The following is a 55,691-nucleotide window of genomic DNA, read 5'->3' as shown; positions in this document are numbered from 1 at the left end:
TTCACGGAGTGCGGATTGCTCAATCCACGCCCGCTCGAGCGATAATGGCCAGCTCTCACCGACGACTTTTGCGTACGGGAGTGCTTGTTTTAGAATCAATCGATGTTCACCTTCTCGAATTCGGAAGACGAGGTTAAGATTCCCATCGCCAATCTCTTCTGCTTCGACGGCTCCGTCGCCGATCAGTCCTAATGAGCGGACCCGTTCAATCGCGTCCTGTTCTGTGAATGCTTTGTATGTCATCTCAGTTTCCCCCTAATGTAATACACGAAAAAGCGCCTCTTTTCGTCATCGAAAAGAGGCGCAGGAAAGTCACTGCGTCCTCTTATCTCTCAGACGAAACGTCTGTTGGATGTAGCACCGTGCCTAGTGGTCGGTTGCTGCGGCGTCATCGGGCCAATTCCCTCTGCCAACTCGCGATAAGAGTCGTATGTAGTTGTCGTGTGTGATATTGATTTGAATCTTACGCAATCGACTTCCTCGCTGTCAAATCGAAATCAAGCAGAAATCGATATCGTTTTCATGCCATATATAGAAAGAGTATTTTCAAAAAAATAAATTTTCTAAAAATAATTTGACAAGTGACGATTCTCATGTAAAAATTGCAATTAGATTTCACAATTTCATCCAATTCTTATCAAGAGCAGACGGAGGGACAAGCCCTACGATGTCGCAGCAACCGACCTTTTGGCACGGTGCTAATTCTTGCAGCTACTAAGCTGACAGATAAGAGTCCACGTTCGAATTATTCATGGTCTCTTGTCACTGACGAGAGACCATTTTTTTGTTGAAGGAGGAAAGACATGGCTTATATCACTGCTACTTATCAATTGACTGCCCGTGATCGACTCGAGCAACGCGCTGAACAACTCGCGCTTGGTCTGACAGTCGGTTCTTGGACGGAACTGAATCATCTCGAACAACAACAACTCGCCTCGTTCAAAGGGGAAGTCGTACATACCGAAGAGCGCGATGGCAAAGGATATATCACGATTCGTTATCCGGAACATAACGTGTCGCGCGACTTTTCTGCGATTCTGACGACCGTCTTCGGGAAACTCTCACTCGACGGTGAAATCAAACTAACGGAATTGCTATTACCCGATACATTTACGTCGGACTTTCCAGGTGCGAAATTCGGGATCGAAGGGGTCCGCTCCTTGATCGGTGTCGAAGATCGCCCATTATTAATGAGCATCTTCAAAGGAGTCATCGGACGGGATTTATCGTTCCTTCGTGATCAACTCGAAGGACAACTCGCTGGTGGGATTGACCTCGTCAAAGACGATGAGATCCTATACGACAATCCGTTGACACCGACGATTGACCGGGCACGAATCGGACGTGAGGTCATCGATGCTCACTTCCACCGGACCGGTAAACGTGCGTTATATGCGATCACACTCAGTGGTCCCGTCTTTACGCTCAAGGATCAAGCCAAGCGATTGATTGATGCTGGAGCGACCGCATTCTTGCTGAATACCTTCACATACGGACTCGACGTCTTACGCGAACTGGCGAGTGATCCGGAAATCAACGTTCCGATCTTCAATCATCCAGCATATAGCGGTGCGTTGATCGCTAGCCCGAATCACGGAGTCGCAGCTCCTGTCTTACTCGGCACATTACCGCGTGCTGCTGGAGCAGACTTGACGCTATTCCCGTCTCCTTACGGCAATGTCGCTTTGCCAAAGGATGTCGCTCGTGGCATCGCGGTCGAAGCGACCCGTCTCGGTCAGACGAAATCGATCTTCCCGGTTCCTTCAGCTGGTATTCATCCTGGACTCGTCGCTCAACTCGTACGGGACTTCGGTATCGATTCCGTCATCAACGCCGGCGGCGGCGTACATGGTCATCCGCAAGGTGCTGCGGCTGGTGTCATTGCTTTCCGTCAGGCACTCGATGCGGCACTCGCAAATGAATCCCTATCGGCGGCAGCATCGCGTCATGAAGAATTACGGATCGCCCTCGACGCTTGGGGGATCAAGTCATGACCGTACGGATTCTTTGTGACTTCGACGGTACGGTGACGACGCAGGATAACATCATCGCACTCATGCAGGCATTTGCGCCAGCGAGTGACTTCGAACCGTTGAAACGCGGCGTACTCGACCGGACGCTATCGATTCAGAGTGGCGTCGGGCAAATGTTCGCACTTCTGTCATCTGATGGGAAAACGTCTTATCTTGACTTTTTATTGGAGCGCGCCGTTATTCGCGACGGATTTTCGGAGTTACTTCAGTACAGTCGTCGTCAAGGAATCGATTTTTCGATCGTCAGCGGTGGAATGGACTTTTTCGTCGAACCAATCTTAGCGCCATTCCTTGAACAAGAACAGATTTACTGTAACGTCGCCGATTTCAGTGGTCCATTCGTCCATATCGATTGGCCAAACGCCTGCGATGCCCATTGCACGAACGGGTGCGGCTGTTGTAAAACATCCGTTGCCCGGACATTGCGTAAAGACGGTGACATCATCATCGTCATCGGCGACTCGGTGACGGACTTCGAACTCGCGAAACAAGCAGATCGTGTCTATGCCCGTGATTATCTGATCACGTTGTGTGAAGAAAACGATATCGCCTATACACCGTTTGAGACGTTCCACGATATCGTTCATGATTTAACACGAACGGAGGTGACAACATGACATTCATGCGACGGTATGAAGAGCTACGCGCCATCAAACAAGAGCTTGCGGCGCGCGATTGGTTCCCTGGTACGAGTGGCAATCTCGCCATTCGGACGTCCGGTGTTCCGGTTGAATTCCTTGTGACGGCAAGCGGAAAAGATAAACGGCAGACGACTCCTGACGACTTCGTTCATGTCGATGCGACCGGTCAATTAATCGGTGAGCAATCCGGGCGTCCTTCCGCTGAGACATTGCTCCATGTCGAGGTGTTCAATCGAACGGACGCTGGTTGTTCCCTGCATGTCCATACGATTGCGAACAATGTGATTTCGGAACTCTATGGCGATCAAGGCAGTATCACCTTTTCCGGACAGGAAATCATCAAGGCACTCGGTAAGTGGGAAGAAGATGCAACGGTCACGGTGCCGATCATTCCAAATCATGCGGACATCCCGACACTTGCCGCTGCTTTTGCACCGCATGTCACAGCAGACAGTGGTGCCGTCCTGATCCGCAATCACGGGATCACAGTCTGGGCACCGACCGCCTTTGAAGCAAAGAAACACCTCGAAGCCTTCGAGTTTTTATTCAATTACACGTTGACGTTGCAATCATGCCGTCAATCCATTCATTAAAAGGAGGAATTATCTCATGGCAACAGTCTTATTCCAAGAAACAAACACACGGTATACGGATCAAACGGAAGTCGCTGACTTCCTTGCGTCACGCGGCGTTCTTTACGAACAGTGGGACGTTTCGAAACTTCCAGCGCCTCTCGTTGAGAACTTCACACTGACGGATGCAGACAAACAAACGATTCTCGATACGTTCGCTCCCGAAATCAAAGACGTATCAGAACGTCGTGGGTATCAGACAGCTGATATCATCTCACTTTCGGATACGACACCGAACCTTGATGAGTTGCTCGTCAACTTCCAGAAAGAACATCATCACACGGATGATGAAGTTCGTTTCATCGTCAGCGGTCATGGCGTCTTCGCGATCAAAGACGAAGAAGTCGGCTACTATAACATCGAACTCAATCCTGGTGATTTAATCTCCGTTCCTGTTAACACACGCCACTACTTTACGCTTCAAGACGATCGTAAAGTCGTCGCTGTTCGGATCTTCGTCACGACAGACGGCTGGGTTCCGATTTACGAGAATGAGACGTCAACGGTCTCTTAAGATCGATAAAAGCGCTGTTTTCCTTCATATGAAGGGAATCAGTGCTTTTCTTATCGCACAAACATATCACTACATTGATACGTAACCGATATAATGAAGGAAAAGCGATGAGGAAGTGAGCGTCATGCATATTCGTCCCGTAACGGAACACGACTTACCAGCGATTCTTGCCATCTATAACGAAGGCATTGAAGATCGGATCGCAACGCTTGAAACCGACCAAAAGGACTTATCCTTCATGACCCAATGGTATGCGGAACGCACCGATCGATATGCCGGATATGTCGCTGAAGATGACACAGGTGTCCTCGGCTTCATTTCCCTCGATCCGTATAATCCGCGTCCTGTCTACGCATCCGTCGGTGAGATTTCGGTTTATATCACCCGGACTCATCGTGGACAAGGGATTGGCACACGTTTGCTTGAAACGGCTGAGCAACACGCCCGTGATCATCAGATGCATAAACTCATTCTCTTCACCTTCCCATTCAATAAAATCGGACAAAAACTCTATATCCGCTCCGGGTTCCGGATCGTCGGAACGTTTAAGGAGCAAGGACAGTTGAACGGTGAATATGTCGACGTCATGGCGATGGAGAAACGCTTGCGATAGGATTCATTGAATGCCAGACGGGGAATAGTTAATCCGAGTCATTGAGAGAGGATGAACCTAATGGATATTCAACAAATTCGTAATGCGACACTCGTTGTCACGTATGCCAATCAAGTCTTATTGATTGATCCGTTCCTCGGCGAAAAAGGCAGCTTGCCTCCCTTCGGTCAAACACCAAATGCCGTCGCTAATCCACTCGTCGACTTACCGGTCGATGTCAACACACTGCTCGATCCTGACGCTGTCTTCGTCACGCATCTGCATGCCGATCATTTCGATGATGCTGCAAAACAACTTCTACCCAAGCATTTGCCACTCTATGCGCAGCAAGAAGAAGACGCGCAGCACATTCGAGAAGCCGGCTTCACGAACGTTTCTTCCTTCGATTCCGGTGTAACGATCGGTGATATCCAGGTCCATCGAACAGGTGGACAGCATGGTGTCGGTGAAATCGGCGAACGGATGGGACGTGTGTCTGGGCTCGTCCTCACCCATCCGGACGAACCAACACTTTATATCGCCGGTGATACGATCTGGTGCGACGAGGTCGCGCATGCAATCGAACAACATACACCCGATATCATCGTCGTCAACAGTGGCGCCGCCCAGTTCTTGACCGGAGAGCCGATCACGATGTCACAGCGTGATCTCCTTGCCGTACACGAAGCGGCGGCGGAAGCGACGATCATCGTCTCGCACCTCGAGTCCGTCAACCACTGTCTCTTGCGACGTGATATGATTGCTGACTTTTTAGCCGCCTTCCACCTTTCTGCCCATTTCCTGATTCCAGAGGATGGCGAAACGATGTCATTTTAAGAACAGTAACCTTCACTAAAAAAAAGTCCTGCTTTTCGAGTAAAAATCGAAAGCAGGACTTCTTTTTGTTATGGAATGACAAGACCTAACAAGCGAGCAAAGGCGACTGCTTGCTCTTCCGTAATGACAGCACCCGGTAAAAATCGCGGATCAATCGTAATACCAGAGAGTTCCGTCTGCCGGAGATCGAGACCTTTTAACGGTGTTTCAATCCACTGGCTATCGGTAAGCCGGACCGCTTCGAGTTTCCACTGGGTCGGTTTCACTTCGAAGAACTGCGCTTCTTTCATCGTCGTTTCGCTCCAGTGTTGGTGACGGACCGTACTGCGAATGAACTGTGCGTAATCCGCAAGTCCTTCCTGAATCGTCAAATGGTCCAGCGTACAATCTTCGAACTGAACACCCGTCATCCGGCATCCGACGAAGGATACACGGTGAAAACGAGTTTCTTGGAAGTGACATCCCGTTAAGTCACACTGCTCAAAATGGATATCTTCGAACGAGCCACGGTCAAAGGTGAGATTCGCGAACGAGACATTTTGAAAACACACTTGATAGGCATCGATACGTTCTGTCAGTTCACTCGGCATCGACTCTTTCTCATAACGCGCTCCTTTCAGATACGGGTCATCGATTTCGACTTGATCGAAGGTCTCTAGCTGAAGCGTTTTCGGTAATTCTGGTAAACGGATATTGGTCTCTTTCAATGAAGGTTCCCCCTTTTTTCTCACCCTTAGTGTATCAAACTTCTTTTATATGAGGGAAAATCGTTCGAATTCCCCTTTTTCCAACAGTTTTTATTTTGAGACACTTTGAGACCATGCTATAGTCAAGGAAACCAAAATAAGAACATACGTTCTTTTATGTAAAGGAGTGATTCAGATGTTTCCTTCCGTCGTTTTACCACAAGATAAACGTATTTTTTGCGTCGACAGTGTGTCCTTCTACGCCAGCTGTGAATGCCAGTATCGCAATCTCCCTCCCTTGACGACACGCCTTGCGGTCGTCTCCGATTTAAAACGAAGCGGGTCCGTCATTCTCGCTGCCACCCCTGCCTTAAAAGCACTAGGAATCAAGACAGCCGGTCGATTATATGAAATCGAGCAATTGCCATACGCTGTTCGTCGTACGATTCAACTTGTCGAACCACGTATGCTCGCTTATATGAAGACGTCAATCCGTGTCCTGGATGTCCTGCACCAATTCGCCCCACCTGAAGCCATTCGCGTCTATTCGATTGACGAAAGCTTCATTGATATGACCGGAACCGATCGCCTATTTGGTTCCGACCTGCAAGCTGCCTTCAAAATTAAAGAAGCAATCCTGAAACAGACCGGCATCCACGTCCGCATCGGGATTGGTCCAAATAACGTCATCGCGAAACTGACCCTTGATTTAATCGGGAAAAAAGAAGGCATCGCGCGATGTGGATATGCTGATGTCGCACGACGTCTTCATGATTTTCCGATTCGGAAGATGTGGGGGGTCGGACACCGCATGGAACAACATCTGCAGATGATGGGGATTGAAACAATCGGTGATCTTGCCATGCGCCCCGTCGAAGAGTTACACGAACGCTTCGGTGTCATCGGTGCCGAACTGTGGCATCACGCTTGGGGTCTTGACGCGTCGCCGACACTCCTTGCCCCTCGCCATTTGTTCGAGAAAGCCCCTCAACGGACGATCGGACACGGTGTGACCTTAATGCAGGACTATTATCAGTTCGAACGCATCCGGAATGTGCTCAATGAACTGGTACAGGATGTTGCCGCACGTTGTCGCTTTTCGAATCAAGTCGGCTGGACCGTTCACATCGGTGTCCGTTATTCTCGAAACGTCGTCCGAAGTGGTTTCTCCCGTCAAGTACGGTTGCCTTATCCGACATCCGATGAACGCATCATTTTGCGTCACGTCTTACAATTATTCGAACCGAATTGGCTCGACGGAGAACCTGTTCGTTTTTTATCCGTTGCAGTGGGGCATTTGACTGCCGATCAAGGCACCTTACAGTTGTCTTTGTTCGAGGATAATGCGCGGCTCTGGAAACGGCGACGGTTATTAAAAGCAATGGATGTCGTCAACCTTCGCTACGGAAAAGGAACGATTCGCCTCGCTGTCTCGTTTCTTGATACGAGTGTCGCCAAACGTCGCCTTCGTTTTGTCGGCGGTCATCCGGGAGGTGATCGTCATGACAGCGTATCGTGATCGGGGAAATTTAAAATGGATTCCTTTTCTCATGCCAGAACATTTGCAATTGCTGCGGGAATACTATGTCCAGATGCATCAGCTCGACTTGCCTGAAATTGATGAACAGCTACAAGAATCATGGCACTTTCTGCTCCAAGAAGCTTTAATAGAAGGAAACGAACTTGAAATCACGTATTATAAGGAAAGTAGCTACGTGACGGTCGTCGGTTTCGTCGAACGACTAGCACCCGAACGTTCCGTTCTCTTTCTGCGCGGACGTGAAGTCATTGAAATTCCCTTCACACGAATCGTCCGGATCGAAAACGGGTAAGCTCTCATACAGATGGATGCTTTAAATCGTGCCCGGAAAGAAGGAATAGTCATGTTGGATTGGTTTACTTCCCTCCCCGTCGTCGTGCAAGCATTGCTTGCCGGAATGATGACGTGGGGGTTAACCGCACTTGGTGCGGCACTCGTCTTCGTCTTTACGACGATTGAAAAACGCGTCATGAACATGATGCTCGGTTTTGCTGCCGGCGTCATGATTGCCGCGTCGTTTTGGTCGTTGCTTGCTCCTGCGATCGAGTTCACGGAGCAGGATGGAGGAATCGCCTGGATTCCTGCTGCCATCGGTTTTCTCGCTGGTGGATTTTTCGTCCGTCTCCTCGACTTCGTTACGCCGCATTTGCACTTATCCGCACCACTCGAGACAGCGGAAGGTCCTTCGACAGGACTCAAGAAAACGACGTTGCTGTTTCTTGCGATCACGTTGCACAACATTCCTGAAGGTCTTGCGATTGGTGTCGCTTTCGGTGCCGCCGCCTTGAACATGGACGGGGCGACCGTCGCCGGTGCCTTGACCCTCGCACTCGGTATTGGCATTCAGAACATGCCGGAGGGAGCTGCCCTATCGATCCCATTACGCGGTGAAGGGATGTCGCGCCGGCGCGCCTTTCATTACGGTCAATTGTCAGCGATCGTCGAACCGATTGCCGCGATGGTTGGAGCGGCTGCCGTCTTCTTCGTTCAACCGCTTCTACCGTATGCGTTATCGTTCGCCGCTGGTGCGATGATTTTCGTCGTCGTCGAAGAATTGATTCCGGAATCACAAGCAGAGAACGGATCCGATTTAGCAACACTTGGTCTGATGGTCGGTTTTACTGTCATGATGATTCTTGACGTCGCTTTAGGATGAGCTTGTTGCAAAACGAGTAGTGGACGATACCGTCTCCTGCTCGTTTTTCTTTTTGTAGATCCAGGCATATTCCAGTGAAACCAATCGATTTGAAGTTTTTCTGACCTTGTGTCCTAACAGAAAGATTTCCTTTTCTTTCATACTGTTTTAGTATGAATGGAAATGATCGAATTTCCTGATCTATCCGATGAAATCTAAATCCATGTATTATCTTATCCAAACGAATTTAAATCGTACAACGCATCTTACACATCCAATCGTCTCTCAGACCTGCGCCCGATATTCCAATTAGTTCTATCTCACAAGAATAAAACATGATATGTTTTTACATAGCACATCATATAGAAGGAGATTACCATGACAATCATTGAACTTTTAAAAGCGCTCTTGCTCGGTTTCGTCGAAGGGATGACGGAATTTGCACCAGTCTCTTCCACAGGTCATATGATCATCGTTGATGACATGTGGTTACAAACAACGGAATTTCTCGGTAAATATTCCGCAAACACCTTTAAGATCGTCATCCAGCTCGGATCGATTCTTGCGGTCATTGTCGTCTTTTGGAAACGCCTCTTTAGCCTGATCGGTTTATATAAAATCGAAGGAGAACACGACGCATCAGGGACACACAAGTTAAAGCTACGTCACGTCTTGATCGGTCTTCTACCAGCTGCGGTTCTCGGGTTGTTATTCGAAGACTTCATCGATGAGAACCTCTTCTCGATTGAAACGGTCATCATCGGTCTTGCTGTCGGTGCCCTCTTAATGATCGCAGCCGATAAACTCGGACCAAAGGAACCGAAAACAACATCGCTTGATCAGATTACATATCGCCAAGCAGCACTCGTCGGTCTGTTCCAATGTATTTCCCTTTGGCCTGGCTTCTCCCGCTCCGGTTCAACGATTTCCGGAGGGGTCTTCCTCGGGATGAATCACCGGACGGCAGCTGACTTTACATTCATCATGGCTGTACCGATCATGTTCGGTGCTAGTTTCCTCTCGCTCGTTAAGAACTGGGATAATATTAATCCAGGCGACTTCGGTTTCTATGCCGTCGGTTTCGTTGCGTCGTTCGTGTTTGCCCTCTTATCGATTCGCTTCTTCCTGAAGCTGATCAACAAGATCAAACTCGTTCCGTTCGCGATCTATCGTCTCGTCTTGGCAGCTGTCTTAGCTGTCATCGTCTACATGTAAGTCCTAACCGTTAGCTATTTTAGCTGACGGTTTTTTATTTTTTTTGAAACTAATTCACTCGTTTAAGGGTATATAGGGATGAGACATACTTAAAGGAGTGAATGCCATATGGCACGCAGAAGTCGGAGTCGATCAAAACTCCCATTAATCATCGGAGTCGTTATTGTTGCCGTGATTGCCTTTTTAGCAATCGGACAATACAATAGCCTCGTCAATGTAGAAGAAGATGTATCGAATAAATGGTCGCAAGTCGACAACCAGATCAAGCGTCGTGCGGATTTGATTCCGAACCTCGTTGAAACTGTCAAAGGTGTCGCGGGTCAAGAAGAAAAAGTCTACGGTAAAGTCGCAGAAGCCCAAGCTGGTCTTGCGCGTGCTGCGTCAACCGAGCAACGGATCGAAGCCGACCAACAAGTCACGTCTTCGCTTCGCGGATTGATTGCCTTGCAGACGACTTATCCAGAACTAAAATCAAGCGAACGGTTCCAATCCTTGATGGACACGCTGGAAGGAACAGAAAATCGTCTTGGGATCGCTCGCAAGGATTACAATGATGCTGTAACCCTCTACAACAAAAAACGTCGGAGCTTCCCAACGGCACTCTACGCATCCGCCTTCGGATTCGAGAAAAAACCATATTACGAGATTTCAGACAGTGACCGAGAAAATCCGACTGTCGACTTTAACAGTGATTCGAAATGATTCGGCGGTGGACGCGACTTCTATTGAGCGCGTTCCTCGTCTTCTTCCTCTTCGTTCCGACAGCTAGTGCCGTTTCAGAACGAACGGGAGCAGCGTTCTTCATTCAGGATGATGCTCAGCTGCTCACCCCTTCGGAAGAAGCCGAACTCGCGCAACTCGGTCAGGAACTCGAGCAATATACGACGGCACAAGTCGTCCTCAAGACGGTTCCCGATTTAAAGGGACAGGATTTAAGCTCTTACGCCAATGAAACGTTCCGGCGCCAAGGCATCGGTCAAGAAGGAAAAGACAATGGTGTTCTTGTCGTCGTCGCTCCGAACGAAAAGGATCGCCAATTCCGGATCGAGGTCGGTTATAAACTCGAAGGGATTTTGACAGACATCACAGCCGGACGTATTCTCGATCAGTATGCTGTTCCTTACAAGGAAAACAGTGAGTATGGAAAAGCAGCATCCGAAACATATAAAGCGGTCGTCAGTGTCATTTCAAAGGACCAGTCGCTTGAGTCACAGGATCCTCCGAAAACACAAAATGACGACGGACTTCCACTTTGGACGAAGATTCTGATCGGTGCTGGATTACTGATCTTATTGTTCCTCGATATGAAGTTCACCGGTGGTATGTTCTTCTTTGCGATTTTGAACATCTTCTCCGCGATCATGCGTGGTGGCGGTGGAAATGGTGGCAGTCGCGGTGGCGGCGGAAGTTCCGGCGGTGGTGGTGCCGAACGGTAGAAAAGGAGTCGTTTTTTCATGAGGATCATCTTAGGGTATTACCTCCTCCTGACACTCATCGGATTTGTCTCGATGTGGCAGGATAAACGTCGGGCGCGGCAACATGCTTACCGGACACCCGAAGCGACACTATTGACGATTGTTTTCCTCGGTGGTGCGCTCGGTTCTTGGATTGGTATGTACACAGTTCGGCACAAGACACGGAAAGCGAAGTTCCAATGGCTCGTTCCAATAGCCGCTATCTTGCATCTCGCTTTCTGGTTTGTTTACACTTCACAATAAAAGAATGTAACCGATAGAGAAGAGAACGTACGGAAATGTGTCCGTCGTCCCTTCTCTTTTTTGTATGAGGTCAATGATTATGAAGAACAGGTTTAATTTCTTTTTCTCTTAGGGTAAAGAATTTAACCAATTTAATAAATACATCTTTTTTCGATGTATTGAGAGGTGGACATCCCTTTATGTGGCATCCTTGCGCCGAATGTACGGCATCAATCCGTTTTGTTGAAGCGGGAGCACTCCATATTCAATCACCAACGCCAGAAATCTATTCCTATCAATCGTTCGAACAGCTCGAACAGTTATTGACATCACTCTTACGTGTAGCGGATTATCCGGTCTCGTGTCGCGCCACACAATCACGTTACGTGACAGCACCCATCCTAGCTTCAGAACTTCTAGAACAACTGAAGCATCGGTCAGCGATCGATTTCATCCAGCATGGGGTCATGACGAGCCATCTACAACCGATTTATGATATCCAGCGCAACGTGCTCGTCGCGAACGAAGCGCTATTACGCGCAGCAGATGACAATACCCCGATCTCACCTGGTGTCCTGTTTTCGACAGCCTCGAAGATGGGACTTCATTCCCGTCTTGATCAACGAGCGCGTGAAGAAGCTATCCGTGCGACACATCATATCGGCGGCACAACAAAAACGTTCATCAACTTCCTTCCTTCGACGATCTATAATCCGGAGTATTGTCTGCGCCATACGTTTGAGATCGTTGAGCGTTATCAAGTCGATCCAAGTCGACTCGTCTTCGAAGTCGTCGAAACGGAAAAAATTGAAGACGTCAATCATTTGAAACACGTCTTCGAACAGTATAAAAAGCAAGGCATTCAAGTGGCACTGGACGATGTCGGCGCTGGTTTCTCGACACTCGATATGTTGTCCTTGCTTCAACCGGATTATATTAAAATCGATCGTTCCTTCATCGATCACTGCGATACGAACTCAGAAAACGAAGCCTTTTTACGAAAAGCCCGTCATCTGACACGAGAAATGGGGATTCAAATCTTAGCGGAAGGCATCGAACGGCAAGAAGAACTCGATCTTTGCCGCGAACTCGGCTTTGATCTTGGTCAAGGATACTTACTCGGTCGCCCTGCTCCTTATGCTCGCTTTGCAAAAGCACAATAAAATACGCACATGGACCGTCTGATGATTCGGTCCATGTGCGTATTTTTATGTTAAGTCGTCGAAACAGAAACTGTCTCGTTACGTGTGATAGCATCCACTAGTTGTTCTGCTGACACGATCGGACGCAACAGACGGCATAGTTCCTCTTGCGCTGTCCGTAAAGCAAGTGTTTCGACGACATCGAGCGATAATTCGAAATCTGCGAGTGCCGTCGGCTGCTCTTGTGCAAGAAGATAGTCACGCAACTCTACATAATCATCATCATGTCCGAGTAGCTTTTCCTGAACAAGTAGTCCGTAACCGACCTTACTCCCATGTAAAAACGCATGCGTTTCTGGATGAGGAGACAACGCGTTATGCACTGCGTGTCCGATTGCACCACGCGTCGCCGCGTCACCAAAACCGCCAATGCTCCCGGCTAACGGAATGACAGTTTCGACGAGATGTTGGATTTCAACAGGATACTCACGAAAACGCGTTTCCGTTATAGTCGTCGACAAGATAAGATCCTTACAACGCTCAGCTGTCCGGAGTGCCATCTCGATGACGGGATCCTCAGCCGATGATCCGCTTAAGGCACGTGCTTCATACCACTTCGCTAGCGTATCGACGAGTCCGGCGACGAAATAGTCATACGGACTTGCTGCGATGATCCGATGATCGAGTAAAAGCGCTTCAATCACGACGGGGAACGTATCAAATCGGGTGTACTGTCCCTCTTCGTTATACATGACACTAAGCGGAGTCCACGGAGCACAGTTCGAGACAATCGTCGGAATGACGACAATCGGTCGCTGTAATTGAAACGCGACCTGTTTTGCCGTATCGATGACACTCCCGCCTCCGAGTGCAAGAATCACATCGTACGGAGCACATGCTTGTTTGAAAGCTTCCACCTGTTGATCTGTACAATGTCCTTCAAATAAAAGACGTGGTAATTCTGGTAAAGCAAAAGCGGCTGCTTCATAGGCTTGACGTCCATGAATCAGGACTGCTGAACGATCGCCTATCACTTCTTCGAGTTGATCCAGTGCGTGTTCCTCATGTATGTATTGTAAAACAGCTTGTCGAATCATAGAATCGCCTCCTAATATTTGTTATCGCTCAGTATACGCAAAAGAACTCACTTCGGCAATCATTCGATTTTTACAAGAGGAGCGCGTACACTAGAAAAGAGAAGAATTTACTACAAAGGAGTCGATGAATCGATGCAACAGATTACGTTAAATAACGGCATCAGCATGCCCCAACTCGGATATGGTGTCTTTAAAGTACCAGAAAAAGAAGTATATGAAGCGGTCAGCGAAGCACTCCGCGCCGGGTATCGTTCAATCGATACGGCGATGATTTACGAGAACGAAGAAGGCGTCGGTCGCGCCCTTCGTGACTCGGGCATCTCCCGGGAAGAGATCTTTCTGACGACGAAAGTCTGGAATTCTGATCACGGCTACGAAGAAACACTTGCCGCTTTCGAGACGAGTCTACAAAAGCTTGGTGTTGATTACGTCGATTTGTATCTGATTCATTGGCCGATGCCAAAAGAAGATCGTTATGTCGAGACATGGCGGGCGCTCGAACATCTCTACGCAGAAAGAAAGACGCGTGCCATCGGTGTCTCGAACTTCCATATTCCTCACTTGGAACGGATTTTAGCCGAAGGATCGATTGTTCCTGCTGTCAATCAGATCGAACTCCATCCGTTCCTCAGCCAAGAAGCAATCCGAGATTTTTGCCGTAAGCACGGTATCGTCGTCGAAGCCTGGAGTCCGTTGATGAAAGGACGCGACGCGTTGACGCATCCGGTCATCGTCGATATCGCCGATCGTCATCAGAAAACGCCAGCTCAAGTCGTTCTCCGTTGGCACCTGCAACACGACATCGTTGCGATTCCGAAATCCGTTACGCCAAGCCGCATTCGCGAAAATCTCGATGTCTTCGACTTCAGCCTGTCAGATGTTGATATGCAAGCGATTGATCAATTGAACGCTAACGTGCGTACAGGATCAAATCCGGATCATAAATAAGACGAGACGATTCTCGTTTAATCTCTATACAAAAAGAAGGTACTTTTCGGATTTGATCCGAAAAGTACCTTCTTTGATGGTGCCCCTAAAACGTGATTCCAGTCTATTATTTTAGCGGTCTAAATTATTTCCATGGTCTTGCTTGGCGATGTCATCTGATTGATGTTTCGATTGACGATGTTCTTCACCGTCTTGCGTTGCATCATGTTCTTTTTCCTCGCGTTCTGTTTCCGGACGTCGGAAATCGTCATCCCGACGCATCGCGATATCCGGTTCCCGGTTCCCGTCGAGCTTTTTCGAATGATCGATTGCCTGCTCATCTTGTGGCATCTTATCGGTACCGGCACGATGCAGATCAATCTCTGCATGTTCTTCTTTCGAATCTTTATCAATATCAAGCGGATTACCTGAGCCGAGCTGTGCGTTGGAATTCACATCTGATGACGTATGCGTCTCTTCGCCACTACCATAACGGACCTTTACATCAGGATGTGTATTGTCTGTATTTAAATGTGGATCGAACTGAATATCTTGGACTTCAAGCAGAAGAACGAATCCCCCACCTTCGACTTCCGTTTTTCGTTGTTCGATCTCATTATCTGATAGATCAAGTGATCCGAACAGATCATCGACTTCTTGATCACGACCTTTGTTCCCACGAATCCGATCAATCCAAGACGGTTTCGTCGTCGCGATCTCTGCATCCATCTGACTACGGACGAGTGCGATGTTCGACTTTTCCTTGACGATGACGTAAAAGTCCTCCTCCCGATGTCCTTGAATGTGTAATTCGTCCATTTTTGAGATCAATTCTTCCTCTGAATAGAACGTTCCGATATATTGTTTCGTTTTCATGGATGTTCTCCCCTTATTAACACGATTTGTCATGCGTGACTTCTATAAGGAGTATTTCCTCTTTTGCGTTAAAATATGCCAAAAAACATGCGTTCTATTAAAACGTCATCTGTTTGACATGAAACGATCATTCGCCGACAAGTTTCAAACCGATTGTCGCACTTAAGACGAGTCCTATGCAGACCAGACGTTTCCAGTCTTTTGATTCGTTATAAAGCACCATGCTGAGAATCGCACCGCCCGCTGCTCCGATTCCCGTCCATACCGCATACGCCGTTCCCATCGGTAAACCATTCATTGCAAGCGTTAAGAATAGGAAACTGAGTCCGAATCCTGTTCCCATCAACAGTAGATTCTTCGCATTCTTATTTTGATTGAACGTATTGATTAAGACGACACCAAACATCTCAAAGATTCCGGCAATGATTAAATAAATCCAACTCATGCTGATTTCTCCTCTCCACTGACTAACTTCAGACCGATGACGCCGACGAGTAAGACAGCAATCAATGCTAATTTCATCACGGAAGCGGCTTGATCGAATAACACGATATCCGTCACGACCGTTCCTGCTGTTCCGAGACCGACGAAGACAGCATAGACCGTTCCGACTGGTAAATGGTTACTCGCTTTAATTAGCACGGTAAAGCTAACGATGATACAGACGATCGTTGCAGCCCACTCAAGTGGTGTTGCCGCATGTTTTAATCCAATGACCCAGCCGACTTCAAAACACGCTGCGACGATGATGCCAATCCAATACTTTGCCATAGTAATTGCCTCCTGATAGGTAAATTCAAATGAAAAAGCCCGGGAGTAAGCGAGACGATTCGCTTTACTCCCGGGCTTTTATCCCTCCGTTGCATGGACAAACGTCCATGTTCCTCCCTCGGTCCAGCCGTACGGAACCCTAGAGGATACTCCCTATTCCATTCGATACAACCACCCTAGCACGCCCTTTTTCCTATGTCAAACAGGAATCCGTTCCCCATCTGTCAAATAGAATCAAAGTGACTTCATCTGAAAGAGGAGGATGCTGCATGCGTTATAAAATCAATGATCAACTTCGGATTCGTCGTTTTACACCAGAAGATGTAGAAGCCGTTCACGCCTATGCATCACAACCCATCGTCAGTCAATTCCAGTCATGGGGTCCGAATTCCGAGACGGATACGAAACAATTCCTGCACGATGCACTCGAAAGTGAACTCGAGACACCAAGACGTCGGTATGTTTTTGCTGTGACGTTTCCAAGCGACGTCGTCATCGGTGCCGGTGAACTCGTCATCACAGACGTTGAAAATAAAATCGCCGAAATCGGATACGTCCTCTCACCCGATGAATGGGGGAATGGATATGCGACGTCGATTGCCTCTTTCCTTCTCCAATTCGGTTTCGAAAAACTAGAATTGCACCGAATCACAGCGACGTGTGATCCGCGGAACGTCGCTTCTGAGCGAGTCCTCCAAAAAGTCGGCATGACGAAGGAAGGACAGCTTCGCGAGACGGTCTATCTCGAAGACCACTGGCGCGATTCCTTGATTTACGGCATGCTTGACTGGGAATGGCAAGTGGATCACGAAGAAGATAACTAACATATGACTTCAAACGGTGTGCTGAGGCATACCGTTTTTTTATGGGCAATCTCCTATTTTTTTGATTTTTATCAATTTTTAAACAAGCGCATGCTACACTATCCATAATGACAAATTTTAAGAATTGGAGTGAACCTCTTGATGAAAAAATGGACTGCTCATGTTGCTGGACTTGCCGCAACGTTGATGTTGAGCTCGGTTTTACCCGCACCCGCTTTCGCTGAATCGCCACCTGCTCAACCGACGGTAGAAACACAAACAGTCACCGAGACGACCGGGATAGCTTATTTGAACGAGGATGCTGCGTTGCTACAAACGGCTGATTCCACAACGATCATTCAACAACTACCAGCAGGAACGACATTGAAGACACTCGGCACGGACGGTGACTTCACTCGTGTCAGTTGGCAAGAAGGTACTGCGTATGTCGCAACAAACGCGTTAACGCAAACAGCACCTGTCTTTCAAAAACAAGCTACGCTGATGTCGAAAAGTCCACTCTCATTAGTTGCTTCACCATTTGATCCCACCGTCGTGACGCCACTTCCTGCCTATCAGCGAATCGATACATACGGCACTTTCGACACGTTCACGCGTCTGAAATGGAACGAACAATACGTCTACGTACCGACGGCACAACTCGAGCAACTTCCGAAATTAGTTGGAAAGCGTTATGCCAAACGAACGACTTCTCTTTTCGTTGAACCGAAGACGACGAGCGCGAAGTCAGCTGTCACTCAAAATCAAGCATTCGAAACGTTCGGTACGACGGGGACTTTCACACGCGTGGCCACTAAAACGGGTTACGCCTTCGTATTGACAACTGATTTAGCTGATGCGCAGGTCGAAAATTACCCGGAAACGGGTCTGCGTTATGCCAAACGAGCGACTTCCCTTTTCGTTGAACCGAAGACGACAAGCACGAAGACAGTCGTCGTTCAAAATCAAGCGTTTGAAACGTTCGGTACGACGGGTACTTTTACACGCGTGGCGACTAAAACGGGTTATGCCTTCATATTGACGGCTGATTTAGCAGATGCGCAGATCGTGAACCATCCGGAAACAGGGCTACGTTACGTCCAACAGCAGACGACGGTCTATGCTACTGCGACTACGAAAGGAAAAGTCGTACAATCGCTTCCTGTGAATACTTCGCTTCAAACGTACGGCATCGAGGGTTCATTTACACGAATCAAACGAAACGACGAGTATGCCTATGTGCTGACGGCACATCTTGGTACATTGAAATACTATCCGAAGACTGCACGCCTCTATGTTCAGCGTGCTACACCGATCTATTCGGATGCCAAATCTTCAAGTCCTGTCTTAAAGCAACATCAAACGAATACGCTGCTGACGGTGTATGGCACAAGCGGTGCCTATAGCCGGATCATCTTCCGTGGAGTTCATGCTTACGTCAAGACAGCTGATCTCGGTACTGGAAAAGTCTATGCATCAACCGGGACACGATACGCGAAACGCAACTTGTCCGTCTACACATCTGCGTCGACGAAGAGCAAAATCATGTATTCCGTCAAACGAGCTGATAAGCTAACGATTTACGGAACAAGAGGCAGTTACACACGCTTGAAAAAAGGATCGGTCTACGGTTACGTCAAGACGACGGATCTCGTCACGAAAAAGCCGGATCTGTATGACGTCACTGGTCAACGCTACGTGACGGAAGACGATGTCGTCATTCGTTCGCAGGCAAAACTATCGGGTAAAAAAATCGGTACATTAAAAAAAGGGACCTCGATTTCGATTTACGGAAAAAGCGGTTATTATACACGCGTCAAATATAAAAACACCTTTGGTTTCGTCGATTCGAGTCGTATCGGACTGAACAAGCCGACGGCAAAAGCAAAAAAAGGCACGACATTTTATGTCCATCTGGACCAGACGCCACTCTTCTCTGCCGACGTTGCTTACAGTCGCCCAGCTGCCTATTTGAAGAAAGGGACGAAATTAATTGGTCTAAAATCAATTGATGATGACTTTTGGCAAGTTCGCCTGGCAAATGGTCAAACCGGTTACGTCCTCAACCCTTATATCAGCACGAGCAAACCCGATATGGGACTGACACAAAAAGCGATCGACCGGGCGAAAATCTATACGGTCAAACAGACGACGTCGTTCTTTGCGAGTCCGACAAGTCCAAAAGGCAGCGGACTCGTTGAACAAGGCAAACGGGTTTATCCGCGTCATCGAGTCGGAAACTTCTATGTCATCCAGTCAGGCTGGACACCTGTTTATCTTCCTGTATCCGCTGTGACGATCACGTCCGATAAACGGGTCGTTAAAAAGAATAATACGCGTGGTGAAAAGCTGATCCAAGCAGCAGTCCAACATATCGGCACACCATACACATGGGGTTCGCAAGATGCCGTGAACGGTGGTTTTGACTGTTCCGGTTTGATTCACTACGCGACGAACAAGGCTGGAAAATACGGTGGTCGGACGAACGTTCGTGGCTACTGGTACGGTGCTTTCTTTACGAATCGCCGGACGAGTATTGCAAGCGGTAAACGCTCGGATATCGTCTTCTTCCAGAACACTTATACAGATGGTCCATCGCATATCGGAATCATGCTCGATAGCGAACACTTCATCCATGCAGGCGGTTCACAACTTCAAATCAACTCGATTTACGAACCGCGTTGGCAAGAGCATTTCCTCGGATTTAAATCGATGTAAGACAAAAAAGACGAATCCGTCGAAATCGACGGGTTCGTCTCTTCTTATCGCAATACGTTAAAATGTCATCTCGACGTATTTCGTTACTTGTCGATCCATCAAGTATAACTCGATCTGTTCACGGTAGGCTTTATAGTGATCGGATGCGATATGCGCTTCAAGTGCCTCTTCATCACGATACACTTCATACAGCATGAATTGATGCTCATCCTCGATCGATTGATGTAAGGAATAACGTAAGCACCCTTCTTCTTTTTGTGAGGCATGATAGACCGTTTGTAGAATCGGGAAGACTTGATCCGCAAGTCCTGCTTTGATTGTAAGTACAGCGTTGACGACGATTTCTCCCATGTTTCATTATCCCCTTTCGTGATTACCTGTATCTGTACCCATTTTCACGAAAAGACACACGTCAAAGGAGCCTGAAGATGCAAACTCAACTTTTTGAAGCACTTGAACAATTCGAACCCACGATGATCGCGTTACGTCGTGATTTTCATCGACATCCGGAACTCTCTTTCCAGGAAGTCCGCACACCAGAACGAATTGCAAACTTTTATGCGGAGCAGGGCATCCCTCACGAAACAGCCGTCGGAGGTCGTGGTGTCGTCGCGACGATCGAAGGCAAACAACCTGGTCCGACGATTGCTGTTCGTGCAGATTTTGATGCCTTACCGCTTCAAGAAGAGACGACACTCGCTTTCCGGTCGATTCACCCTGGTGTCATGCATGCATGTGGACACGATGGGCATACGGCGATGGTGATGGCCCTTGCTGCTACACTCTATCCATTACGGGATCAATTGCAAGGAACGATTCGAATCATCCACCAGCATGGTGAAGAGGTCTTTCCCGGTGGCGCGATCCAAATGATTGAAGCCGGGGTCCTCGAAGGCGTCGATGCGATCTTCGCGACACATCTCGAAAATGATTTACCGGTCGGTACGATCGGTTTTCGAGAAGGACATACATTATGCGCGATCGATGAATTCGAAATCATCGTTCACGGTCAAGGCGGGCATGCCCAGGCACCGCACAAAACAAAAGATGCGCTTGTCGCCGGTGCACAACTGGTCTGTAACCTCCAACACCTTGTCAGTCGACGGGTCGATCCGTTCGAACCCGCTGTCCTTGCGATCGGGTCCTTCCATGCGGGAACGGCTCCGAACATCGTCACAGGTGAAGCACGCATCGTCGGGGAGATTCGGACGTTCAACGAGACACTACGACATCAGCTCCGACAAGAAGTCGACCTTATCGCCAAAACAACGTGTGCCGGCATCGGTGCCACCTATTCGATTGACTTCACGACGGGTTACCCGGCGCTTTGGAATCATCCGGACGAGACAAAACTCGTTCAGGAAGCCGCTTCTTTCTTACCGGAAGCATCTGTCCGGTCACTCACACCGATGATGGCGGCGGATGACTTCGCACATTACTTAACGCACGTACCGGGTAGTTATTTCTTCACCGGCTCCGGATATACGGACGGTCGCGTCAATCATCCACAACATCATCCGCAGTACGAGATCAACGAACAGGCGTTGTTGGTTGGTGCGAAAACACTCGGAGCGACCGTTTTACGTGCCTTGAAACCTAAGGATTGACTTTTTTTCTTTGTGAATGGTATCATCACAACAATGATAACGAATGACATCAACTTCATATACCCTTATCAAGAGTGGACCGAGAGATCTGGATCGATGACGTCCCAGCAACCTGCGCATAGCAAGGTGCTACGACCAGCAAAGCGAAAGCTTTGGTTGATAAAAAGCGGCGACTCCTTTTGCAACCAAGCGAAGGAGTCGTTTTCGTTTTTCTCGCTGTCAGACATACAATGGGAATTTCCCACGGAGAGGAAGATACGGATGGAAAAAGCAACATTTGCAGGTGGATGTTTTTGGTGTATGGTGACACCGTTTGAAGAATTACCAGGAATCGAGGGAATCGTATCAGGTTACATGGGTGGACACGTCGATCACCCGACATACGAGCAAGTTAAAACAGGAACGACAGGACATCTCGAAGTCGTTCAAATCACGTTTGATCCGAGTCTGTTCCCGTACGAGCGTCTGCTCGAACTCTACTGGCCACAAACGGATCCGACGGATGCAGACGGTCAGTTCCAAGATCGCGGCACGCAGTACGCACCAGCAATCTTCTATCATACGGATGCTCAGCATGAAGCAGCGATCGCTTCTCGTGACACTCTTGCTGCAAGCAATCGTTTCAAACAACCGATCGTGACGCGGATCGATGCCGCTTCTGAATTTTATCCAGCGGAAGAGTACCATCAAGACTTCCATAAGAAAAATCCAGAACATTATAAAAAAGATCGTGCTGCTTCTGGTCGCGATGCTTTCATCGAGCAAGAATGGAAAGATACGACGACGGTCTAATCACCTCGAACCATATACAGTAGCTGAGACTGATTTCAAGCATCTCGTTCTTCCCCTACTTTCCAGTAGAAAGTGGAGGATGACCGAGATGTCATTGGAGTCAATTTTTTGTATGTAAACCAACTGCTTTGTCCTTTGCGTCACCCTTGCATAAATTTGTAATCGTTTACAAATGAAGTTTTTTGTTTTACGGTTAATAAAAATTAACCGGTTAAAAAGGAGATGATTGGATGGAACAAAAAGCGATTCATATACTGAACAGCTATGAACAATTGAAGGTGATCAGTGATCCATTACGAACAAAAATTCTTATGTTTCTCGTCGAAAAACCGCATACGGTGCATCAGTTAGCCCACTTGCTGACGTTATCCCGCGCGAAGGTCCTTTATCATGTACGGGAACTTGAAAAGCATGACTTAATTCGCCTCGTCCGGACAGAAGAACAGGGCGGCAACTTGTTGAAATATTACCAAGCGATTGCCCGAGGATACATTCCTGCTGATCACCTTCTGAACTTCGTCGAGACAAAAGAGGCGACTCGGCAGTCGTATCTTGAGGTACTCGACCGGGCAAAGACACGCGTCCTTACGGCTCCGACAGCTGCTTTTGCTCCCGTATCTTCGAACGTCGAGGACTGGATGAGCTTATCGCTTCAAAAGGAACTAACGATGTCTGAAGCCGACTTTCAACGGTTTGCTACAAAATATCGTGCTTTATTAGACGAGTTCACACAGTCTCCACCTGACGAAAAAGATCAAAAGCACTTTTACATCATGACGACTGCTTTAGCAATTGATGAACCACTGTTTGAGAATGACGAGGTTTAAATCGGAGGTGCCCCATGCTACCTGTTGAAATGGATATGCAACACTCGCTGTTTAAAAATCGATCCTTTTTATTTTTATGGGGGTCCGGTATGTGCTCTGCCCTTTCGTTATCGATGTATCTGTTTGTTGAACAATGGTATGTCATCCATACGTTAAACCAAGCATCCTATCTTGGATTCGTCCTCATGGCTACCTTGTTACCCCGTATTTTTCTCATGTTATTCGGTGGCGTCTTATCCGATCGCTATAAACGTTCAACGATCATGCGTATCTCGAGCGGTCTACGGATCAGTTTCATTCTTTGTCTTCTCGTTTTACTTCATGCCGATCAGCTTACGTTGCTGACGATTTTAGGATTCGCCTTGCTGTTTGGTAGTGTGGATGCATTTTTTTCGCCGGCGAATGCTTCCTTACTGCCTACACTCGTTCCGAAAGAACAGCTCACTAAAGCCAATTCACTGATTCAGACATCTAATCAAATCGCCCTTTTTTCAGGTCCGATTCTTGGTGGAGTCATCCTCAGCTATTCCTCTTACTCGTACGTCTTTCTTGTGATTTTCGGGACACTCTGTCTGACACTTCTTTTCACGTATGGTATTCGTGAATCTAAGATCAAGCGATCGCTTCAGCATTCAGCGCTCTTCGAACTAAAAGAAGGGCTGCATTACGTCTTTCACTTTCAGCAACTCAAGCAGACACTTTTTCTTATCATCTGTGTCAATTTCTTTTTCTTTGGACCACTCTTACTCGGAATTCCACTACTCGTTCATGATGTGCTTCAGGGAAGTGCGATGGATTTAAGTTATATGCAAGGGGCTTATCAAATGGGAATGCTCGGAGGGGCGCTCTGGAGTGGTTTTGCGCAGATGAAAGAAATTAAGCTTACCTCATCGGTCCGATTGATTGGTGCCTTAGGTCTGCTTCTCTTCCTGCTTAGCCAAGCCCAGCAGATGTTGTTGTACCTGATCATCCTTTTATCACTTGGTGTCCTTTCTTCGATCATCAATATTCGCTTCATTACGTTCATCCAGTCTCAGTGTGCGGAACAGACGATGGGACGTGTCATGAGTGTCGTCAACGCAGCGTCAAACGGTCTCGTTCCATTATCTTACGCGCTCCTCTCGTTTTTACTGTCGTTTCACGTTTCGATCACGACGATCATGTTGTACAGTGGTCTTCTTATCCTTGTTTTCTCACTCTATTTCAGAAAACGTATTATTCAAGTAGAAGACTAGTCAAAAAAGACAGTGGATTGAAATTCCACTGTCCTCATTCTGCATTCGATTATTATGAAACACGTTCTACCTGATCCTTCGCCTTCTCTTCTGGTGCTACGACTTGATACCGCTTCAAGACAAAGATCCCGCATACCATGACGGCGAGACCGATGAGCTGACCGAACGATAAATCAATTTGTGGTAAACCGAACCAACCGAACGTATCGACAGCGAGAGCAAAGCTTAACTGCGAAATCAGAACGACAGAAATCGCGACGGATGGACCAAGCAACTGAATTCCACGCATGACACAAAAGACGACACCAACACCGACGAGTCCGCCGAACCAATAGAGCGGCGATACGTTTTGGATTTGCCCAATCGTTCCACCACGAAACAGGACATAGGTGACACTTGCTCCGACGAAACCGACGAAGAAGACCAGCGTCGTTGTCGCCCATGCACCGAACGCGTCACTCATCCGAGCATTCAGTACCGTCTGTAAACTGATCAACATCCCTGCCAACACGGCACACACGATGCCCATTACCATGTTCGTTCCTCCTTACTCATAGCTGTTACCGTTCGCCTTCTCGCGAATCCGCTCCAGATCGACGATGATGATTTTCCCGCGTCGTCGAACGAGAATCTCTTCTTCACATAATTTCGTGATGATACGGTTGAGATGACGATAACTCGTTCCAAGCCAGTCAGCGACGTCATGTAAGTTCGACGTCCGCATCTCCTGATAAAATAAACTGTCACTGGCTTCAGAAGCAATCGACAACAAATATCCCGCAAATCGCTCCTCGACGGTATACAACACATGGTGCGACGCTGATTTCGAGTCGGCATACCATTTTGCTGTGATCGTCCGTAATAGGAATTGCAGAAAGACGTTCGTCGTATTGTGCTCGCGTAAAATCGCATATGGCACGCTCAACACCTCGACGTCGGTCACCGCTTCGACCGTATTCAATACTTCCCGTTCATTGATGAATTCGGCGTCACCAATCACCGTCAGAGGTGTCTTGAATCGCAGAATCCGTTGTTTCCCTTCTGACGAGGCAGCAGAAATCTTGACCTTGCCTGCGACGATGAAGTACATCCGGTCAATCGATGCCCCTGTCGTACAGAGGAGTTCTCCTTTTTGGAAGGTTTCTTGACGCAACCAAGCGCGCGTCTCTTCCGTCAAAATCGCATCGAGTCCATACTGTTGAATGACGGTTTCCATGTTCATTCCCCCCTTTAGACAAGTGAGAAAATCGCAACTCCCGCAAGCATGAGACCCACACCAACCCACTGACCACGATTTCCTTGTTTTTTTAAGACACCGAACCATCCTTTTAAATCAATCAGAAAGGCACATAGAATCTGTGCGACGAGTAATAGACACATCGCCCATGTCATCCCGAGTTTTTGGATTGCTGTCAGTTCCGTTACGACGACTAGCACGCCAATCAAACCACCGCTCGCATAAATCCACGATAACTGGCGGAAGCCGCCGATTTTCCGGTCTCGTACGAAACTGTAAATGGCTAAACAACCCATCAGACCAACAAAGTGGACAATCAATACAGACAACCACGGTCCGACGCCTGTCGCAAGGCGCGCATTGAATATGCCTTGCAGGGCGATGAACAGACCGCTCATCAAAGCAAACACGACTCCTTGCACGTCATCTCCTCCTTTAATCTCTACACTAGAGTAGACCTTACTCGTGCCCTACTTGAAAAGGACAAATGTCCCATTTTCAAAAAAACATGAAAAAACCCGCTGTCCACAAGTGGAATCACGGGTCCCTCACTATATGCTCATGTCGTAAAACGAGTCGTCGTTTGTTTCAGCTGTTCCTCTGCTTCCGTCATCATGCGCGTAAACAACTCTGCAACAGTCGGCACGTCATGAATCAATCCCGCAACCAGTCCAGCGTTGACATACCCTTTCTCCTCATCGCCCTCAAGAGCACCTCTGATATGATACGACTCATTCGTCTGATCGAGAAAAGCAGCAGGTGTCTCTGCTGTGAGTCGTTCGACGTAAGGACCATCAAGGACACGTCGGACGAATCCGACGGAACGTCCGATGATGCGTGTATCGGTATCGGTTGCCTCCATTAAGTGCGCCTTGTATGCCGAATGAACCTTCGCCTCTTCCGTCGCGATCAACCGTGTTCCGAGTTGGGCGCCAGCCGCACCAAGTAACAGAACAGCTGCCAGTCCACGACCGTCACCGATTCCACCCGCTGCAAGGACGGGAATGTTGACCCGGTCGACGAGCTGCGGAATCAAGGTCAGCGTCGTTAACTCGAGCGGCGAATTGATACCTGCCGCTTCAACTCCCTCCGCTACGAGTACATCAGCACCTGCCTGTTCTGCCTTTAACGCCTGTTTGACCGAGGCGACAACGGCGATCGTTTTGATGCCAGCAGCTTGAAGTCGCTCTATGTACGGAGCCGGGTTTCCTGCCGACAAGGAGACGACCGAGACCTTTTCTGAAATCGCGAGATCAATCAGTGCTTCCGTATAGGGAGACACCCGAATCGCGATATTCAAGGCAAATGGTTGATCCGTCAGCATTCGTGTCTCGTGGATCCGCGACGCCACTTCATCGACCGACAATGTCCCGCACCCGAGCGTTCCGAGTCCTCCGGCATTCGACACCGCTGCCGTGAGTGCCGCATGACTAATGTTACCCATTCCTCCTTGGATCAAAGGATACCGAATTTTAAAGATCTCACAAATCGGAAACATGTCTTCCCTCCGTTCTCGCCTTCACTCACATGCTATACTTACATGGAATGAATAGTAATTCATCTTATTATAGAAACGAGGTCATTCTGTTATGAAAATTCCGTATCAATCGATTCATCCGAACGTCGCCTCCGATGTATTCATCGCTCCTGGTGCTTATCTGATCGGAGACGTGACGATCGGTTCCGAGTCTACCGTCTGGTTCAACGCTGTCTTACGCGGTGACGAAGGACCGATTACGATTGGGAAACGATGCAGTATCCAGGACAACGCGACGATTCATCTATATGAAGGGGCACCCGTCGTCATTGAAGATGAAGTGACGGTCGGACATAACGCGATTTTACACGGTTGCAAAATCGGACGTCGTTCGATCGTCGGAATGGGTGCAACCGTTCTTGATCACGCAGACATCGGTGAAGAATGCATCATCGGGGCGAATACATTAATTCCGTCGGGAAAAGTTTTCCCACCCCGTTCGCTGATCATCGGCTCACCCGGTAAAGTCGTGCGTGAACTAACAGAAGCAGATCTCGCGATGATTCAGGAGTCGATTGATTCTTACGTCGATAAAGGATATGCCTTCCGAAACATCCTCGCAGAATCAGCTGAACAGAATACATCTGAATGACACGAATGCGGGGCGGATCAACTGATCCGTCCCGCTCTTTCATGTATTGTTCTTATCGCTCCGCAAACAGCGGGTGTTCCGCTGCGTCGTACGAAGCACTGCGTTGTGACACATCGTGCGTCTCTTCAAAGATTGATTCGAAGAACCGACTTGCTGGCTGTGCGAGCAATCGGTAATACTGTTCGAACAAGAGCGCCGCATGGTGTCCGCTCCAAGCATCTGGTAACAGTTCCTGCGGTAATCCCGGATCCGTGAAAAGGAACTTCCGGTACTCATGCACGAGCATCGTCCGTTCGACGAAACACTGTTCATCCGTCATTTCTCCGAGTTGGAGCTGACTCTGATGGACGATGTATTGTCGACTGTAATCCGTGATGAACGTCTCGTAACGTTCCTGCAATTCCTCTAGCGGAAACGCACGCTCGACGAGGGATTGGTCCTGTTTTGGACCATGGTATTCACCGACAAAGAAATCGACATACTCTTCGATTTCGTATGCTTCAATCAATCGTTCCGCCTCTTTTTCAAGCGGGTTCGGTGAAATCCAGACCCCGTTCGATAAGTTGCCAAACCCACTCCACGTCAGTTCTTTACGAAGCTCGTCGCGAATTTGTCGCTTATCCTCGGGAATCGTGTACATCAGCGTCCGCCACTTCCCGTCCCAGTCGTGCGGTGTTGATTTATAGATCCGGCGCGCGGCTTCCTCCATCCGCTCCACTCCACGTGGCGTCAACGAATAGAAACTTTTACTTCCTTGCTTCTCAGAGACGAGCCAGCCTTGTTTAACCATTCGGGATACCGCGACCCGAACGGCTTGTTCGTTATGTCCGAACTCTTTGACGAGTCGAATTAAACTCCCGACCCAGATGTGATTGCCGTAATGCCGGATATAATCGCCGTAAATCGTAAAAATCATTGATTGGGTGTTCGCACTCATGGTATTCACTCTCTCTTCAGTCGTTCATAGTGTGTATCGTTAGTATACGGGTTATTTCAAACGTCGACCATCCTCATCTTCCTTCAAAGCGTGGTGCCCGTTTTTCAGCGAAGGCTTGTAGCGCTTCCTGACGATCTGCGGTCGGGATGACGACTTCATAGGCTTCCGTTTCGAGCTGTAGTCCTCGTTCGAGCGAGACATCCCGCCCTTGATCAATCGCTCGCTTCGCTTGACGCAAGGCGATGGGACCGTTTTGTAACATTTGATTAGCAAACTCAAGACAGGTTGTCATCAACGCTTCCCGGGCGACGACAGCGGTCGCGAGTCCGTAACGTTCTGCCGTCATCGCATCGATTTTTTTCGCTGTGAAGATCAATTCCTTCGCCCGTGTCTCCCCAATCAGTCGCGGCAAGCGTTGTGTTCCGCCAGCCCCAGGAATGATTCCGAAGCTAGTCTCCGTCAACCCGACGAGGGCATCCTCGACGAGAAAGCGGAAATCACAGGCAAGGATCCATTCAAAGCCACCACCGAGCGCGTGCCCATTGACGGCAGCGATTGTCGGTTGGGGTAATTGTGCGATCGACGTGAAGACGTTGCGAATCGCAAGGACATTACGTCGGACTTCTTCTTCATTCAACTGCACGCGTTCTTTTAAATCGGCGCCGGCACTGAAAGCTTTACCGGTTCCGGTGAACAGGACGACCCGCGCTTCCGAGTCGACCGACAACGCATCGACTTGTTCCTGCAAGGCGACAAGCGTCGGGTAATCGAGACAGTTTAAGCGTTCCGGGCGATCAATCCGGACGATCGCGATATAGCCTTCTCGTTCTAAGTGAATCATATGAGTCCCTCCCGATCGACGACGAGGGCAATCCCTTGTCCGACTCCGACACACATCGTCGCAAGACCATACGTCCGGTTCGTCCGGCGCATCTCATGCAATAATGTCGTCAAAATCCGAGCACCACTCGCACCCAGTGGATGACCGAAAGCGATCGCTCCGCCATTGACGTTGACTTTTTCTGTCGGTAGACCAAGTACTTCGATACAAGCAAGACTTTGAGCCGCAAAGGCTTCGTTTAACTCGATCTGATCGAGCTGTTCGACCGTCAACCCTGCCCGCCGGAGGACTTTTTTTGTCGCGTCGATCGGTCCAATGCCCATGATGGCCGGTTCGACCCCTGCTGTCGCACTCGCTCGGTAATACCCGAGAGGTGTCAAACCGAGTGCCTTCGCTTTTTCTTCACTCATCAATAACAGCGCCGACGCACCGTCGTTGACGCCAGATGCATTTCCCGCTGTCACGGTACCGTTCGGGAATAACGGACGAAGCGTCGACAGTTTTTCACGTGTCGTCTCAGGACGGGGATGTTCATCGCGGTCGAAGACGCTGACGTTACCTTTCCGGTCCGTCTGCGTGACCGCAACTAGTTCCTCAGTAAAGCGATTTGCCTCGATCGCTTGTTTTGCGCGTTGCTGGCTCTCAAACGCAAAGTCGTCCTGCGCTTCGCGTGAGATCCCGTACTGACGGGCGACGTTCTCAGCTGTTTCCGGCATCGAATCCGTTCCGTATTGATCTGCTAAACGATCATTGACGAACCGCCAGCCAATCGTCGTATCGTACATCGTCTGATTGCCACGTGGGTTGGCTTGATCCGGCTTCGCGAGAACGAACGGTGCACGCGTCATGCTTTCCGTTCCACCAGCGATATAGATATCGCCTTCACCTAAGGCAATTCCCCGCGCTGCCGCGATGACAGCATCGAGTCCTGATCCACATAAGCGATTGATCGTCGTACCGGCGACTTCGACCGGTAGACCAGCTAGTAGTCCAGACATCCGGGCGACGTTACGATTGTCTTCTCCCGCCTGATTCGCATTGCCGAAAATGACTTCCTCGATCGTCTTCGGATCGACTTGTGGATTACGTTCAAGCAATGCTTCGATGACACGTGCTCCTAAGTCATCTGGACGAACCTGACGCAACGCGCCGTTATAGCGACCGATCGGTGTCCGAACGGCATCGATGATAGCGACACGTCTCATGATGTCACCTCACGATTCGTATAGTCATAGACGCCACGACCTGTTTTACGACCGAGTCGACCCGCTTTGACATACTGTTCGAGTAGTGGTGCCGGACGGTATTTTTCGCCGAGCTTCTCATGCAGATACTTTAAGTTATGGAGTCGAGTATCGAGTCCGACCAAGTCCCCGAGTTCGAATGGTCCCATCGGATAGTTTAAGCCGAGTTTGATTGCTTTATCGATCTCTTCTGGTGTTCCGAGTCCTTCTTGTAACATGTAGAACGCTTCGTTTCCGACGAGCGCACTGATCCGCGAAGTCACGAACCCCGGAAACTCACGGATGACGACCGTTTCCTTCTGCATCTGACGCGCCACCTGCTCAAGAGCTGCGACCGTCTCATCCGACGTTTCAAGACCACGAACGAGCTCGATCAGTGGCATCAGATGGACCGGATTGAAGAAATGCATCGCCATGACCCGGTCCGCGCGGTTCGTAAAGGACGCGATTTCCGTCGGACTCATCGTTGACGTGTTCGTCGCAAAATAACAGTCCGGTCGTGCATGTGCTTCTAACGTTTCAAAGACTTGCTGTTTGATGCTCAGTTGTTCCGGTACCGCTTCAATGACGAGATCCGCTTGTTTCGCTGCCGTTGCCAAATCCGTCGACAGACTCAGCCGATCGAATAGTCCCTCGACCTCGTTCGCGGACATCTTGCCTCGCGTGATGCCTTTCTCTGCGATACGTTCGAGTTCTTGATACGCACTTTCAACATACGCTTCTTTGATATCAACGAGTGTCACCTGAAATCCGCGGTGTGCGGCAACATACGCAATGCCACGTCCCATGACGCCGGATCCGACGACGACGATTTGTTCTACCATCTAATTTCCCCCTTATCCCCTGTGCTGTTAAAAAAGGCTGGACTTCCCGACGGAACTCCAGCCTTCCCTCTTGCTTATAGTCCGAACGGATTGAGTGGACGACTGCCGTAATACGACAAGATACTCTTCGTTTCTGTGTACAGATCAAGTGTTTCGATACAGAGTTCACGACCGAAGCCCGATTGTTTATAGCCACCAAACGGTGTACCCGGGAAAGCAGAGAACGGACAGTTGACCATGACGATCCCGGCTTTGATTTGATTGGCGACACGTGTCGCTTTCGCGCCGTCTTTCGTCCAAACGGCTGAGCCGAGTCCGAACGACGTATCGTTTGCTAAACGAATCGCTTCTTTTTCATCTTTGAACGGCATGACGACGACGACCGGTCCGAAGATTTCTTCATTGACCGCTTTCATCTCGTGCGTGACGTTGGTGATGATCGTCGGTGCGTACCAGAATCCTTTTTCGTATCCTTCTGGTGCTGAAGCGTGACCGCCTGTGACGATCGTTGCCCCGTCCGCTTTCGCCGACTGGACATATCCATCGATGACATCGACTTGTTGTTGGTCAATGATCGCTCCAACGTGTGTTCCTTTATCGAATGGGTTACCGAGGACGAGTTGTTTTGTCTTCGCGACGAACTGTTCCATGAATGCTTCGTAGATCTCCTCGTGGACATACAGGCGCGAGCGCGCTTCACACGATTGACCGCTGTTATAGAAGATCCCGAACAACGAACCATCAACGGCTGCCGTTACGTCTGCATCTTCAAAAACGATGTTCGGTGATTTTCCACCGAGTTCAAGTGTGACTCGTTTTAGCGTCTCCGACGCACGTCCCATGATGTCTTTTCCGACTGGAGTCGAGCCCGTGAAGGCGACTTTATCGACGTGAGGATGTTCGACGAGATGGTTGCCGATCTCGCGTCCAGATCCCGGGATGACGTTGACGACACCTGCTGGTACACCAGCCTCTAGACAAATCTCACCGAGAATGATGGCTGTCAACGGTGTCAATGTCGCTGGTTTGACGACGACCGAACAACCGACCGCAATTGCTGGTGCGACTTTCCAAGCTGCCATCATCAACGGATAGTTCCACGGAATGATTTGCGCACAGACACCGACCGCTTCCTTTTCAGTGTAGTTATGGAATTGTCCCGGTACGTTATTGACGACACCGCGGTGACCGACGATCGCACCTGCATAGAACTCGAAGTCTTCAATCGCTTGCGTGACTTGCCCTTGCGCCGCAGCCAGTGATTTCCCCGTATCAAGAATCTCCAGTTCGACGATTTCGTTGAAACGGGAACGCATGATGCTCGCAATCTTATTCAAGATTTGTGCCCGACGTCCGACCGGCCACATCTTCCACTTTCCGTGATCAAACGCATCGCGTGCCGCTTGAACGGCACGATCGGCGTCTTCCTTCGATGCTTTTGCGACATCCGCAATCACTTCGCCCGTTGCCGGATTATATGTTTTGAACGTCTCGCCTGTTGCGCCCTCAACTTGTTCGCCGTTGATGAGCAAGTGATAGACGGACCGTTTCATTTCAAGTGTTTTTTCATGTACTGTCGACATTGTATTCACTCCTGTTCCTGTTGATTGAAAATCGGTGATCGTTTTTCGAGAAATGCTTGCATGCCTTCTGTTTGATCGGCTGTCGCGAACAAGAGATAGAAGTTACGGCGTTCGTGCTCCATCCCATCCTGTAACGATAAATCGACAGCTTTGTTTGCCGCATCCTTGATCAATCGTAACGCCATACTCGGTTGGTTCGATAACCGCTCTGCCATCGCCAGCACCGTCGCTTCGACGTCAGCCGTCACCCGGTTGATGATACCGAGTCGTTCCGCTTCCTCTGCCTTCATCCGGTCACCGGTGAAGAGCCACTCGAGCGCCCGCGTCCGACCGATACATTTCGTCAAACGCTGCGTTCCGCCTGCTCCCGGCATGACGCCGAGTCCGACTTCCGGGAATCCGAACTGCGTCTCCGGATCGGCGTAGATTAAATCACAAGCGAGTGCCAGTTCGAAGCCGCCGCCAAGGACGAAGCCGTGGACACCTGCGATGATTGGCTTTTTGATTCGGCTGATCCGGTCCCAGTCCGCGAACGGATCGAGGAGTTCCATCGAAATCGGTGTCGCTTCGAGCATCTCCTCGATATCGGCACCTGCTGAAAACGATTTTCCGTTTCCCGTCAAGACGATGACCGTCACCCGATCGTCGCGGTCAAACGCCTCCATCGCCTCGACGATTTCCCGGACCATCGTCCGGTTCAGCGCATTGTATCGTGCCGTCCGGTCGAGTCGAATCCGACCGATCCGATCGACCATTTCCGTCTTAACGTACTGTTGTGTCGGCATGGACATCTTCACCAATCATCAATGTGACGAGATCCCCTGCAAAGCTCATCAAGTCTTTCCCGGATGCTTTTCCTTCGAGCGAACGCATACCTGCTTGCATCGCTTCCTGACTTTCATAGACCATCTCGCACATCAAGTAATACTTTCCGTCTCCGCCCATTGGTGAGCCGACGATTTTTGTGACGTTCATTTCTTGCAGTCCTGGAATTTTTGCTGTCAATGGACCATGGACCTCAAAGTAGTGCTGATCGAATGCTTCCTTGTTTTCCGGATGTTTGTAAAGTGCGATTAATTTTGCCATATTGATTACCTTCCTTCACATGAGAGTAGAGACGGGTTTCATCGCCTCGAATGGATTTTTACACGATTTACAGTAGAGAATACTCCGACATGCCGTTGGTCCGAATAAGTTTTCCATCGTCACATACGTCGATCCACAATACGGACAGTCAATCTCCCACTTCCCTTGTTCAAACCGTGGGGGGGCAATGCCGAATGCCTTTAATCCTTGCATGCCTTGTTCCGTGATCCGGTCTGATGTCCACGGTGGATCAAACCGAAACTGGACGTCGACCTGTTCGACGTTCGGAATCACCTGCAAGGCGGATTCGGTATTTTTTTTGATGATTTCAAGCGCCGGGCAACCGAGAAACGTCGGGAGAAGCGTGACGCGCACTAGGTAACCATGCTCCGTCGCTTCCGCGTCCATCGTCTCGACCATGCCAAGATCTAAAATACTGACGCTATCAATTTCCGGATCCTTCACCCCGTTCAGGGCTTCTCGGATCGCATGATGGAGTGTCGTCGTCATGCTTCCCTCTCCTTTCACCACGTCGCTGTCTGATCGATCAAGTAAACTTCTCCGAGCGTTGAAAGCGCGTCATTCAAATCTTCCGTGTGATCGCCGTCCCGCCCGTTACGCGTCATCTGCATTTCTGGAAGCGTCACGTTCAATTCGACGAGTAACGGTGTGATCGTCTGATACCAACGATCGAGTAAAATCCCTTGCCCTTCGATCAACCGCATCTCTTCGATTACTTGACCGTGTTCGCCATAATCGAACATGTCACCGAAGTCATAGAGGACTTTTTCTAGGGCTGCATCCATCTTCTGGCGTGCCGTCTCCGTCGATTGATAAAGCTGAGTGAACCATGTTTGCCAGTGCAGCAAATGATAGTACAGTTCCATGTTGATCTTGACGGCAGCCGTAGCGAGTGGCTCGTAACTGCTCGATTTCAAGGCATCAATCCGGATCTTTTTCGCGACCGTGTAGCAATAGTTCCGCACGACGGCGAATGCCCAGTCATATTCAGGTTTCTCCATATAGTAGCCAGGTCCGTTGACACGTTCGACGAGAATCGAATTCTTCCGTTCATGTGCTAGTCGGACATGAGCTAATGCATCAGCATTCCCTTCGCCGAGTTCCTCGAGGAGTTGGTAGTACATCGCTGCGTGTCCCATCGAATCTTGTGCGATCGAAGACGAAGCGACATCCTCTTCGATATGCGGTGCGAGTCCGAGCCATTCCGAACCGCGGTACGCGTAGAGGAAATCATCATCCGCGAGTTGATAGAGTAAGGAGGCGAGTGCCGTCCGTTCTTGTTCCGTCATTTGGAGTCGCCTCCTTGCCAAGACATGATCTCTTTTTCATCGAGCATCTGTTGCTCGTAATGCCGCCATTTCTTCTTCAAGTAGCCGTATCCTTTCGTCGTCCGGTAGTCCTTATTATCAAGACGTTGCAACATCTGCTTCTCATCCGGTGACAAACCACGGATATCTTCGCGTTTGACGACCCAGATGTCGACGACCGGTTCCCGGCGCATGAAGTTTTCTTGTGCCATCAGTAGCGCCATCTCCTTATTCGGAGCGAGCAAGCTGAATTGATGGGTGAACGCCGCGTTCGACGTCCGTTTGCTAAAGACTTCGAATTCGTGATAAAACGTCTCATTCATCGTGCTTTCCCCTCTCATGCCTTCGTTTCAGCGAGTGCATCCCGTACCCAGGCGTTATTTTCATAAGATGTCCGGCGCAGTTCCAGTCGCTCCTTCGAACGTGGTCCTCCCCCTTGGATGATCGTCTTGAATTTCGTCCAGTCTGGTTGTGCATATTCCCATTGCCCGGTCTCTTCATCAAAACGTAACGTCGGATCCGGAATAACGAGTCCAAGAGAACGAATCCGTGGCACGTACTTCGTAAAGAAGTTTTGCCGGAGCTCTTCGTTCGTTTTCGTCCGAATCTTATAGGCGATCGTCACGTCCTGTTTTGATGTCCCGGTCGTCTCTTTCGAGGCTGGTCCAAAGAACATCAACAAGGATTCCCACCACTCGTCCAGTGATTCCTGAATCATCGCCCGCTGTTCCGGTGTTCCTTCTGCGAGTGCCATGATGATCGACTCTCCGTGTTGCGCGTGGAAGACTTCCTCTGCACAGATTCGTTGCAAGGCACGCGCGTACGGTCCGTACGAAGCACCGAGCATGTTCGTCTGCGTGATGATTGCCGCCCCATCGACGAGCCAACCGATCATCCCGGCATCAGCCCATGACCGTGTCGGCATGTGGAAGACGTTATGGAACTTCAATCGTCCGGTAAATAAATCGTCCATCAAATCCCCGCGTGTCTTGCCATATGGCTTCATCAAATCCTCGACGACACGAAGCAACAGTTGCCCGTGTCCCATCTCATCCTGGACCTTTGCCATGATGCCAAGCTTCCGGCGAAGCGATGGTGCTTTTGGAACCCATTCTTTTTCCGGAAGCGCACCCATGATTTCACTGATACCGTGCATCGAAATCAATTTGATTAGCGTATCCCGGTAAAAAGCAGGCATCCAGTCATCAGCTTCAATCTTTTCACCTTGCTCAATCCGTTCCTTGAAGCGTGCTAATTTTTCTTCTTCCGTCAGTTGTACGGGTTCGAACAGTTGTGTTGCATCATACATGCTAGTTCCTCCTTTGAATCAGACGAGTGATGTCGAGCGTCGATCAACGATCCGAACGGCTTTCCCTTCTGATCGTGGTAACCCTTGATGCGGGTGACAGACGAGATCAATGGAAATGAGACATTCCGATTTGATGGCGTCACATATCGAACGCATTTGTCGCTCCGAGATGTTTTCGAATTCGATATGTAGCTCAACGGCATCGAGTCCGGCTTTGCGCACAAGATGGATTTGATAATGCGGCGTCACGTCCGGCTGTTGGAGTAAGACGCGTTCAATTTCAGATGGGAAGACATTAACGCCTCGGATGATCAGCATGTCGTCCGTCCGACCTTTGACACGTGACATTCGTGTCGTCGTCCGACCACAGGCACACGCCTCATGCGTGATCGATGCTAAGTCACCCGTCCGGTAGCGAATTATTGGAAGCGCTTTCTTTTTTAAGCTTGTAAAAACGAGTTCCCCGACCATACCATCTGGTACCGGTTCCCCCGTAACGGGATCGACGACTTCCGTAATGAATAAGTCATCCATGATATGCAGACCTGCCTGCTCCTGACACTCCATCGCGACACCTGGTCCCATGATTTCACTGAGTCCATAAATATCGAATGCCTGTAGATTAAAGGTTTGTTCGAGTGTCTGACGCATCTCTTCCGACCATGGTTCAGCTCCGAAGATGCCGTAACGCATGCTTGTCTTTCGTGGGTCGATGCCTCGTTCGATCATGCGTTCTGCTAGTCGTAAGATATAAGAAGGTGTCCCACAGATGCCATCCGGTCGAAAATCCTCAATCAACGTGATTTGGCGATCCGTATTGCCGCCGGAAATCGGCAAGATCGTCATGCCTAGTTTTTCTGCCCCTGCGTGAAGCCCGAGTCCCCCTGTGAACAGTCCGTAGCCGTATGCATTGTGCAATAAGTCAGCTGACGAACCACCGGCTAAGACTAAGCTGCGCGCCACGGCACCTGCCCAGTCGTCTAAATCTTCTTGCGTGTACCCGACGACGGTCGGTTTACCGCTCGTTCCAGACGAGGCGTGAATCCGGGTGACCTGTTCCCGTTCGACGGCGAATAGCCCGAACGGATAATGATCGCGTAAATCTTGTTTGCGTGTGAAGGGAAACTTCCGTAAATCCTCGATCGTTTGAAAGTCATTTGCTGTCATCCGCAGTGTCTGCAGACGTTCTTGATAGAACGGGACGCGTGTGACGTGCGCCATCGTTTGACGTAATCGCTCCATCTGTAGCTGCTCCCGCATTTGCGCATCCATTGTTTCCTGATGTTGATCGTACATATCTGCACCTCCTCATCATGCATACAATAATTAAACGGTCGTTTGTTTTTAGTTATACGTTTAACGTACGATACGTTCACAATGTTGTCAATCTTGTTTTGTTAAATGCTCCCAAACGATTCTTACTTTATCACTTCAACGCACTTTGTCAGTAAATCAATTGGCTTATAAAGCTGATTTTCATAATTGAGAGTCTTTTTTTGGAAAATATTTCTGAAATGATTTGCTCATTTTGTAACGGGTTGATAAAATATCGTGTGACAAGTGTTATACTATTTTTGGTAAGACCACTTGATTGAATGAGGATTCGTTGTAGTGAAGGGGGATCACGATGAAACCAGGTTTAGCTGTCGGGGATACAGCAGAGATTCAAGCGGTCGTCTCGCAAGATATGTTTGCACGGTTCGAAGGTCAATTGGTTCATCCGGCATACTCCACCGTTTCGATGGTCTACCATATGGAATGGGCAGCACGTCAACTCATTCTGCCCTACTTAGAGGCAGACGAAGAAGGCGTCGGGGGTGCGGTTTCGTTGAAGCATCTCGGGATGGCAGCAGAAGGCGCACGATTAATCGTGACCGCTACAGTAACACGCCTCACGGCACGTCGTGTTGACGCCGACCTCGAAGTCCGGGATGGACACACGATCATCGGTACAGGGGAAGTCACACAATTCATTTTGGAAAAAAGCCGAATTCAAGAAAAATTACAAAATAATGTTTCAACAAAATGAAAGCGCTTACTTATATTTGATAGAGGAGGACTCTACTATGAACACGTTAAACCCATCTACGAATCCAACGCTCTCGATCATGGAAAAAATCGCGGGTCACGAACAAGTCGTCTTTTGCAACGATCCGGTATCAGGCTTACAAGCGATCATCGCCATTCACGATACGACGCTCGGTCCCGCTCTCGGTGGATGTCGTATGGCGCCTTACGCTTCTGTCGATGAAGCACTTGACGATGTCCTCCGCCTGTCGCGCGGCATGACGTATAAATGTGCTGCCGCTGACGTTGATTTCGGTGGTGGTAAAGCCGTCATCATCGGCAATCCAGCAACGGATAAATCACCGGAGCTTTTCCGTGCCTTTGGACGTTTCGTCGATTCGCTCGGTGGACGTTTTTACACCGGAACGGATATGGGCACGACGATGGATGATTTCGTTCACGCTAGTCGGGAGACATCACGCATCGTTGGCATTCCAGAAGCCTTTGGTGGTAGCGGGGATTCATCGATCCCGACGGCTGAAGGTGTCGTCTATGGACTTCGGGCGACGATCGAGACGTTATTCGGTTCAGACGATTTGAGTCGGGCGACTTACGCGATCCAAGGACTTGGCAAAGTCGGCTTCAAGGTCGCAGAGCAACTGTTACTCGCCGGTGCGACGATTTATGTTTCAGACGTCAATGAAGCCGCGCTCGCAGCAATCGTAACTCAAGCCGAAATGGCACCCGGGACAGTTCGCGTCGTCTCACCTCACGAAATTCATCTGACGGATGCTGATGTTTTCGTTCCATGTGCGTACGGTGGTGTCATTCACGCTCAAAACATCGCCCTCTTACCGTGCAAAGCCATCTGCGGTTCGGCGAACAATCAGCTTGCGGATGAACAGCTCGCTCACGTCTTGATGGACCGCGGCATCTTGTATGCACCGGACTATATCGTCAATGGTGGCGGATTGATCCAAGTCGCTGACGAACTGTACGGAGCAAATCACGAACGGGTCCTCCTGAAGACACGTCACATCTATGACGCAGTACTCGAAGTCTTCAAGGAGTCGCAAGCAGAGAACATCACGACGGTCGAAGCCGCGAACCGAATGTGTGAAAAACGGATGCAAATCCGAGCAAAACACAACAACATCTTTACGAATACGACAAAACCAAAATGGGATATCCGTAACCACTGAAGGAGGGGCTGACATGGAGCAACATTTTCCGATTCAACGCATCATCGATGAAGAAGGTCGTATCATCGACGCATCAAAAGAACACGATTTGACAAAAGAGCTCGCCCTCACCCTGTATGAACAGATGCAACGAATCCGGACGTTTGACCGAAAAGCGATCAACTTACAACGCCAAGGGCGCCTCGGCACTTATGCACCGTTCGAAGGACAAGAAGCAGCGCAAGTCGGTAGTGCACTGGCGTTGTCCGATCAGGACTGGTTATTCCCGACGTACCGAGATCACGGTGCGACGTTGACGTTCGGTGCCGACATGGTTCGGACCCTTCTTTACTGGAACGGTCGTGTCGAAGGTTGCGTGCCATCTGAGAAACACATCTTCCCTCCTGCCGTGCCGATTGCGACGCAAATTCCGCATGCTGTCGGCGCCGCATGGGCGGAAAAACGAAAAGGAACGACGAACGTCGCGGTCGCTTACTTTGGTGACGGGGCGACTTCTGAAGGCGACTTCCACGAAGGGATGAACTTCGCCAGTGTCTTCCAAGCACCGGTCATTCTGTTCAACCAAAACAATCAATTCGCGATCTCTGTTCCGATCGAAAAACAGATGCATTCCGAAACGATCGCCCAAAAAGCGATCGCCTACGGGATGCCGAGCGTCCGGATCGACGGGAACGATGCGTTTGCCGTCTATTTCACGATGCAAGCAGCCGTTGCGCGTGCCCGATCTGGCGGCGGACCAACATTGATCGAAGCCGTCACGTGGCGGTTTGGTGCCCACACGACAGCTGATGATCCAACGAAATACCGCGATCAAGCTCGTTCACGTGACCGGGTCGATCCACTTGATCGACTCGAACAGTTCTTAAAACACCAAGGCTACTTCGACGAAACATGGATGCAACAGCTACAGGAACGGCATCAGGCAGAAGTTGAAGCGGCAGTAACTGCGATGGAGCAATTCAAGGCGCCAGACGTCAATGACCTGTTCGACCATACGTACGCGACCTTACCGGTTGATGTCCAGCAACAAAAAGAAGCGTATCTGCTAGCAAGGGGGAAATGAGATGGCAACACCAATCAATCGTCAAACGGAGATGACACTCGTCCAAGCTGTCACAGATGCCTTACGAACGAAACTGACAGAGGATGAGACGACGCTCGTCCTTGGAGAAGATGTCGGAAAAAATGGTGGCGTTTTCCGGGCAACGGACGGCTTACAAGAAGAGTTCGGGGAAGACCGGATTGTTGATACACCGCTCAGTGAAGCTGGCATCGTCGGTACGTCGATCGGCCTTGCCATCAATGGCTTTAAACCGATCGTCGAGATTCAATTTCTCGGCTTCATCTACCCTGCCTATGAACAAATCATGACTCACGTCTCCCGTATTCGGATGCGGACGATGGGACGGTACAGTGTGCCGATGGTCATTCGTGCGCCTTATGGTGCCGGTATTCGGGCACCGGAAATTCACTCCGACAGTACAGAAGCACTCTTTACATCGATGCCTGGTCTTAAGGTCGTTTGTCCAGCGACACCATACGATGCAAAAGGATTATTGATTGCTGCGATTGAAGATCCAGATCCCGTTTTGTTCCTTGAGTCGATGCGCAGTTACCGTTCATTCAAGGAAGTCGTACCGAGCGAATCGTATACCGTTGAAATCGGAAAAGCGCGCTGCGTCAGCGAAGGGACGGACGTAACGTTGATCGCCTGGGGAGCAATGGTTCAAGTATCCCAAAAGGCAGCAACGGCTGCTCAGGAACGCGGAATTTCTTGCGAAGTCCTCGACTTACGGACGCTTTATCCACTTGACCGGGAAACGATTGCTGCTTCCGTTCAAAAGACGGGTCGTGCCGTCATCGTCCATGAAGCCGCAGCAATGGGTGGTCTCGGTAATGATCTCGTGACGTTGATTAATGATACGGCGTTCCTTTATTTACGGGCACCGATTGCCCGCGTGACCGGTTTTGATGTTCCGGTCCCGCTGTTCGCCCTCGAAGACCATTACATTCCGACGCCAGAACGTGTCCTTGCGACGATTCAGCGTACGGTCGAGTTTTAAGGAGCTGAATGCCATGATCGAAGTTAAATTACATGATGTCGGTGAAGGGATGACAGAAGGTGAGATCGCCCATTACCTCGTCCAAGTCGGAGACCATGTCACGACGGATCAACCGGTCGTTGAGGTCGCGACTGATAAGATGGTCGCCGAACTACCGGCTCCCGTTTCCGGAATCGTCAAGGAAATCATCATCCCGGTCGGTCAGACGGTGCAAGTCGGTACGACGTTGTTGCATATCGAAGCAAGCAACGCTTCTGATATGCCAGTCACTGTAGCACCTGAAGCGTCGCGCGTACCTGAATCAGTACCTGTCGCAGTCCCACCTGTTCAAGCATCTCCAACAAAACGTGTCCTTGCGACACCATATACGCGAAAAATCGCCCGTGATCACGGGATTGATATCGAAGCTGTAACGGCTTCCGATCCGTCAGGTCGAGTCTCGGAGGACGATGTGCTTCGCTTCGTCCAGGCTGCTACTGCTCCACAAGAGACAGCTGTACCAATCCTTGAAGAGGTTACGTACCAAGAGGCATCACCGGAAACGATTCCGTTCCGCGGCATTCGCAAGCAGATCGCGAAAAAGATGACCCAGTCGCTGTATACGATTCCACACGTCACCCACTTCGAGGAAGTTGACATGACACGTTTGCTCGCTTTACGTGCCGAATGGAAAGCCGCTGGACGAAACATCAACATCAATGCTTTCTTCATCAAAGCCTTGATCGTTGCCTTAAAAGAGTATCCTGTCTTTCATGCCAAACTCGATGAAGCGAATGAATGTATTCGATTAGAGCAGGATTTCCACTTTGGCATGGCAACAGAGACACCGGACGGGTTGATGGTTCCTGTCATCCGTCATGCCGATCAGCTCTCGCTGACGGAACTGCATGAACAATTGGTCGCCTTGCAACAACGTGCTCAAAACGGTGCCTTACGCGCAGCAGATTTAAAACCAAGTACATTCACGATGAGCAATGTGGGTCCGCTCGGCAGTACGGGAGCAACACCGATCATCAATTATCCGGAAACGGCACTGATTGCCTTCCATAAGACGAAAAAACGAGCCTGTGTCGATGAAGACGATCAAATCGTCGTCCGCTCGATGATGAATTTGTCGATGTCGTTTGATCATCGTGTCGCGGACGGGGCAACGGCTGTTGCCTTTACGAACCGCTTCGTGTCACTGATTGAACATCCGACTACCCTACTTTTGGAGTTGATCTAACATGGTTGTTGGCGAACTTACACAAGAACGGGATCTCCTGATCATCGGTGGAGGTCCCGCAGGTTACACGGCAGCGATCCGCGCAGCACAAGGCGGTCGAAACGTCACCTTGATCGAACAAGATGAACTCGGTGGACTGTGTTTAAACCGAGGCTGTATCCCGTCCAAGGTCTACGCGCATACGGCAGAAGAGATGTTACGCATGCCGCATCTTGAAGACCTTGGATTCACGGTCCCTGCTGTCCATGATTTCAGTAAAATGAATGCTTACCGGAATCGAGTCGTGCAGCAATTACGTCAGGGAGTGGTCGCCCTCTGTCAGGCGAACCAGATTGAGCATATCTCTGGTGCAGCCTCCTTCCTGTCAGAAGACCGGATCGGCGTCGAGTCGGGACATCAGTTCGATACGTACCGGTTCCGGGACGTCATCATTGCGACCGGCAGTCACAGTATCCAGCACGAGGAATCGTGCCGTTTGAATGCCGAGCAGCTTTATCAACTCGAGCAGCGACCAGAGAGCTTATTGATCATTGGATCCGACACGTTAGCACTCGAAGCTGCTGCTTGTTTCCATGCACTTGGGACAGAGGTGACGTTGTTCGCGGATCACTTATCACTCGAACCAAGCCTTGAAAAGGAACTGAAGCGGACATTCAAAAAACAAAAAAACCGTCTCGTATCGGATGTCGTGACACGTATCGAGGCTTCATCAGACGCGACCGTTACCGTCATGAAAAACGGAGAAGAAGTCGCCTATCAGGGTGCCTATCTGTTCCAGTCCCTTTCCCGGATCCCGAACAGTTTGACACTCGGTCTCGAACGGATCGGTGTGACGCTTGCAGAAGACGGAACGATTCCAGTTGACGCATATGGACGAACGAATCAAGCGCATATTTACGCGATTGGTGACGTGACACCGGGTCCCCAGCTCGCCATTCGTGCGATTCACGAAGCGAAACGGACGGCAGCTCACTTGTCTGGTCAAGACGTCGATCTGACGACACCTTACTACCCAACGGTTCTACGGACTTTCCCACCGATTGCTTCGGTTGGGATGACAGAACAAGAAGCGAGTGAAGCCGGACACACGCTCCAAACCGGACAGTTCCCACTGAATGCAAACGGAGCGACGACGATTGAAGGTGGCAGTGGGTTCGTTAAGGTCATCGCTGACGAGCAAACATCACTAATCCTTGGTATTCATATGATCGGGGACGATGCCCATCGTCTCGTCGGACAATTTACACAAGCACTGGAACTGGCAGCGAAACGGGAGGATCTTCTCTTCCCTGTCATGGCTCATCCGAGTCGAGGCGAAGCCCTGACGGAATCGATAGAATCCTTATTCGGTCAATCGATCCACCTGCCACCCCGTCAACAGGTCGGTTCGCGCGCGTAATCTAAAAGAGGTGCCTCTGCGTCAGAAGCACCTCTTTTGGATTCGTCACTTCATTTCGTGTAGAAAGGAAAACATGTCATGGAACTGTACTTCACTCGTTTGCACTGGAATACGCATACGTTTCCGGTCGCCGCTACAGCAGATGGTCTCTGTTATGTCGGCGCTTGGGATGAACCGGAGGATCTATTCGACGACTGGTCGCGAAAACACTTCCCCCGAGCCGATCGGATTGCTTCTGACACCGCGCTTGCTCCGTATACGGAGCAGCTACTCGCTTATCTGAATCAGCAGTCGACGACACTGTCCTTTCCGCTTGCGCCTGTCGGTACCCCGTTCCAGCTTGAAGTCTGGAATGCTTTACGCGCGGTACCGTACGGTCAAACCGCCACCTACTCTGATATCGCGGAACGTCTCTTTCGACCGAACGCGACTCGCGCGATTGGCACGGCAATCGGAAAAAATCGATTACTGCTCGCGATTCCGTGTCACCGGATCATTGGCAAAAAAGGCGATCTTCTCGGCTATCATGGCGGTCTGAATATGAAGCGGACGCTACTCGCGCTCGAGCAACGCCTCTGATTCTCGTCCCTCTTCGCTGAAAGATAGAGCAAAAAGAATCCCGAACGGATCGCGGACTTGCGCATACCAACCTCCAAAGTCTGCTACAGCAAGAGGTGTGACGATTTGACCGTCTGTCGTTAATCGCAGATACACTTGCTCGAGCTCTTCAAGCGACGTAAAAGTCAACAACAGATGGAGTGAAGGAGAGATCTCCGGTGCATCACTCTCGTCCCAGAGCATCAATTCGAACGCTCAGTTTGATAACTGTGCGTGATAGACGGTGTCTCCTGTTTCGTCCATTACGAGACGGCGACGTGTCATCGCAAATATGTTTTCGTAGTAAGCAATCGCCTGCTTGGCTTGTCCCGAAAAAACGAGACAAGGAGTAGCGGCATACTGCATGGAAATCCCTCCTTAAATTATGATTTAGTATCACCTTTCGCACTTTTCTTCCCGATCTCCTTCTATACACAAAAAGCCCCAATTTCCTATCCAACCGGACACGGAAAGCGGGGCTTCTTCGAATCAATCAAGATATTACACCAAAGCGATAAGCTGTTTTCCAGTGATACGCCTCACCGGGTGACAACAGGATTGATGGAAAATCAGATTCATGGACTGCATTCGGATGAACTTGCGTTTCAAGGCATAAGCCAAGCGATGGCCGAGCCGAAACCCCATGAACCGTATAATCGGTCAGCAGTTGCGTTCCGGTATAGAGCACGACTGCTGGCTGATTTGTTGTCACGTCGACGAAGCGACCGGATACCGGATCTTCAAGTCGGAGTGTGTCAGCCCGCAAGACGAATGGATGATCGTAGCCGTTTCCGACAGCAATCGTCTCGGGATGTTCCAGCGTAATCCCGTCACGAATCGACTGACCGTTACGGAAATCAAACGGGGTTCCGGAGACATCCCGTTGTTCGCCCGTCGGCAAGCCATCTGGCTGGACGGGTAAGTAGTAGTCACTTGGTAACGTCAAGACGTGATCCAACACATCCCGCTTCGCATTTCCCGATAAGTTGAAGTACGTATGATTCGTCAGATTGAGGGGTGTCGTTTGATCCGTTACAGCCGTCATCTCAAGCGTCAGTGTCGTATCGTCTAGGCGATAATACACGTCGAGCGTGACCGTTCCCGGATAACCTTCTTCTCCGTCTGGACTGTTCAAGCGCAAGTGGAACAATCTATCCGTCGCTTCAATGACATCGAACCACGCTTGATCGAATCCGTGAATCCCACCATGTAGATGATTCGCACCGTCGTTTGCGACGAGCGGATAGACGTCTCCCGCTACTTCGAAGCGCGCCTGTCCGATTCGACCAGCGACGCGTCCGACGATTGCCCCGAAGTAAGGCGAGTGCTGTTGATAATCTTCCACCGTCTCGAGGCCAAGGACAACACTCTCTAAATGACCATCCCGATCGATCGTCCGGATATCTTGGATGATGCCGCCGTAGTTCCAGAGTGTCACTTCGATGCCTTCCTGGCGTAACGTATGGCGGATCAACTCTTTCTCAAGTAGTCGTGTCATCGTTGTTCCTCCACCGGTTGGCGCGTCACGAGTTGAATGAATCGTCCGAACGCTGCCTGACCGTCTTCCGTCTGCTTAAAGACGCCACAGTCCTCGAGACCACGTACGAATTTCGCGGCGACTGCTTGTTCGACGTACATCGTGACATCTTGACCGTCATACGCTTGTTTTAGTTCCTCTGCCCAGTCAGCATGAGCAACTGCCACTTCGTCGATTTCACCTGTGATGAATCGTTCAACCTGTTGCAACTCTTGGAGCAAACGTGCCGGTAAGACTGCCAGTCCCATCACCTCGATCAAACCGATATTTTCCCGTTTGATGTGATGAATATCGGCATGTGTATGAAAAATACCGTCCGGATGTTCTGCTGACGTCCGGTTATTCCGCAAGACGAGATCGAGCTCGAATTGTCCGTCGCGTTGACGAGCGATCGGCGTCACGGTATTGTGTCGCGTCTCGCCTGTATGTGAACGGATCTCTTGACTCTCATCCGTGTACATCAACCATGTCTCATAGACGGTCGTCGCAGCATTGAGTAATGCCGACGCATCTTTACTCTTCAGACGCAACACACTCAGTGGCCAGTGTAATGTCTCCCCAGTGACTGTCGGCTGATCCGGGAACGTAAAGGATGTTAAAGCGTTTGCTTGGTCCATCGCAAACGTATAGCGTCCGCCCTGATAATGATCATGCGTCAGGATCGATCCACCGACGATCGGCAGGTCAGCGTTCGAACCAGCGAAGTAATGTGGAAACTGCTCAACGAAGGCAATCAGCCTTGCAAATGCATCCCGATTGATGACCATGTCACGATGTTCCTGCGACAGGATGATGCTATGTTCATTGTAGTAGACGTATGGTGAGTATTGCAGTGCCCACGATTCTTCCATCAGTGTCAGCGGAACAACCCGGTGATTCGCACGGGCCGGATGATTCGCACGACCCGCGTAGCCGACGTTTTCGACGCACAACAGACAGGTTGGATAGTTCGACGTCGTCGGTGCTTCCGTCCGAGCTGCTGCGATTTCACGCGGATCTTTTTCCGGCTTCGATAAGTTGATCGTGACATCGATCGTCCCGTAAGCCGTATCCGCTTGATAGCGTTTATTTTTAGCGATCCGCTTCGTTTGGATGTAGTTACTCGCTTGGCTCAGTTGATAGAAGTAATCTGTTGCCGCTACCGGTGATTCAGCGTACAGACGGCGGAATGCCGCCGTCACGTCAGATGGACGGGCAACGAAAATGTCCATCACATCTGCTGCGAACTGCTCTTTGTCTTCAAGACGCGCCGGCAACTGCCCACTTACGATCAACACTTCAATTATGTCGTCCAAAATATCGGGAATTGGGCGAGATGGTACGTCTGCCTGTTCTTCAAAATCGGCTTGACCGATTCGCGCTAGAATCCGGTTCCGGGCGTAGATCGCATCTTCCGGTTCAATCAAGCGTTCCTGGATCGCTTGCGCTACTAACTGTTGGATGAGTTCATTCATCGCCGTCACTCTCCTCATTCTGTCTCTCTATTAACGAACGCTCGTCCGGTACCCTTCTGGATTGTGCGCATGCCAATTCCAAGCATCACGGATGATCGTTTCGATGTCGGTACGTTGTGGTGTCCAGCCGAGAACTTCTTTTGCTTTGGCAGATCCGGCGATTAAGATACTCGGATCCCCTGCACGACGTTCAATGATCCGTTCTGGAATCGGATGTCCCGTCACGCGACGGGCTGCTTCAATGATTTCCCGAACGGAAAACCCTTGGCTTGAACCGAGGTTAAAGACCGTACTCTCGTTTCCATCAGCCAAATAATCAAGTGCTCGCATATGGGCGTCGATCAAGTCCTCGACATGGATGTAATCACGAATACAGGTACCGTCAGGCGTTGGATAATCATCGCCATAGATCGAAATTTCTGACCGTTGTCGGTTGGCAACTTCGAGGACGAGCGGGATCAGATGGGTTTCCGGCGTATGATCTTCCCCGATTTCTCCTGTTACGCGCGCACCGGCAACGTTGAAGTAACGTAATGCGACATAACGTAAGCCATATGCTTGTTCAGACCATCGCATCATCTTCTCCATCATCAACTTCGTCTCACCATAGGCATTCGTCGGACGCGTTTCCGCTGTTTCGAGAATCGGCATCTGCTCCTGTTCACCGTATGTGGCTGCCGTCGAAGAAAAGACGATCTGTTTAATGTCATGGGCAATCATCGCTTCGAGCAACACTTGTGTCCCGTAAACGTTGTTATCAAAGTAGCGTAATGGTTCTGTCATCGACTCGCCAACGAGTGAAAAAGCAGCGAAATGGATGACCTGCTCAATCGTCTCTTCCGTAAAGACGCGATCGAGAAAAGCACAATCGCGTATGTCTCCTTCATATAGACGTGCTTGCGGGTGAACCGCTTCACGGTGACCGGACTGCAGATGATCGATGACGACGACATCCTTTCCGGCATCAATCAATTGATAGACAGCATGGGAGCCGATATAACCAGCTCCACCTACGACTAAAGTTGCCATTTAGATGACCTCCCGTTCGATTTCACGTGCTCCGTCACCGACCGTCGCTGTATAGAACGTCGCTGGGTAACCGATCCTTGCTTCATATTGTTCGCCGACAGCTTGTTTGAACGCGTCGACTGCCTCGTCTTCAACAATCGCAATCGCACAGCCACCAAAACCAGCACCTGTCATCCGTGCGCCGAGCACACCCGGTTGCTCCCAAGCGGCTTCAACGAGTGTATCGAGTTCAATCCCTGTCACTTCATAATCTTCCCGTAACGAGACGTGTGAAGCATTCATCAACTGACCGAACGTCTTCAGTTCTCCCGCTTCGAGTGCCGCTAGTGCTTGAAGTGTTCGTTCATTTTCTGAAATCGCGTGTCGGGCACGACGCATCAAGATTTTGTCTTCCCATGCGACTTTCGTGAATTCTGACGTCGTCCATTGTCCAAGCGTTTCCCGTGATGTGAACTGATTGAGATAAGCGAGTGCTGCCTCACATTCCGCCCGGCGTTCATTATATTTCGAATCTGCCAGTTCACGGCGTTTGTTCGTATTCATGATGATGATCGTATATCCCGTCAAATCGAGTGGGGCATACGTATAGTCGAGCGTCTCACAATCGAGCAACAATCCCGCTCCCGCTCTCCCCATACCGATCGCAAATTGATCCATGATACCACTATTGACGCCGATATAACGGTTTTCGACCTGTTGACCAAACCGAACGAGATCAAGACGTGGAATGTCTAATCCATACAATCGATCGAGCAAGACTCCGATGACAAGTTCAAGTGAAGCGGATGACGAAAGACCGGCTCCGTTCGGGATGTCACCTTGAATCAAGATGTCGCATCCTGTATTGATCTGGTATCCTGCTTCCTGTAGGACTGAAATCATACCCTTCGCATAGTTCGTCCAACCGTGCGTCGCGTCATACGCCAGTTCTTCGAGTGCGACTTCGATGATGCCGTCCTGCTCAAAATTCAGCGAGTAGAAGCGGAAACGTTGATCGTCTCGTTTTCGCGCAATCGCGTGTGTACCGAACGTTAACGCGCACGGAAAGACGTGACCGCCATTGTAATCCGTATGCTCACCGATTAAATTGATTCGACCTGGGGCAAAAAAGCGATGCGTCGACGGTGAGCCAAACCGCTGTTCAAATTGTGCTTCTAACGTCTGGTTTGTCATACGATCGTCTTACCGTCTTTCGTTTTCGTTTGTTGCTCGTCTTCGCCACCACAAGCGGCGAGGAATGCGGATAATGTTAGGACTGATGCTGCAGCAACGAGTTTTGTTTTTTTGAATTTCATGTAAGAGCTCCCCTTTTATGTGTAAGTAGTCAAGCGTATCGTCTAGCGTGTTCCCCTTCGATTAGTGCTTGTCGGCACCATTCTTCGATCACCTTCGCCTGAATCGGCATTCCCTGTAGCTGAATCAATACACGGGCGATCAATCGAAGACGGTATGCCAGCGTATCGACGTCCGGTCGGACGAAGAGATATAACTCTCCACCGAGCGTCAAACAACCGGCAGAGCGCATGTGTTGCATGAGTGCGCGTAATTCAATGTATCCGCTCTCATTTTTTCGAATGTGTAGCTCGGATGAACGGATCGTCAGGACCCCTTGTACCGATGACATCCGGAATTGAAACACACCGTCACGTCGTGGTCGGACGAGCACGATATCCTGCTCGTCTGTCGGGACATCGCCTGGACCCTGTTCTGTCATCTGTTGCGTTGACCGATGAAAATAAAAACCGCGGATTGCTCCGTAACGCCCGAAAGCTTCACGGTACGAAACCCATGGATCGTGTGGTTCCATTGCGCGATGCCTCCCTTTCCTGCTTCAGCTTGATTAGCCCCTGCTAACCTGCATCCACCTCCACTTAGTTGACCACGAACTTAGTAAATTAAATTTATTATCTAACTTTATATCGACTATAGCACATCGGTTTTTAACTTGTAAACGGTTTCAAAAAAATTATTTTTTGAATAACAAGGGGCTGACTCAAAAGTCAGTCTCTACAAAGATAAGGGTGGCAGAATGATGATCTGCCACCCTTATCTTTTAACAAAAAGAATGACGCGTTTCGCGCCACTCCTACAGGAAAAAGCGCATTATGCGCTGTCAGAGACAAACAAGACCCGCTTTCCTGCTTGAATGAAGCAGGAAAACTGGCTTGTGTCTCGCCTGAGGAAAGGGCGTGAAAAGACGCGTCATTCTTTTTTTTGAGTCAGCCCCCATTAAATCGTTTGAAATAAACTATTTGTCGCAAGGGCAGCCGCACTGAGTGCTCCTTGTTTTTCACCCCACGGGACCATCTTGACATCGGTTTCACGTGAAGCAGCGGTCAACGCCGTGTGCTCGACCCGTTCCTTGATTTGATCAACGATCGTGGGTGCGAGCTCAAACATCGGTCCCCCAAGTAAAATCCGGCGTGGATTCAGGAGATGAATCGTATTCAAGACACCGATTCCGATATATTCCCCCGCCCGTTCATATGTACGAACTGCTTGTTCATCGCGTTCGTTTAACCGTTTGCGCAAATCAGCAATCGTCATGACTTGCGGATCCATGACAGCATAATCCCGTAACAATGCTTTTTCGCCTGCTAATGCTTCTAGGCATCCTCTGTTCCCACACGAACAAATCGGTCCATCGAGATCAAGACGCATATGTCCGACCTCTCCCGTAATATGATGTTGTCCGTCGACAAGCTGTCCATCGAGCACATAAGCACCCCCGATGCCTTCCCCGGCATAGAGATAAAAGAATTGTTCGACCCCAACACCTTCACCGAATAATAGCTCAAACGAAGCGAGTGCTCGAACATCGTTTTCGATGAAGACAGAATAGTCAAAGCGTGCTTCAAGTTGTACCTTCAACTCAACGTCATGCAGGTGGAAACGTGGTGCAAACAAGATGACACCTGTCTCCGGATTGACCATCCCGTGGACGGAGATCCCGATACCGTGAATCGTTCCCCGTCCTTGTGTCTGTGCAATCAAGGTCTCGCATAATCGACCAATCGCTTCAATCAATTCTTCATTCGTCTCAAAACGTCCCACGGCTTCGGACTCATGAATCGTATTACCACTTAAATCCGCGACGACTCCGATGAATTGGTGACTCGTCGCATCGATGCCGATGACGTATTGCTCTGTTGCGACGAGTTCGAGCATGATCGGTTTTCGTCCCCCATTTGATATCCCAAGCTCTCGCTCCGTCACGAGTTGTTCTGCAATCAATTCACTGACGATGTTCGATACCGTCGGCTTCGTTAAGTTCGTCCGTTGTGCTAACTCAACCCGCGAAATCGGTTGATGCATCCGAATCAGTCGCAAGACGAGTGCCCGATTATAGGAACGCATCCATTTAGAATTACGCGGTGTTTCTTTCGCCATGTCCCCATCAACCCCTTTGGTCTGTCTCTTTACTATCTTCGCATATTTTGTAAGGGATTTCACGGTCTCACTTAAAAACCGTTCATCTGCTGAACGGTTTTTGTGCACTTTCATGCTTCGTCATATGGTTGTTCTAAAATCAGGACGCGTGAACCGTCCGGATTCTCGGTCAGTTCGATCTCAACGATTGCCTGACCGACGAGCAAAACGATTGGTAGAGAGGGATCATTCTCGCGAAAGAAACCGATTTTTCCATGGTGTGCGTCCATATAGTCCGCATATAAAAACGTTCCATTGACGTGCAACTCATCCTTCATTCGATTGAACGACAAGCGCGGGACACCATACCAGGCTTCCCCGTTCAAATAAAGCAAGGGACGCTCGCCGACCGATTCATTCGTCGCCCGCCGGACCTCGATTGCTCCCGTCGTATCGTAATACAATCGATCTTGACCACGTGTCGCGATAACGATCGGATGGTTCTGATACAAGACGACTTCTAAAATTTCATCCGCTTGTTCGACGAAATAACCAGTCTCATCCGACTGGGCAAAACTAATCGTATACAACTGCATCCAGGAAACGATATCCGTCACTTGAACCGGTTTATGAAAAAGCGCAGAAACAAGTAGTGTTTCTTCCGGGGTGACAAACAGATTGACGGAGATATCCGCTAAGCGGATCGTCCGGATTTGTGTCGAAGGATACGTATGGTCATAACTCGGTACAAGCATCGCTTCATAGTGATCATCCTTTTCGACCAATTCAATCGATGGCATGCGTCGATCAAAATCCGCAATTTGAATTCGTTTCATCCGACATCTCCTCTCACTTTCACTAACAGTCTCACGCAAGTCATTACCCAATATCTGGTTTTCGTGCACTCCCCTGAATTCAAAAAATCGGAACGCATGCGTTCCGATCATTGTACGTACAGATCATATAGTAGATATAGAATGCCTCCCACGATAACCAAAAATGAAAAGATGCCCGCTTTTCCAAAAAAGACGCGATCGATGGTTTCATCCCGTTCGAATTTTGGCTTTGTCATATAGTACCGCTCCCTTTAACAAGCTCGTAGTACTTTTTTATTTCAACGTCCTCCATTTTATCCCTTGTTACGATCTGTCATTTCAATCCATTTGCAAAATAGATCAATGTTTCGGTTTCGTCTTCCGTCAACGATCGTCCTGTCTCTTCTGCATATAAGATCCGCATATCCTTCAGTCGTCCTCCGGTCGCTTCCGTTACACGAATGGCTCGACGCAACATGTTGACCTCTTCTTCAAATTCAGACTTCGGCATCGCTTCTCCATGCGACCAGACATAATAATCGACTTCTAAACGATCGATTGCCGCTAATAAGCGCTTCGTCCGTTCGACCGTATAATTCCACTTCGATGAAAAGATATCCGCATACATCGCGTCTCCTAAGAACACGACGCGTTCTTCCGGAATGTAGACGAGTAGGCTACCAGGAGAATGATCATTTTCGACTTCAATCAGTTGGCACTGCACGCCACCTAAGTCAATTTCCAATTGTCCAGTAAAGCCAATCGTCGGTAAGACGACTTCAATATCGCGTGTCGTACCAAACTCGAGCTTGATCGCATCCGCACAAAACGGAATCTCGATCCCTTGATCCATTCGTTCTTGTAACGCTGCATCCGTCCAAGCGTATGGTTGCATCTCTTTCATGCGGGTGATTGTTTGCTGTGTTGCCATCGATGGCAGACGGAGATGTTTCATTCCAAAAATATGATCCCAGTGCCAGTGGGTCAATGCCAATAAGTCAGGTGATCCAAGATTGTGTTTTTTCATTTCTTCTAAAAACAAAGCGGCATGGGCTGACGAGTTTCCTGCGTCAATCATCAATTGATGCTTCTCCCCACGCACGACGGCGAGAATCGGGCGATCCGTCTCGCTGACCGGTGTCTGATACCAAATCCGTGAAGTCAGTCGTTTGAAGTGTTGCATGTTCTACCTCCTTATACTCTGCTCTTAGTATACGTCATGAAAAAACCGGATTCATCTAGTGAACTGAGCCCTACAGTTTGGACAGTTTAATAAAAGCACCCTTAACGTTTTAAGCTGCTATGAGATGGCTTCGGTATTGTACCGGAGTCATCTTTTGTAGTTTCCATTGTCTTCGTTCGCTATTGTAATAATCAATGTAAGCATCGACCATGGCACAGACCTCATCGAGGTCAGATGCTAATTTATAATCGACATAATCTTTCAAGTGCCCAAAGAACGATTCCATCGGGGCATTATCCAGGCAGTTTCCTCTACGAGACATGGATTGAAGCATTCCCATCTCACGGATGCGTGTTTGATAAGCAGGATGCGTATAATGGAATCCTTGATCGGAATGTATCATGGCTTCCGGGTGTATATTCCCTTGAAGGCGTTCTGCGAGTTTATTCGTTGTATGAAGGACGAGTTCCATATGGAGGCTTGTAGATACATGATGTGCCATAATTTCACGTGTAGCGATATCCTTCACACAAGAGAGATAAACAGTTTGACCAGATCCAATACGGAGATAAGTGATGTCTGTGACGAATACCTTACCAGGCTCCTGCTGATCGAATCGACGGTTCAAGTGATTTGGTACAGTCTTATGTTCATATGTCGCTTTAGCGATTTTACGGTAAGCGTTCTGTCTACGGATTTTTGTCACGATTCCAAACTTCCTCATGATACGCAAAATACGTTTATGATTCATCGGTCCCCCGATAAGATCAAGCATCTCCATGTAAAGACCACGATAGCCGATTTTTCCCTTATGACGATCATGAACACGTTTCAGAAGAAGGTAGTCCGCATAGTCGCGTTCTTCCCGAAGGGACATACTATCTGTGCGTGCGAGCCAGGCGTAATAACCGCTGCGGCTCACTTCAGCGAGCATACATAGATCCGTCACGAACCGACTCGACGATTGTTTTCGTAA

64 protein-coding genes and 3 riboswitches (1 of these 67 running past the window's edge) are annotated in these 55,691 nt (G+C 49.4%); of the genes, 29 read left to right on the top strand and 35 right to left on the bottom strand.

The genetic code is table 11. From position 1 onward, the window contains the following. On the bottom strand, window positions 1-243 hold the 5' end (the start) of the coding sequence (mtnK, locus tag KNQ15_RS09405) for an S-methyl-5-thioribose kinase (RefSeq protein ID WP_029340725.1). The gene continues 924 nt to the left of window position 1, outside the view; only the first 243 of its 1,167 coding nucleotides appear in the window; it begins with the start codon at window positions 241-243; its stop codon lies beyond the left edge, outside the window. Between the two features lie 79 nt (window positions 244-322). Continuing rightward, window positions 323-426: riboswitch (SAM riboswitch) on the bottom strand. 205 nt (window positions 427-631) lie between these two features. Then, window positions 632-733: riboswitch (SAM riboswitch) on the top strand. Window positions 734-803: 70 nt separating this feature from the next. On the opposite strand from mtnK, the gene KNQ15_RS09400 reads away from it, so the two are divergent. The 6 genes from KNQ15_RS09400 to KNQ15_RS09375 all read left to right on the top strand — a co-directional run bounded on the left by KNQ15_RS09400 (window position 804) and on the right by KNQ15_RS09375 (window position 5,249). Then, complete coding sequence (locus tag KNQ15_RS09400) at window positions 804-1,994, top strand: 2,3-diketo-5-methylthiopentyl-1-phosphate enolase (protein ID WP_029340724.1); 1,191 nt, start codon at window positions 804-806, stop codon at window positions 1,992-1,994. Continuing rightward, entirely contained in the window at window positions 1,991-2,650 is a 660-nt protein-coding gene (locus KNQ15_RS09395) for a 2-hydroxy-3-keto-5-methylthiopentenyl-1-phosphate phosphatase (protein WP_069940273.1), read from the top strand. The genes KNQ15_RS09400 and KNQ15_RS09395 overlap by 4 nt, the downstream gene beginning before the upstream one ends. Further along, window positions 2,647-3,267, top strand: a complete 621-nt coding sequence (locus KNQ15_RS09390; RefSeq protein ID WP_069940272.1) for a methylthioribulose 1-phosphate dehydratase — start codon at window positions 2,647-2,649, stop codon at window positions 3,265-3,267. Before KNQ15_RS09395 ends, KNQ15_RS09390 begins: the two co-directional genes overlap by 4 nt. A gap of 16 nt (window positions 3,268-3,283) precedes the next feature. Then, window positions 3,284-3,820, top strand: a complete 537-nt coding sequence (locus KNQ15_RS09385) for a 1,2-dihydroxy-3-keto-5-methylthiopentene dioxygenase (RefSeq protein WP_023467032.1) — start codon at window positions 3,284-3,286, stop codon at window positions 3,818-3,820. A 124-nt stretch (window positions 3,821-3,944) separates the two neighbouring features. Continuing rightward, window positions 3,945-4,433, top strand: a complete 489-nt coding sequence (locus KNQ15_RS09380) for an arsinothricin resistance N-acetyltransferase ArsN1 family A (RefSeq protein ID WP_029340721.1) — start codon at window positions 3,945-3,947, stop codon at window positions 4,431-4,433. Window positions 4,434-4,493: 60 nt separating this feature from the next. Beyond that, window positions 4,494-5,249 carry an MBL fold metallo-hydrolase gene (locus tag KNQ15_RS09375; protein WP_069940271.1) on the top strand — a complete coding sequence of 252 codons (756 nt, stop codon included), beginning with the start codon at window positions 4,494-4,496 and terminating at the stop codon, window positions 5,247-5,249. Between the two features lie 68 nt (window positions 5,250-5,317). On the opposite strand, the gene KNQ15_RS09370 is transcribed toward KNQ15_RS09375, so the two are convergent. Then, window positions 5,318-5,956 (bottom strand): pentapeptide repeat-containing protein, encoded by a 639-nt coding sequence (locus tag KNQ15_RS09370; RefSeq protein WP_029340719.1) that lies wholly within the window; start codon window positions 5,954-5,956, stop codon window positions 5,318-5,320. A gap of 175 nt (window positions 5,957-6,131) precedes the next feature. Here KNQ15_RS09370 and KNQ15_RS09365 point away from each other — a divergent pair, with 175 nt between their 5' ends. From KNQ15_RS09365 to KNQ15_RS09330, 8 genes are all read left to right on the top strand, one after another. Continuing rightward, a complete protein-coding gene (locus KNQ15_RS09365) occupies window positions 6,132-7,454 on the top strand; it encodes a Y-family DNA polymerase (protein ID WP_214729008.1) in 1,323 nt (440 codons plus the stop codon). Next, entirely contained in the window at window positions 7,438-7,767 is a 330-nt protein-coding gene (locus KNQ15_RS09360) for a YolD-like family protein (RefSeq protein WP_029340717.1), read from the top strand. Before KNQ15_RS09365 ends, KNQ15_RS09360 begins: the two co-directional genes overlap by 17 nt. A gap of 51 nt (window positions 7,768-7,818) precedes the next feature. Further along, window positions 7,819-8,631, top strand: a complete 813-nt coding sequence (locus KNQ15_RS09355) for a ZIP family metal transporter (RefSeq protein ID WP_023467025.1) — start codon at window positions 7,819-7,821, stop codon at window positions 8,629-8,631. Window positions 8,632-8,988: 357 nt separating this feature from the next. After that, window positions 8,989-9,825, top strand: a complete 837-nt coding sequence (locus tag KNQ15_RS09350; RefSeq protein ID WP_069940269.1) for an undecaprenyl-diphosphate phosphatase — start codon at window positions 8,989-8,991, stop codon at window positions 9,823-9,825. A 108-nt stretch (window positions 9,826-9,933) separates the two neighbouring features. Then, complete coding sequence (locus tag KNQ15_RS09345) at window positions 9,934-10,527, top strand: LemA family protein (protein WP_214729006.1); 594 nt, start codon at window positions 9,934-9,936, stop codon at window positions 10,525-10,527. Further along, entirely contained in the window at window positions 10,524-11,261 is a 738-nt protein-coding gene (locus KNQ15_RS09340; protein WP_149426780.1) for a TPM domain-containing protein, read from the top strand. The genes KNQ15_RS09345 and KNQ15_RS09340 overlap by 4 nt, the downstream gene beginning before the upstream one ends. An 18-nt stretch (window positions 11,262-11,279) precedes the next feature. Next, window positions 11,280-11,543 carry a DUF1294 domain-containing protein gene (locus tag KNQ15_RS09335; RefSeq protein WP_251137652.1) on the top strand — a complete coding sequence of 88 codons (264 nt, stop codon included), beginning with the start codon at window positions 11,280-11,282 and terminating at the stop codon, window positions 11,541-11,543. Window positions 11,544-11,722: 179 nt separating this feature from the next. After that, on the top strand, window positions 11,723-12,685 hold the full coding sequence (locus KNQ15_RS09330) for an EAL domain-containing protein (protein WP_214729004.1): 963 nt from the start codon (window positions 11,723-11,725) through the stop codon (window positions 12,683-12,685). Between the two features lie 50 nt (window positions 12,686-12,735). Here KNQ15_RS09330 and KNQ15_RS09325 read toward each other — a convergent pair whose 3' ends face one another. Beyond that, a complete protein-coding gene (locus KNQ15_RS09325) occupies window positions 12,736-13,761 on the bottom strand; it encodes an iron-containing alcohol dehydrogenase family protein (RefSeq protein WP_214729002.1) in 1,026 nt (341 codons plus the stop codon). 132 nt (window positions 13,762-13,893) lie between these two features. Here KNQ15_RS09325 and KNQ15_RS09320 point away from each other — a divergent pair, with 132 nt between their 5' ends. Beyond that, on the top strand, window positions 13,894-14,709 hold the full coding sequence (locus tag KNQ15_RS09320; protein WP_214729000.1) for an aldo/keto reductase: 816 nt from the start codon (window positions 13,894-13,896) through the stop codon (window positions 14,707-14,709). A gap of 111 nt (window positions 14,710-14,820) precedes the next feature. Here KNQ15_RS09320 and KNQ15_RS09315 read toward each other — a convergent pair whose 3' ends face one another. From KNQ15_RS09315 to KNQ15_RS09305, 3 genes are all read right to left on the bottom strand, one after another. Beyond that, window positions 14,821-15,564, bottom strand: a complete 744-nt coding sequence (locus KNQ15_RS09315) for a general stress protein (RefSeq protein ID WP_029340709.1) — start codon at window positions 15,562-15,564, stop codon at window positions 14,821-14,823. Between the two features lie 127 nt (window positions 15,565-15,691). Next, window positions 15,692-16,009, bottom strand: a complete 318-nt coding sequence (locus KNQ15_RS09310; protein ID WP_023467016.1) for a DMT family transporter — start codon at window positions 16,007-16,009, stop codon at window positions 15,692-15,694. Beyond that, window positions 16,006-16,335: a DMT family transporter gene (locus tag KNQ15_RS09305; protein WP_029340708.1), complete on the bottom strand. Its 330-nt coding sequence runs from the start codon at window positions 16,333-16,335 to the stop codon at window positions 16,006-16,008. The genes KNQ15_RS09310 and KNQ15_RS09305 overlap by 4 nt, the downstream gene beginning before the upstream one ends. 269 nt (window positions 16,336-16,604) lie before the next feature. Here KNQ15_RS09305 and KNQ15_RS09300 point away from each other — a divergent pair, with 269 nt between their 5' ends. After that, window positions 16,605-17,159: a GNAT family N-acetyltransferase gene (locus tag KNQ15_RS09300; RefSeq protein WP_029340707.1), complete on the top strand. Its 555-nt coding sequence runs from the start codon at window positions 16,605-16,607 to the stop codon at window positions 17,157-17,159. 141 nt (window positions 17,160-17,300) lie between these two features. Beyond that, a complete protein-coding gene (locus tag KNQ15_RS09295) occupies window positions 17,301-19,856 on the top strand; it encodes a C40 family peptidase (protein WP_231925685.1) in 2,556 nt (851 codons plus the stop codon). A 57-nt stretch (window positions 19,857-19,913) separates the two neighbouring features. Here KNQ15_RS09295 and KNQ15_RS09290 read toward each other — a convergent pair whose 3' ends face one another. Next, entirely contained in the window at window positions 19,914-20,207 is a 294-nt protein-coding gene (locus KNQ15_RS09290) for a putative quinol monooxygenase (RefSeq protein ID WP_029340705.1), read from the bottom strand. 77 nt (window positions 20,208-20,284) lie between these two features. Here KNQ15_RS09290 and KNQ15_RS09285 point away from each other — a divergent pair, with 77 nt between their 5' ends. The 4 genes from KNQ15_RS09285 to KNQ15_RS09270 all read left to right on the top strand — a co-directional run bounded on the left by KNQ15_RS09285 (window position 20,285) and on the right by KNQ15_RS09270 (window position 24,317). Continuing rightward, window positions 20,285-21,463: a M20 metallopeptidase family protein gene (locus KNQ15_RS09285; RefSeq protein WP_214728996.1), complete on the top strand. Its 1,179-nt coding sequence runs from the start codon at window positions 20,285-20,287 to the stop codon at window positions 21,461-21,463. A 62-nt stretch (window positions 21,464-21,525) separates the two neighbouring features. Then, window positions 21,526-21,629, top strand: a riboswitch (SAM riboswitch). Window positions 21,630-21,724: 95 nt separating this feature from the next. Further along, complete coding sequence (gene msrA / locus KNQ15_RS09280) at window positions 21,725-22,255, top strand: peptide-methionine (S)-S-oxide reductase MsrA (protein ID WP_214728994.1); 531 nt, start codon at window positions 21,725-21,727, stop codon at window positions 22,253-22,255. Window positions 22,256-22,485: 230 nt separating this feature from the next. Then, entirely contained in the window at window positions 22,486-23,082 is a 597-nt protein-coding gene (locus KNQ15_RS09275) for a winged helix-turn-helix domain-containing protein (protein WP_214728992.1), read from the top strand. Between the two features lie 14 nt (window positions 23,083-23,096). After that, window positions 23,097-24,317: an MFS transporter gene (locus tag KNQ15_RS09270; RefSeq protein WP_029340701.1), complete on the top strand. Its 1,221-nt coding sequence runs from the start codon at window positions 23,097-23,099 to the stop codon at window positions 24,315-24,317. Window positions 24,318-24,369: 52 nt separating this feature from the next. Here KNQ15_RS09270 and KNQ15_RS09265 read toward each other — a convergent pair whose 3' ends face one another. The 4 genes from KNQ15_RS09265 to KNQ15_RS09250 form a co-directional block, all read right to left on the bottom strand. After that, window positions 24,370-24,852 carry a DMT family transporter gene (locus tag KNQ15_RS09265; RefSeq protein ID WP_029340700.1) on the bottom strand — a complete coding sequence of 161 codons (483 nt, stop codon included), beginning with the start codon at window positions 24,850-24,852 and terminating at the stop codon, window positions 24,370-24,372. Window positions 24,853-24,864: 12 nt separating this feature from the next. After that, window positions 24,865-25,533: a Crp/Fnr family transcriptional regulator gene (locus KNQ15_RS09260; protein WP_214728990.1), complete on the bottom strand. Its 669-nt coding sequence runs from the start codon at window positions 25,531-25,533 to the stop codon at window positions 24,865-24,867. A 14-nt stretch (window positions 25,534-25,547) separates the two neighbouring features. Next, complete coding sequence (locus tag KNQ15_RS09255) at window positions 25,548-25,976, bottom strand: DMT family transporter (protein ID WP_214728988.1); 429 nt, start codon at window positions 25,974-25,976, stop codon at window positions 25,548-25,550. 137 nt (window positions 25,977-26,113) lie between these two features. Next, complete coding sequence (locus tag KNQ15_RS09250) at window positions 26,114-27,052, bottom strand: NAD(P)H-dependent flavin oxidoreductase (RefSeq protein WP_214728986.1); 939 nt, start codon at window positions 27,050-27,052, stop codon at window positions 26,114-26,116. A gap of 91 nt (window positions 27,053-27,143) precedes the next feature. On the opposite strand from KNQ15_RS09250, the gene KNQ15_RS09245 reads away from it, so the two are divergent. Then, complete coding sequence (locus KNQ15_RS09245) at window positions 27,144-27,683, top strand: gamma carbonic anhydrase family protein (RefSeq protein ID WP_029343369.1); 540 nt, start codon at window positions 27,144-27,146, stop codon at window positions 27,681-27,683. 52 nt (window positions 27,684-27,735) lie between these two features. Here KNQ15_RS09245 and paaX read toward each other — a convergent pair whose 3' ends face one another. From paaX to KNQ15_RS09185, 12 genes are all read right to left on the bottom strand, one after another. Further along, window positions 27,736-28,620, bottom strand: coding sequence for a phenylacetic acid degradation operon negative regulatory protein PaaX (gene paaX, locus KNQ15_RS09240; RefSeq protein WP_047391534.1), 885 nt, complete (start codon window positions 28,618-28,620; stop codon window positions 27,736-27,738). Between the two features lie 73 nt (window positions 28,621-28,693). Beyond that, a complete protein-coding gene (locus KNQ15_RS09235) occupies window positions 28,694-29,461 on the bottom strand; it encodes an enoyl-CoA hydratase-related protein (RefSeq protein ID WP_214728984.1) in 768 nt (255 codons plus the stop codon). Then, window positions 29,458-30,666 (bottom strand): acetyl-CoA C-acyltransferase, encoded by a 1,209-nt coding sequence (locus tag KNQ15_RS09230; RefSeq protein WP_047391543.1) that lies wholly within the window; start codon window positions 30,664-30,666, stop codon window positions 29,458-29,460. The genes KNQ15_RS09235 and KNQ15_RS09230 overlap by 4 nt, the downstream gene beginning before the upstream one ends. Further along, window positions 30,663-31,529, bottom strand: coding sequence for a 3-hydroxyacyl-CoA dehydrogenase (locus KNQ15_RS09225; RefSeq protein ID WP_214728982.1), 867 nt, complete (start codon window positions 31,527-31,529; stop codon window positions 30,663-30,665). Before KNQ15_RS09225 ends, KNQ15_RS09230 begins: the two co-directional genes overlap by 4 nt. Before the next feature lie 74 nt (window positions 31,530-31,603). After that, entirely contained in the window at window positions 31,604-33,112 is a 1,509-nt protein-coding gene (locus KNQ15_RS09220; protein WP_029343364.1) for an aldehyde dehydrogenase family protein, read from the bottom strand. Between the two features lie 5 nt (window positions 33,113-33,117). Beyond that, on the bottom strand, window positions 33,118-33,897 hold the full coding sequence (locus tag KNQ15_RS09215; RefSeq protein ID WP_029343363.1) for an enoyl-CoA hydratase/isomerase family protein: 780 nt from the start codon (window positions 33,895-33,897) through the stop codon (window positions 33,118-33,120). Then, window positions 33,875-34,198: an EthD family reductase gene (locus KNQ15_RS09210; RefSeq protein WP_023466996.1), complete on the bottom strand. Its 324-nt coding sequence runs from the start codon at window positions 34,196-34,198 to the stop codon at window positions 33,875-33,877. Before KNQ15_RS09210 ends, KNQ15_RS09215 begins: the two co-directional genes overlap by 23 nt. Before the next feature lie 15 nt (window positions 34,199-34,213). Then, window positions 34,214-34,708 (bottom strand): 1,2-phenylacetyl-CoA epoxidase subunit PaaD, encoded by a 495-nt coding sequence (paaD, locus tag KNQ15_RS09205; protein ID WP_029343362.1) that lies wholly within the window; start codon window positions 34,706-34,708, stop codon window positions 34,214-34,216. A gap of 14 nt (window positions 34,709-34,722) precedes the next feature. Next, a complete protein-coding gene (paaC, locus tag KNQ15_RS09200) occupies window positions 34,723-35,508 on the bottom strand; it encodes a 1,2-phenylacetyl-CoA epoxidase subunit PaaC (protein ID WP_029343361.1) in 786 nt (261 codons plus the stop codon). Continuing rightward, on the bottom strand, window positions 35,505-35,849 hold the full coding sequence (gene paaB, locus KNQ15_RS09195) for a 1,2-phenylacetyl-CoA epoxidase subunit PaaB (RefSeq protein ID WP_214728980.1): 345 nt from the start codon (window positions 35,847-35,849) through the stop codon (window positions 35,505-35,507). The genes paaC and paaB overlap by 4 nt, the downstream gene beginning before the upstream one ends. A gap of 14 nt (window positions 35,850-35,863) precedes the next feature. After that, complete coding sequence (gene paaA, locus KNQ15_RS09190) at window positions 35,864-36,835, bottom strand: 1,2-phenylacetyl-CoA epoxidase subunit PaaA (RefSeq protein WP_029343359.1); 972 nt, start codon at window positions 36,833-36,835, stop codon at window positions 35,864-35,866. An 18-nt stretch (window positions 36,836-36,853) separates the two neighbouring features. Next, a complete protein-coding gene (locus KNQ15_RS09185; protein WP_069940263.1) occupies window positions 36,854-38,131 on the bottom strand; it encodes a phenylacetate--CoA ligase family protein in 1,278 nt (425 codons plus the stop codon). Window positions 38,132-38,462: 331 nt separating this feature from the next. On the opposite strand from KNQ15_RS09185, the gene KNQ15_RS09180 reads away from it, so the two are divergent. The 7 genes from KNQ15_RS09180 to KNQ15_RS09150 all read left to right on the top strand — a co-directional run bounded on the left by KNQ15_RS09180 (window position 38,463) and on the right by KNQ15_RS09150 (window position 45,310). Then, entirely contained in the window at window positions 38,463-38,864 is a 402-nt protein-coding gene (locus KNQ15_RS09180) for a thioesterase family protein (protein ID WP_214728978.1), read from the top strand. Window positions 38,865-38,901: 37 nt separating this feature from the next. Further along, entirely contained in the window at window positions 38,902-40,044 is a 1,143-nt protein-coding gene (locus tag KNQ15_RS09175; protein WP_214728976.1) for a Glu/Leu/Phe/Val family dehydrogenase, read from the top strand. 13 nt (window positions 40,045-40,057) lie between these two features. Beyond that, on the top strand, window positions 40,058-41,107 hold the full coding sequence (pdhA, locus tag KNQ15_RS09170; protein WP_214728974.1) for a pyruvate dehydrogenase (acetyl-transferring) E1 component subunit alpha: 1,050 nt from the start codon (window positions 40,058-40,060) through the stop codon (window positions 41,105-41,107). A 1-nt stretch (window position 41,108) separates the two neighbouring features. Further along, complete coding sequence (locus KNQ15_RS09165) at window positions 41,109-42,107, top strand: alpha-ketoacid dehydrogenase subunit beta (protein WP_047391573.1); 999 nt, start codon at window positions 41,109-41,111, stop codon at window positions 42,105-42,107. 13 nt (window positions 42,108-42,120) lie between these two features. Next, a complete protein-coding gene (locus KNQ15_RS09160) occupies window positions 42,121-43,332 on the top strand; it encodes a dihydrolipoamide acetyltransferase family protein (protein WP_197499336.1) in 1,212 nt (403 codons plus the stop codon). Window position 43,333: 1 nt separating this feature from the next. After that, entirely contained in the window at window positions 43,334-44,731 is a 1,398-nt protein-coding gene (locus tag KNQ15_RS09155; protein WP_214728972.1) for a dihydrolipoyl dehydrogenase family protein, read from the top strand. 78 nt (window positions 44,732-44,809) lie between these two features. Continuing rightward, window positions 44,810-45,310, top strand: coding sequence for a methylated-DNA--[protein]-cysteine S-methyltransferase (locus KNQ15_RS09150; protein WP_029343351.1), 501 nt, complete (start codon window positions 44,810-44,812; stop codon window positions 45,308-45,310). Here the strand turns inward: KNQ15_RS09150 and KNQ15_RS09145 are convergent. The 12 genes from KNQ15_RS09145 to KNQ15_RS09090 form a co-directional block, all read right to left on the bottom strand. Beyond that, window positions 45,284-45,532 carry a VOC family protein gene (locus KNQ15_RS09145; protein ID WP_353048908.1) on the bottom strand — a complete coding sequence of 83 codons (249 nt, stop codon included), beginning with the start codon at window positions 45,530-45,532 and terminating at the stop codon, window positions 45,284-45,286. The two genes, KNQ15_RS09150 and KNQ15_RS09145, sit on opposite strands and share 27 nt — an antisense overlap. 12 nt (window positions 45,533-45,544) lie before the next feature. After that, on the bottom strand, window positions 45,545-45,694 hold the full coding sequence (locus tag KNQ15_RS09140) for a VOC family protein (protein WP_214728968.1): 150 nt from the start codon (window positions 45,692-45,694) through the stop codon (window positions 45,545-45,547). Window positions 45,695-45,821: 127 nt separating this feature from the next. Further along, window positions 45,822-46,826, bottom strand: coding sequence for an aldose epimerase family protein (locus KNQ15_RS09135; RefSeq protein ID WP_069940259.1), 1,005 nt, complete (start codon window positions 46,824-46,826; stop codon window positions 45,822-45,824). After that, a complete protein-coding gene (locus KNQ15_RS09130) occupies window positions 46,823-48,319 on the bottom strand; it encodes a UDP-glucose--hexose-1-phosphate uridylyltransferase (protein WP_214728966.1) in 1,497 nt (498 codons plus the stop codon). Before KNQ15_RS09130 ends, KNQ15_RS09135 begins: the two co-directional genes overlap by 4 nt. Window positions 48,320-48,349: 30 nt before the next feature. Beyond that, window positions 48,350-49,348, bottom strand: a complete 999-nt coding sequence (galE, locus tag KNQ15_RS09125; RefSeq protein ID WP_214728964.1) for a UDP-glucose 4-epimerase GalE — start codon at window positions 49,346-49,348, stop codon at window positions 48,350-48,352. Next, window positions 49,349-50,521 carry a galactokinase gene (locus KNQ15_RS09120; RefSeq protein ID WP_214728962.1) on the bottom strand — a complete coding sequence of 391 codons (1,173 nt, stop codon included), beginning with the start codon at window positions 50,519-50,521 and terminating at the stop codon, window positions 49,349-49,351. It lies immediately after the preceding gene. Next, complete coding sequence (locus KNQ15_RS09115; protein ID WP_251137651.1) at window positions 50,518-50,643, bottom strand: YgdI/YgdR family lipoprotein; 126 nt, start codon at window positions 50,641-50,643, stop codon at window positions 50,518-50,520. Before KNQ15_RS09115 ends, KNQ15_RS09120 begins: the two co-directional genes overlap by 4 nt. A gap of 29 nt (window positions 50,644-50,672) precedes the next feature. Beyond that, entirely contained in the window at window positions 50,673-51,155 is a 483-nt protein-coding gene (locus tag KNQ15_RS09110; protein ID WP_214728960.1) for a hypothetical protein, read from the bottom strand. 422 nt (window positions 51,156-51,577) lie between these two features. Beyond that, window positions 51,578-52,738, bottom strand: a complete 1,161-nt coding sequence (locus tag KNQ15_RS09105) for an ROK family transcriptional regulator (protein ID WP_214728958.1) — start codon at window positions 52,736-52,738, stop codon at window positions 51,578-51,580. Window positions 52,739-52,848: 110 nt separating this feature from the next. Further along, window positions 52,849-53,553, bottom strand: coding sequence for a hypothetical protein (locus KNQ15_RS09100; RefSeq protein ID WP_214728956.1), 705 nt, complete (start codon window positions 53,551-53,553; stop codon window positions 52,849-52,851). A gap of 313 nt (window positions 53,554-53,866) precedes the next feature. Then, window positions 53,867-54,715 (bottom strand): MBL fold metallo-hydrolase, encoded by an 849-nt coding sequence (locus KNQ15_RS09095; protein ID WP_214728954.1) that lies wholly within the window; start codon window positions 54,713-54,715, stop codon window positions 53,867-53,869. 109 nt (window positions 54,716-54,824) lie between these two features. After that, window positions 54,825-55,691 (bottom strand): IS3 family transposase (locus tag KNQ15_RS09090; protein ID WP_214728951.1); only part of this gene is annotated, 867 nt, incomplete at its 5' end.

The sequence above is a fragment of the Exiguobacterium sp. s168 genome (assembly GCF_018619035.1).
GTDB lineage: Bacteria > Bacillota > Bacilli > Exiguobacteriales > Exiguobacteriaceae > Exiguobacterium_A > Exiguobacterium_A acetylicum.
Note: the sequence above shows the minus strand (reverse complement) of the source record. Positions and strands in the feature narration are given on the sequence as shown.

Excerpts from the sequence above, each read along its gene's own strand:
- KNQ15_RS09265 (WP_029340700.1), bottom strand. The coding sequence starts at position 24,852 with ATGGTAATGGGCATCGTGTGTGCCGTGTTGGCAGGGATGTTGATCAGT.
- paaC (WP_029343361.1), bottom strand. The coding sequence starts at position 35,508 with ATGACGGAACAAGAACGGACGGCACTCGCCTCCTTACTCTATCAACTC.
- KNQ15_RS09390 (WP_069940272.1), top strand. The coding sequence starts at position 2,647 with ATGACATTCATGCGACGGTATGAAGAGCTACGCGCCATCAAACAAGAG.
- KNQ15_RS09275 (WP_214728992.1), top strand. The coding sequence starts at position 22,486 with ATGGAACAAAAAGCGATTCATATACTGAACAGCTATGAACAATTGAAG.
- KNQ15_RS09305 (WP_029340708.1), bottom strand. The coding sequence starts at position 16,335 with ATGGCAAAGTATTGGATTGGCATCATCGTCGCAGCGTGTTTTGAAGTC.
- KNQ15_RS09300 (WP_029340707.1), top strand. The coding sequence starts at position 16,605 with ATGCGTTATAAAATCAATGATCAACTTCGGATTCGTCGTTTTACACCA.
- KNQ15_RS09225 (WP_214728982.1), bottom strand. The coding sequence starts at position 31,529 with ATGGTAGAACAAATCGTCGTCGTCGGATCCGGCGTCATGGGACGTGGC.
- pdhA (WP_214728974.1), top strand. The coding sequence starts at position 40,058 with ATGGAGCAACATTTTCCGATTCAACGCATCATCGATGAAGAAGGTCGT.
- KNQ15_RS09230 (WP_047391543.1), bottom strand. The coding sequence starts at position 30,666 with ATGAGACGTGTCGCTATCATCGATGCCGTTCGGACACCGATCGGTCGC.
- paaA (WP_029343359.1), bottom strand. The coding sequence starts at position 36,835 with ATGTATGATGCAACACAACTGTTCGAACCCGTACAACTGACGGAAGAA.
- KNQ15_RS09385 (WP_023467032.1), top strand. The coding sequence starts at position 3,284 with ATGGCAACAGTCTTATTCCAAGAAACAAACACACGGTATACGGATCAA.
- paaB (WP_214728980.1), bottom strand. The coding sequence starts at position 35,849 with ATGAATGAGACGTTTTATCACGAATTCGAAGTCTTTAGCAAACGGACG.
- KNQ15_RS09335 (WP_251137652.1), top strand. The coding sequence starts at position 11,280 with ATGAGGATCATCTTAGGGTATTACCTCCTCCTGACACTCATCGGATTT.
- KNQ15_RS09165 (WP_047391573.1), top strand. The coding sequence starts at position 41,109 with ATGGCAACACCAATCAATCGTCAAACGGAGATGACACTCGTCCAAGCT.
- KNQ15_RS09340 (WP_149426780.1), top strand. The coding sequence starts at position 10,524 with ATGATTCGGCGGTGGACGCGACTTCTATTGAGCGCGTTCCTCGTCTTC.
- KNQ15_RS09145 (WP_353048908.1), bottom strand. The coding sequence starts at position 45,532 with ATGCTCTGGGACGAGAGTGATGCACCGGAGATCTCTCCTTCACTCCAT.
- KNQ15_RS09220 (WP_029343364.1), bottom strand. The coding sequence starts at position 33,112 with ATGTCGACAGTACATGAAAAAACACTTGAAATGAAACGGTCCGTCTAT.
- KNQ15_RS09325 (WP_214729002.1), bottom strand. The coding sequence starts at position 13,761 with ATGATTCGACAAGCTGTTTTACAATACATACATGAGGAACACGCACTG.
- KNQ15_RS09285 (WP_214728996.1), top strand. The coding sequence starts at position 20,285 with ATGCAAACTCAACTTTTTGAAGCACTTGAACAATTCGAACCCACGATG.
- KNQ15_RS09290 (WP_029340705.1), bottom strand. The coding sequence starts at position 20,207 with ATGGGAGAAATCGTCGTCAACGCTGTACTTACAATCAAAGCAGGACTT.
- KNQ15_RS09355 (WP_023467025.1), top strand. The coding sequence starts at position 7,819 with ATGTTGGATTGGTTTACTTCCCTCCCCGTCGTCGTGCAAGCATTGCTT.
- galE (WP_214728964.1), bottom strand. The coding sequence starts at position 49,348 with ATGGCAACTTTAGTCGTAGGTGGAGCTGGTTATATCGGCTCCCATGCT.
- KNQ15_RS09400 (WP_029340724.1), top strand. The coding sequence starts at position 804 with ATGGCTTATATCACTGCTACTTATCAATTGACTGCCCGTGATCGACTC.
- paaX (WP_047391534.1), bottom strand. The coding sequence starts at position 28,620 with ATGAGTGCGAACACCCAATCAATGATTTTTACGATTTACGGCGATTAT.
- KNQ15_RS09380 (WP_029340721.1), top strand. The coding sequence starts at position 3,945 with ATGCATATTCGTCCCGTAACGGAACACGACTTACCAGCGATTCTTGCC.
- KNQ15_RS09395 (WP_069940273.1), top strand. The coding sequence starts at position 1,991 with ATGACCGTACGGATTCTTTGTGACTTCGACGGTACGGTGACGACGCAG.
- KNQ15_RS09120 (WP_214728962.1), bottom strand. The coding sequence starts at position 50,521 with ATGACAAACCAGACGTTAGAAGCACAATTTGAACAGCGGTTTGGCTCA.
- KNQ15_RS09150 (WP_029343351.1), top strand. The coding sequence starts at position 44,810 with ATGGAACTGTACTTCACTCGTTTGCACTGGAATACGCATACGTTTCCG.
- KNQ15_RS09365 (WP_214729008.1), top strand. The coding sequence starts at position 6,132 with ATGTTTCCTTCCGTCGTTTTACCACAAGATAAACGTATTTTTTGCGTC.
- KNQ15_RS09310 (WP_023467016.1), bottom strand. The coding sequence starts at position 16,009 with ATGAGTTGGATTTATTTAATCATTGCCGGAATCTTTGAGATGTTTGGT.
- KNQ15_RS09135 (WP_069940259.1), bottom strand. The coding sequence starts at position 46,826 with ATGACACGACTACTTGAGAAAGAGTTGATCCGCCATACGTTACGCCAG.
- KNQ15_RS09270 (WP_029340701.1), top strand. The coding sequence starts at position 23,097 with ATGCTACCTGTTGAAATGGATATGCAACACTCGCTGTTTAAAAATCGA.
- KNQ15_RS09105 (WP_214728958.1), bottom strand. The coding sequence starts at position 52,738 with ATGGCGAAAGAAACACCGCGTAATTCTAAATGGATGCGTTCCTATAAT.
- KNQ15_RS09160 (WP_197499336.1), top strand. The coding sequence starts at position 42,121 with ATGATCGAAGTTAAATTACATGATGTCGGTGAAGGGATGACAGAAGGT.
- KNQ15_RS09250 (WP_214728986.1), bottom strand. The coding sequence starts at position 27,052 with ATGTTTCCGATTTGTGAGATCTTTAAAATTCGGTATCCTTTGATCCAA.
- KNQ15_RS09350 (WP_069940269.1), top strand. The coding sequence starts at position 8,989 with ATGACAATCATTGAACTTTTAAAAGCGCTCTTGCTCGGTTTCGTCGAA.
- msrA (WP_214728994.1), top strand. The coding sequence starts at position 21,725 with ATGGAAAAAGCAACATTTGCAGGTGGATGTTTTTGGTGTATGGTGACA.
- paaD (WP_029343362.1), bottom strand. The coding sequence starts at position 34,708 with ATGACGACGACACTCCATCATGCGATCCGAGAAGCCCTGAACGGGGTG.
- KNQ15_RS09100 (WP_214728956.1), bottom strand. The coding sequence starts at position 53,553 with ATGAAACGAATTCAAATTGCGGATTTTGATCGACGCATGCCATCGATT.
- KNQ15_RS09260 (WP_214728990.1), bottom strand. The coding sequence starts at position 25,533 with ATGGAAACCGTCATTCAACAGTATGGACTCGATGCGATTTTGACGGAA.
- KNQ15_RS09320 (WP_214729000.1), top strand. The coding sequence starts at position 13,894 with ATGCAACAGATTACGTTAAATAACGGCATCAGCATGCCCCAACTCGGA.
- KNQ15_RS09245 (WP_029343369.1), top strand. The coding sequence starts at position 27,144 with ATGAAAATTCCGTATCAATCGATTCATCCGAACGTCGCCTCCGATGTA.
- KNQ15_RS09115 (WP_251137651.1), bottom strand. The coding sequence starts at position 50,643 with ATGAAATTCAAAAAAACAAAACTCGTTGCTGCAGCATCAGTCCTAACA.
- KNQ15_RS09110 (WP_214728960.1), bottom strand. The coding sequence starts at position 51,155 with ATGGAACCACACGATCCATGGGTTTCGTACCGTGAAGCTTTCGGGCGT.
- KNQ15_RS09175 (WP_214728976.1), top strand. The coding sequence starts at position 38,902 with ATGAACACGTTAAACCCATCTACGAATCCAACGCTCTCGATCATGGAA.
- KNQ15_RS09215 (WP_029343363.1), bottom strand. The coding sequence starts at position 33,897 with ATGCCGACACAACAGTACGTTAAGACGGAAATGGTCGATCGGATCGGT.
- KNQ15_RS09130 (WP_214728966.1), bottom strand. The coding sequence starts at position 48,319 with ATGAATGAACTCATCCAACAGTTAGTAGCGCAAGCGATCCAGGAACGC.
- KNQ15_RS09140 (WP_214728968.1), bottom strand. The coding sequence starts at position 45,694 with ATGCAGTATGCCGCTACTCCTTGTCTCGTTTTTTCGGGACAAGCCAAG.
- KNQ15_RS09095 (WP_214728954.1), bottom strand. The coding sequence starts at position 54,715 with ATGCAACACTTCAAACGACTGACTTCACGGATTTGGTATCAGACACCG.
- KNQ15_RS09315 (WP_029340709.1), bottom strand. The coding sequence starts at position 15,564 with ATGAAAACGAAACAATATATCGGAACGTTCTATTCAGAGGAAGAATTG.
- KNQ15_RS09210 (WP_023466996.1), bottom strand. The coding sequence starts at position 34,198 with ATGGCAAAATTAATCGCACTTTACAAACATCCGGAAAACAAGGAAGCA.
- KNQ15_RS09180 (WP_214728978.1), top strand. The coding sequence starts at position 38,463 with ATGAAACCAGGTTTAGCTGTCGGGGATACAGCAGAGATTCAAGCGGTC.
- KNQ15_RS09235 (WP_214728984.1), bottom strand. The coding sequence starts at position 29,461 with ATGATTCACTTAGAACGAGAAGGCTATATCGCGATCGTCCGGATTGAT.
- KNQ15_RS09330 (WP_214729004.1), top strand. The coding sequence starts at position 11,723 with ATGTGGCATCCTTGCGCCGAATGTACGGCATCAATCCGTTTTGTTGAA.
- KNQ15_RS09345 (WP_214729006.1), top strand. The coding sequence starts at position 9,934 with ATGGCACGCAGAAGTCGGAGTCGATCAAAACTCCCATTAATCATCGGA.
- KNQ15_RS09295 (WP_231925685.1), top strand. The coding sequence starts at position 17,301 with ATGAAAAAATGGACTGCTCATGTTGCTGGACTTGCCGCAACGTTGATG.
- KNQ15_RS09185 (WP_069940263.1), bottom strand. The coding sequence starts at position 38,131 with ATGTACGATCAACATCAGGAAACAATGGATGCGCAAATGCGGGAGCAG.
- KNQ15_RS09360 (WP_029340717.1), top strand. The coding sequence starts at position 7,438 with ATGACAGCGTATCGTGATCGGGGAAATTTAAAATGGATTCCTTTTCTC.
- KNQ15_RS09155 (WP_214728972.1), top strand. The coding sequence starts at position 43,334 with ATGGTTGTTGGCGAACTTACACAAGAACGGGATCTCCTGATCATCGGT.
- KNQ15_RS09375 (WP_069940271.1), top strand. The coding sequence starts at position 4,494 with ATGGATATTCAACAAATTCGTAATGCGACACTCGTTGTCACGTATGCC.